The sequence below is a fragment of the Methanobrevibacter filiformis genome, assembly GCF_001639265.1.
Classification (GTDB): Archaea; Methanobacteriota; Methanobacteria; order Methanobacteriales; family Methanobacteriaceae; genus Methanacia; species Methanacia filiformis.
Genome location: NZ_LWMT01000203.1, coordinates 1 through 57,671, shown reverse-complemented (window position 1 = coordinate 57,671; position 57,671 = coordinate 1). Strand labels below are relative to the sequence as shown.

General features: G+C 26.8%; 52 protein-coding genes and 1 pseudogene (1 of these 53 running past the window's edge). 23 read left to right on the top strand and 30 right to left on the bottom strand.

Annotated features, from left to right (window positions below):
• Positions 1 to 1,350: the 3' portion of a DHH family phosphoesterase gene (locus MBFIL_RS05405; RefSeq protein ID WP_066972200.1), read on the top strand. The gene continues 870 nt to the left of window position 1, outside the view; only the last 1,350 of its 2,220 coding nucleotides appear in the window; its start codon lies off the left edge, out of view; its stop codon occupies positions 1,348 to 1,350.
• 57 nt (positions 1,351 to 1,407) lie between these two features.
• On the opposite strand, the gene MBFIL_RS05400 is transcribed toward MBFIL_RS05405, so the two are convergent.
• Positions 1,408 to 2,022 carry an endonuclease III domain-containing protein gene (locus tag MBFIL_RS05400; RefSeq protein ID WP_066972196.1) on the bottom strand — a complete coding sequence of 205 codons (615 nt, stop codon included), beginning with the start codon at positions 2,020 to 2,022 and terminating at the stop codon, positions 1,408 to 1,410.
• A 319-nt stretch (positions 2,023 to 2,341) separates the two neighbouring features.
• On the opposite strand from MBFIL_RS05400, the gene MBFIL_RS05395 reads away from it, so the two are divergent.
• Positions 2,342 to 3,022, top strand: coding sequence for a TIGR00266 family protein (locus MBFIL_RS05395; RefSeq protein ID WP_066972194.1), 681 nt, complete (start codon positions 2,342 to 2,344; stop codon positions 3,020 to 3,022).
• Between the two features lie 96 nt (positions 3,023 to 3,118).
• Here the strand turns inward: MBFIL_RS05395 and aroC are convergent, their stop codons facing one another.
• Positions 3,119 to 4,240 carry a chorismate synthase gene (gene aroC, locus MBFIL_RS05390; RefSeq protein ID WP_066972191.1) on the bottom strand — a complete coding sequence of 374 codons (1,122 nt, stop codon included), beginning with the start codon at positions 4,238 to 4,240 and terminating at the stop codon, positions 3,119 to 3,121.
• A gap of 200 nt (positions 4,241 to 4,440) precedes the next feature.
• Here aroC and MBFIL_RS05385 point away from each other — a divergent pair, with 200 nt between their 5' ends.
• The 5 genes from MBFIL_RS05385 (at position 4,441) to pheS (ending at position 10,117) form a co-directional block, all read left to right on the top strand.
• Positions 4,441 to 5,157 carry an endonuclease III domain-containing protein gene (locus MBFIL_RS05385; protein ID WP_066972189.1) on the top strand — a complete coding sequence of 239 codons (717 nt, stop codon included), beginning with the start codon at positions 4,441 to 4,443 and terminating at the stop codon, positions 5,155 to 5,157.
• A gap of 38 nt (positions 5,158 to 5,195) precedes the next feature.
• Positions 5,196 to 6,170, top strand: coding sequence for a porphobilinogen synthase (gene hemB, locus MBFIL_RS05380; RefSeq protein ID WP_066972223.1), 975 nt, complete (start codon positions 5,196 to 5,198; stop codon positions 6,168 to 6,170).
• A 231-nt stretch (positions 6,171 to 6,401) separates the two neighbouring features.
• Positions 6,402 to 7,190: a TatD family hydrolase gene (locus tag MBFIL_RS05375; protein ID WP_066972187.1), complete on the top strand. Its 789-nt coding sequence runs from the start codon at positions 6,402 to 6,404 to the stop codon at positions 7,188 to 7,190.
• A gap of 59 nt (positions 7,191 to 7,249) precedes the next feature.
• Entirely contained in the window at positions 7,250 to 8,224 is a 975-nt protein-coding gene (locus tag MBFIL_RS05370; RefSeq protein WP_066972185.1) for a triphosphoribosyl-dephospho-CoA synthase, read from the top strand.
• Positions 8,225 to 8,563: 339 nt separating this feature from the next.
• Positions 8,564 to 10,117 carry a phenylalanine--tRNA ligase subunit alpha gene (gene pheS, locus MBFIL_RS05365; RefSeq protein ID WP_066972183.1) on the top strand — a complete coding sequence of 518 codons (1,554 nt, stop codon included), beginning with the start codon at positions 8,564 to 8,566 and terminating at the stop codon, positions 10,115 to 10,117.
• Between the two features lie 104 nt (positions 10,118 to 10,221).
• Here the strand turns inward: pheS and MBFIL_RS05360 are convergent, their stop codons facing one another.
• Together MBFIL_RS05360 and MBFIL_RS05355 are read right to left on the bottom strand one after the other, a co-directional pair.
• The gene (locus MBFIL_RS05360) at positions 10,222 to 10,689 is read right to left on the bottom strand and encodes a hypothetical protein (RefSeq protein ID WP_066972180.1); all 468 of its coding nucleotides are present in this window, start codon (positions 10,687 to 10,689) and stop codon (positions 10,222 to 10,224) included.
• A gap of 32 nt (positions 10,690 to 10,721) precedes the next feature.
• Positions 10,722 to 11,126: a CBS domain-containing protein gene (locus tag MBFIL_RS05355; protein ID WP_066972177.1), complete on the bottom strand. Its 405-nt coding sequence runs from the start codon at positions 11,124 to 11,126 to the stop codon at positions 10,722 to 10,724.
• A gap of 718 nt (positions 11,127 to 11,844) precedes the next feature.
• Here MBFIL_RS05355 and nikR point away from each other — a divergent pair.
• From nikR to MBFIL_RS05310, 9 genes are all read left to right on the top strand, one after another.
• A complete protein-coding gene (gene nikR, locus MBFIL_RS05350) occupies positions 11,845 to 12,261 on the top strand; it encodes a nickel-responsive transcriptional regulator NikR (protein WP_211261726.1) in 417 nt (138 codons plus the stop codon).
• A 300-nt stretch (positions 12,262 to 12,561) separates the two neighbouring features.
• Positions 12,562 to 13,365 (top strand): methyltransferase domain-containing protein, encoded by an 804-nt coding sequence (locus tag MBFIL_RS05345; RefSeq protein ID WP_066972172.1) that lies wholly within the window; start codon positions 12,562 to 12,564, stop codon positions 13,363 to 13,365.
• A gap of 109 nt (positions 13,366 to 13,474) precedes the next feature.
• The gene (gene hycI / locus MBFIL_RS05340) at positions 13,475 to 13,978 is read left to right on the top strand and encodes a hydrogenase maturation peptidase HycI (RefSeq protein WP_066972170.1); all 504 of its coding nucleotides are present in this window, start codon (positions 13,475 to 13,477) and stop codon (positions 13,976 to 13,978) included.
• Positions 13,979 to 14,063: 85 nt separating this feature from the next.
• Complete coding sequence (locus MBFIL_RS05335; protein ID WP_066972168.1) at positions 14,064 to 15,215, top strand: ATP-grasp domain-containing protein; 1,152 nt, start codon at positions 14,064 to 14,066, stop codon at positions 15,213 to 15,215.
• A 270-nt stretch (positions 15,216 to 15,485) separates the two neighbouring features.
• On the top strand, positions 15,486 to 16,556 hold the full coding sequence (locus MBFIL_RS05330) for a glycosyltransferase family 4 protein (protein WP_066972166.1): 1,071 nt from the start codon (positions 15,486 to 15,488) through the stop codon (positions 16,554 to 16,556).
• Between the two features lie 128 nt (positions 16,557 to 16,684).
• Complete coding sequence (locus MBFIL_RS05325) at positions 16,685 to 18,187, top strand: Mur ligase family protein (protein ID WP_066972164.1); 1,503 nt, start codon at positions 16,685 to 16,687, stop codon at positions 18,185 to 18,187.
• A 595-nt stretch (positions 18,188 to 18,782) separates the two neighbouring features.
• Positions 18,783 to 19,241 (top strand): hypothetical protein, encoded by a 459-nt coding sequence (locus MBFIL_RS05320; RefSeq protein WP_066972162.1) that lies wholly within the window; start codon positions 18,783 to 18,785, stop codon positions 19,239 to 19,241.
• A 42-nt stretch (positions 19,242 to 19,283) separates the two neighbouring features.
• Complete coding sequence (locus MBFIL_RS05315; RefSeq protein ID WP_157078692.1) at positions 19,284 to 20,501, top strand: hypothetical protein; 1,218 nt, start codon at positions 19,284 to 19,286, stop codon at positions 20,499 to 20,501.
• A gap of 332 nt (positions 20,502 to 20,833) precedes the next feature.
• Positions 20,834 to 21,238: a DUF356 domain-containing protein gene (locus tag MBFIL_RS05310; protein WP_066972159.1), complete on the top strand. Its 405-nt coding sequence runs from the start codon at positions 20,834 to 20,836 to the stop codon at positions 21,236 to 21,238.
• Between the two features lie 175 nt (positions 21,239 to 21,413).
• On the opposite strand, the gene MBFIL_RS05305 is transcribed toward MBFIL_RS05310, so the two are convergent.
• Positions 21,414 to 21,911, bottom strand: a complete 498-nt coding sequence (locus MBFIL_RS05305; protein WP_066972157.1) for a multiprotein bridging factor aMBF1 — start codon at positions 21,909 to 21,911, stop codon at positions 21,414 to 21,416.
• A 520-nt stretch (positions 21,912 to 22,431) separates the two neighbouring features.
• Between MBFIL_RS05305 and MBFIL_RS05300 the strand changes: the two genes are divergently transcribed.
• The 6 genes from MBFIL_RS05300 (at position 22,432) to cgi121 (ending at position 30,170) form a co-directional block, all read left to right on the top strand.
• Positions 22,432 to 23,664, top strand: coding sequence for a proteasome-activating nucleotidase (locus MBFIL_RS05300; protein WP_066972155.1), 1,233 nt, complete (start codon positions 22,432 to 22,434; stop codon positions 23,662 to 23,664).
• A 632-nt stretch (positions 23,665 to 24,296) separates the two neighbouring features.
• Positions 24,297 to 25,391, top strand: a complete 1,095-nt coding sequence (locus MBFIL_RS05295) for a PH domain-containing protein (RefSeq protein WP_169805504.1) — start codon at positions 24,297 to 24,299, stop codon at positions 25,389 to 25,391.
• A 74-nt stretch (positions 25,392 to 25,465) separates the two neighbouring features.
• On the top strand, positions 25,466 to 26,713 hold the full coding sequence (locus MBFIL_RS05290) for a geranylgeranyl reductase family protein (protein ID WP_066972152.1): 1,248 nt from the start codon (positions 25,466 to 25,468) through the stop codon (positions 26,711 to 26,713).
• A gap of 146 nt (positions 26,714 to 26,859) precedes the next feature.
• On the top strand, positions 26,860 to 27,981 hold the full coding sequence (locus tag MBFIL_RS05285) for a TIGR01177 family methyltransferase (RefSeq protein ID WP_066972150.1): 1,122 nt from the start codon (positions 26,860 to 26,862) through the stop codon (positions 27,979 to 27,981).
• 132 nt (positions 27,982 to 28,113) lie between these two features.
• Positions 28,114 to 29,598, top strand: coding sequence for a (R)-citramalate synthase (locus MBFIL_RS05280; RefSeq protein WP_066972148.1), 1,485 nt, complete (start codon positions 28,114 to 28,116; stop codon positions 29,596 to 29,598).
• An 11-nt stretch (positions 29,599 to 29,609) separates the two neighbouring features.
• The gene (gene cgi121 / locus MBFIL_RS05275; RefSeq protein ID WP_066972146.1) at positions 29,610 to 30,170 is read left to right on the top strand and encodes a KEOPS complex subunit Cgi121; all 561 of its coding nucleotides are present in this window, start codon (positions 29,610 to 29,612) and stop codon (positions 30,168 to 30,170) included.
• A gap of 56 nt (positions 30,171 to 30,226) precedes the next feature.
• Here cgi121 and MBFIL_RS05270 read toward each other — a convergent pair whose 3' ends face one another.
• The 23 genes and pseudogenes from MBFIL_RS05270 to MBFIL_RS05165 form a co-directional block, all read right to left on the bottom strand.
• Entirely contained in the window at positions 30,227 to 30,628 is a 402-nt protein-coding gene (locus MBFIL_RS05270) for a hypothetical protein (protein ID WP_066972145.1), read from the bottom strand.
• Between the two features lie 104 nt (positions 30,629 to 30,732).
• Complete coding sequence (locus tag MBFIL_RS05265; protein WP_066972143.1) at positions 30,733 to 31,737, bottom strand: DegT/DnrJ/EryC1/StrS family aminotransferase; 1,005 nt, start codon at positions 31,735 to 31,737, stop codon at positions 30,733 to 30,735.
• Positions 31,738 to 31,800: 63 nt separating this feature from the next.
• Positions 31,801 to 32,985, bottom strand: coding sequence for an Nre family DNA repair protein (locus tag MBFIL_RS05260; protein WP_066972141.1), 1,185 nt, complete (start codon positions 32,983 to 32,985; stop codon positions 31,801 to 31,803).
• A 62-nt stretch (positions 32,986 to 33,047) separates the two neighbouring features.
• The gene (locus MBFIL_RS05255) at positions 33,048 to 33,950 is read right to left on the bottom strand and encodes a putative glycoside hydrolase (RefSeq protein ID WP_066972137.1); all 903 of its coding nucleotides are present in this window, start codon (positions 33,948 to 33,950) and stop codon (positions 33,048 to 33,050) included.
• Positions 33,951 to 34,348: 398 nt separating this feature from the next.
• Entirely contained in the window at positions 34,349 to 34,693 is a 345-nt protein-coding gene (locus tag MBFIL_RS05250; protein ID WP_066972135.1) for a hypothetical protein, read from the bottom strand.
• Between the two features lie 29 nt (positions 34,694 to 34,722).
• Complete coding sequence (locus MBFIL_RS05245) at positions 34,723 to 35,451, bottom strand: DUF4234 domain-containing protein (RefSeq protein WP_066972133.1); 729 nt, start codon at positions 35,449 to 35,451, stop codon at positions 34,723 to 34,725.
• Positions 35,452 to 35,636: 185 nt separating this feature from the next.
• Entirely contained in the window at positions 35,637 to 36,563 is a 927-nt protein-coding gene (gene guaA / locus MBFIL_RS05240) for a glutamine-hydrolyzing GMP synthase (protein ID WP_066972131.1), read from the bottom strand.
• A 650-nt stretch (positions 36,564 to 37,213) separates the two neighbouring features.
• Positions 37,214 to 37,483 carry a hypothetical protein gene (locus MBFIL_RS05235; protein ID WP_066972129.1) on the bottom strand — a complete coding sequence of 90 codons (270 nt, stop codon included), beginning with the start codon at positions 37,481 to 37,483 and terminating at the stop codon, positions 37,214 to 37,216.
• Between the two features lie 368 nt (positions 37,484 to 37,851).
• Entirely contained in the window at positions 37,852 to 38,424 is a 573-nt protein-coding gene (locus tag MBFIL_RS05230) for a GMP synthase subunit A (protein ID WP_066972127.1), read from the bottom strand.
• 471 nt (positions 38,425 to 38,895) lie between these two features.
• Positions 38,896 to 39,834: an NAD(P)/FAD-dependent oxidoreductase gene (locus MBFIL_RS05225; RefSeq protein ID WP_281192509.1), complete on the bottom strand. Its 939-nt coding sequence runs from the start codon at positions 39,832 to 39,834 to the stop codon at positions 38,896 to 38,898.
• Positions 39,835 to 39,871: 37 nt separating this feature from the next.
• Complete coding sequence (gene gatE / locus MBFIL_RS05220; protein ID WP_066972123.1) at positions 39,872 to 41,803, bottom strand: Glu-tRNA(Gln) amidotransferase subunit GatE; 1,932 nt, start codon at positions 41,801 to 41,803, stop codon at positions 39,872 to 39,874.
• 159 nt (positions 41,804 to 41,962) lie between these two features.
• Positions 41,963 to 43,273 carry a Glu-tRNA(Gln) amidotransferase subunit GatD gene (gatD, locus tag MBFIL_RS05215; protein ID WP_066972121.1) on the bottom strand — a complete coding sequence of 437 codons (1,311 nt, stop codon included), beginning with the start codon at positions 43,271 to 43,273 and terminating at the stop codon, positions 41,963 to 41,965.
• Positions 43,274 to 43,296: 23 nt separating this feature from the next.
• Positions 43,297 to 44,730, bottom strand: a complete 1,434-nt coding sequence (locus MBFIL_RS05210; protein ID WP_066972119.1) for a 2-oxoacid:acceptor oxidoreductase family protein — start codon at positions 44,728 to 44,730, stop codon at positions 43,297 to 43,299.
• Positions 44,731 to 44,862: 132 nt separating this feature from the next.
• On the bottom strand, positions 44,863 to 46,035 hold the full coding sequence (locus MBFIL_RS05205; protein ID WP_066972116.1) for a 3-methyl-2-oxobutanoate dehydrogenase subunit VorB: 1,173 nt from the start codon (positions 46,033 to 46,035) through the stop codon (positions 44,863 to 44,865).
• Positions 46,028 to 46,306: a 4Fe-4S dicluster domain-containing protein gene (locus MBFIL_RS05200; RefSeq protein ID WP_066972114.1), complete on the bottom strand. Its 279-nt coding sequence runs from the start codon at positions 46,304 to 46,306 to the stop codon at positions 46,028 to 46,030. The genes MBFIL_RS05205 and MBFIL_RS05200 overlap by 8 nt, the downstream gene beginning before the upstream one ends.
• 553 nt (positions 46,307 to 46,859) lie before the next feature.
• A complete protein-coding gene (locus tag MBFIL_RS05195; RefSeq protein WP_066972112.1) occupies positions 46,860 to 48,554 on the bottom strand; it encodes an AMP-binding protein in 1,695 nt (564 codons plus the stop codon).
• Positions 48,555 to 48,718: 164 nt separating this feature from the next.
• Positions 48,719 to 49,276 carry a helix-turn-helix domain-containing protein gene (locus tag MBFIL_RS05190; RefSeq protein WP_211261724.1) on the bottom strand — a complete coding sequence of 186 codons (558 nt, stop codon included), beginning with the start codon at positions 49,274 to 49,276 and terminating at the stop codon, positions 48,719 to 48,721.
• Between the two features lie 110 nt (positions 49,277 to 49,386).
• Positions 49,387 to 49,554, bottom strand: a pseudogene (locus MBFIL_RS05185) (AMP-binding enzyme); the annotation flags it as partial.
• A 32-nt stretch (positions 49,555 to 49,586) separates the two neighbouring features.
• Positions 49,587 to 51,290: an SWIM zinc finger family protein gene (locus tag MBFIL_RS05180; RefSeq protein ID WP_066972109.1), complete on the bottom strand. Its 1,704-nt coding sequence runs from the start codon at positions 51,288 to 51,290 to the stop codon at positions 49,587 to 49,589.
• A gap of 63 nt (positions 51,291 to 51,353) precedes the next feature.
• Positions 51,354 to 51,635, bottom strand: a complete 282-nt coding sequence (locus MBFIL_RS05175; RefSeq protein WP_066972106.1) for a calcium-binding protein — start codon at positions 51,633 to 51,635, stop codon at positions 51,354 to 51,356.
• Positions 51,636 to 51,761: 126 nt separating this feature from the next.
• Positions 51,762 to 51,827, bottom strand: coding sequence for a hypothetical protein (locus tag MBFIL_RS11310; RefSeq protein WP_449405478.1), 66 nt, complete (start codon positions 51,825 to 51,827; stop codon positions 51,762 to 51,764).
• A gap of 130 nt (positions 51,828 to 51,957) precedes the next feature.
• On the bottom strand, positions 51,958 to 53,622 hold the full coding sequence (locus MBFIL_RS05170) for an AMP-binding protein (protein ID WP_066972099.1): 1,665 nt from the start codon (positions 53,620 to 53,622) through the stop codon (positions 51,958 to 51,960).
• A gap of 13 nt (positions 53,623 to 53,635) precedes the next feature.
• The gene (locus MBFIL_RS05165) at positions 53,636 to 54,196 is read right to left on the bottom strand and encodes a helix-turn-helix domain-containing protein (protein ID WP_211261723.1); all 561 of its coding nucleotides are present in this window, start codon (positions 54,194 to 54,196) and stop codon (positions 53,636 to 53,638) included.
• 513 nt (positions 54,197 to 54,709) lie between these two features.
• On the opposite strand from MBFIL_RS05165, the gene MBFIL_RS10570 reads away from it, so the two are divergent.
• Positions 54,710 to 55,063: a hypothetical protein gene (locus MBFIL_RS10570; protein ID WP_066972094.1), complete on the top strand. Its 354-nt coding sequence runs from the start codon at positions 54,710 to 54,712 to the stop codon at positions 55,061 to 55,063.
• An 89-nt stretch (positions 55,064 to 55,152) separates the two neighbouring features.
• On the opposite strand, the gene afpA is transcribed toward MBFIL_RS10570, so the two are convergent.
• The gene (gene afpA, locus MBFIL_RS05155; RefSeq protein WP_066972092.1) at positions 55,153 to 55,710 is read right to left on the bottom strand and encodes an archaeoflavoprotein AfpA; all 558 of its coding nucleotides are present in this window, start codon (positions 55,708 to 55,710) and stop codon (positions 55,153 to 55,155) included.
• Positions 55,711 to 55,925: 215 nt separating this feature from the next.
• Positions 55,926 to 57,362: a flippase gene (locus MBFIL_RS05150; protein WP_066972090.1), complete on the bottom strand. Its 1,437-nt coding sequence runs from the start codon at positions 57,360 to 57,362 to the stop codon at positions 55,926 to 55,928.
• Between the last annotated feature and the right edge of the window lie 309 nt (positions 57,363 to 57,671).

Sequence of the window (57,671 nt, the reverse complement as noted above, 5' to 3'; positions counted from 1 at the left end):
AGTGGTAAAATACAAATAGAATCTGAGGAAATCCAAAAATTAGAAGGTAACCAAGAAGAAGAAATGAGGAATTTAATAAATAAATCATTAGATGAACGTGCTGAACCAGAATCAGTAGATTTACTTATTGAAAGCTCAGTCTTAGATAAACTACATCCTAAAATGGTTGAAGCAGCTAAAACAATTAGAAGAGCTATTATAGATGGTCGTTCTATTCTTGTAAGACATCATGCTGATGCTGATGGTATTTGTGCAGGAGTTGCAATGGAAAAAGCTATTGTTCCGCTTTTAGTTGAACATAATCTTAATAATGATGCTGAATGGCATTATTTCAAGAGATCACCAAGTAAAGCACCATTTTATGAATTAGAGGATGTAGTAAAAGATTTATCATATGCTCTTGAAGATTTAGAAAGACATGGGCAAAAATTACCTCTTATTGTTCTTTTGGATAATGGTTCTACTGAAGAAGATGTTTTAGCATTAATGAAGGTTAAAATATATGGAATTGAAATTGTTGTTATTGACCATCATTTCCCAGGAGAAGTTGTGGATGGTAAAGTAGAAGTGGATGATTATGTAGATGTTCATGTTAATCCTTATCTTGTAGGTGGTGACTCACAAATAACTGCAGGTGCTTTAGCTGTGGAAGTGGCTCATATAATCAACCCAGAAATTAAAAAAACAATAGAACACCTCCCAGGAATAGCTGCACTTGGAGATCATGCAAGTTCAAAAGAAGCAGATGATTATGTAGCTATTGCAGGAAATCATGGATTCTCCAGAGAATATCTTGACAAAATAGCTGCATGTGTAGACTTTGAAGCATATTATCTCCGTTTTATGAATGGTAGAGGATTAATGGATACAATTTTAGCAGTAGATAATGTTGATAAACATGAAAAATTAATCAATGTTCTATTTAATGAATATCAAAAAAGAGTTGATACTCAACTTAAAGCATGTCTTCCAAACCTTAAAAGAGATCAATTTGATAATGGCATTAGATTTAATATGCTTGATGTTGAGAAATTTGCTCATAGATTCACTTTTCCTGCACCTGGTAAAACATGTGGATTTGTTCATGATGCAGTTGTACAAGAATATGGTGAGGATACTCCAATTTTAACTCTTTCTTATGGTCCAGATTTCGGAGTAATTAGAGCAACAGATGCAGTAAATGAGACCTTCGGCTTTAACCTAAATGAAATTATCTGGAAACTAGCAGACAAGATCCCAGAAGCTGGAATTGATGGTGGAGGTCACGAAGTAGCGGGATCAATAAAATTCATTGAAGGTTTATCTGATGAAGTTTTAAATGCATTTATTAATGAAATTAAGAACCTTTAGTTTCATTTTTCTCTTATTGTTTTTACATTTACTTGCTCTTTAATTGGGTTATAAGATTTATTCATTCTTATTTTCATATTGAGTTAAATAATAATCACATAATTCTGTTAATGGGCATTGTTCACATTGTTTATAAATAGGTTTACATATTGTTTGACCAAATTGAACCATTAAATCATTTAATTCTATCCATAATTTCTTTGGAACAATTTTCATTAGTTCTTCTTCAGTTTTTTCAGGTTGCATAGTATTTACAATTCCCCACAGGTTGGATATTCTGTGGACATGCGTATCTACAGGAATAGCTGGTTTTTGAAATGCAAAAACCAAAACACAATTTGCAGTTTTTTGCCCAACTCCAGGAAGTTCTAACAGTTCTTTACTGTTATTTGGAACTTCTCCGCCAAATTGATCAATAAGCAAATTAGAAACTTCTTTAACTCTTCTTGCTTTAACTCTATAAAAACCTGCAACTTTAACAAGTTTTTCTAATTCTTCAATTGGGGCATCAGCAACTTCATAAATATCTTTATATTTTAAAAATAGATTTTTTGTAGCTTGATCTGTATTGTTATCTCTTGTTCTTTGAGAAAGAATTGTTCTAATAAGTACTCTATAAGGATTTCTATCTTCAAAAACACGAAGAGTGTAAATTTCATTTAATTGTTCCATTATTTTTTCAATTCTTTCAGTTAAATCTTTAGTTTTATTATTTTTATTATTTTTAGTACTTTTATTATTAATTTCACTAACCTTAATTTTTTTACTATCTTTTTGTTTTTTTGAGATCTAAATCACCATATCCATTAACTCTAAATAAATAATTATATTAATAATAAAATATATAAATCGAATTGATAATTCTTATAAATTAAACTATATTAGTTATAAGCCATTCTCATGGGTTTATGATGTATTTACTTTATGTAGGAATTGTTTTTTTAAATATTGGATATATTATTAATATTAGATTAAATTGAGAGGTTAAATCATGGAGTATGAAATTAAAGGTGGATCTTTTCCAATTGTAATATGTTATCTTAAAAATGGTGAAAAAGTAAAGACTGAGGGGGGTGGCATGGCATTAATGACTCCAAATATTCGTATGGAAACCACTACTGATGGAGGAATCCTAAAAGGTCTTGGAAGAGCTTTATCTGGAGATTCAATGTTTTTAACTTATTATATTGCAGAAGATGATGATCAACATGTTGGATTCGCTTCTAAATTTCCAGGTCAGATTATACCATTAGAAATAACTGAAGATAAGCCAATAATAGCTCAAAAGACTGCATTTTTGGCTTCAGAAGAAGGTGTAGATATTAAAATGCACTTTAGAAAAAGTTTAAAATCAGGATTATTTGGAGGAGAAGGGTTTATCTTGCAAAAACTTGAAGGAAATGGAAAAGCATTTTTAGAAATGGATGGTGAGATTTTAGAGTATGAATTAGCACCTGGTGAGAAATTAGTAATTGATCAAGGTCATTTAGGAGCAATGGAAGAAACAGTATCTTTTGATATCCAAAGAGTTAAAGGTGCTAAAAATATGCTTCTTGGAGGCGAAGGAGTATTTTTAGCAAATTTAACAGGTCCTGGAAAAGTATGGATACAAACTATGCCGTTTAGTAATCTTATTGAGGCAATTATACCACATTTACCTTCAAGTGGATGACTTTAAAATGTATTCTTACTTTTAACACTAATTTTTTAATTTTTTATTTTTAAATAGTTATTTAAGTATATGTTTAATAGCTATTTACTTATTTTATTATCTATGTATTGTTTTATTCAAATCAGAAGGATGAATGAATCCTGATCTTATCATATTGTCTGCAATTACAATAGCTAAAGATGATTCACTAACTGTAGTTATTCTTGGACATATGCAAGGATCGTGACGTCCTGTAATTTCTATTTTTGTGTTTTCCCATTTTTCTAAATCAACAGTATTTTGGATTTGTGATATTGAAGGAGTTGGTTTAACAGCTATTTTTGCTACTATTGCCATTCCGTCGCTAATTCCTCCTAATATTCCACCAGATGTGTTTGTTCTTGTTCCAATATTTTTTTTATCTCTATTTTCTTTCTTAATATAGAATTCATCATTAATTTCTGATGCTCTATGGTTGATAACATCAAAGCCCATTCCAATTTCTACTCCTTTAACTGATCCAAGCTCCATTAATGATTTAGCTATTTCTCCATCAAGTTTTCCAAAAACAGGATTTCCAACGCCTGTAGGAACTCCAATAGCTATTATTTCAACTTTTCCACCTATGGAATCTCCTTTTTCTTTATATTCTAAGATTAATTCTTCCATAGATTTTGCTGCCTCCAGATCAGCACATCGGACTGGATTTTTATTAGCATACTCTTCAATTAAATTTATGTTTACTGTTTTTGCTTTTATATTTCCTATTTGGGTAACATGGGAGATAATTTTAATGTTGAACTTAGATAGTAGTTTTTTAGCTATTGCTCCACCGATTACATGTCCAATTGTAACTCTTCCACTTCCATGACCTCCTCCTCTGTAGTCGTAGTTTCCGTATTTCTCTTTCCAAGTGTAATCTCCGTGTCCTGGTCGAGGAGTATTCTTTAAATTTTCATAATCTTTTGATTTATGTTGATTATTTTTAATAATTCCTGTAATTGGAGTTCCATCTGTTTTATCATTAAATATTCCAGATAATATTTCAATCTTATCTGTTTCTGCTCGTGATGTGGTAATTTTACTGGTTCCTGGTCGTCTTTTATCTAATTCTTCTTGTATATCTTCTATTTTAAGTTCTAAATTAGCAGGACACCCATCAACAACAGCTCCAAGAGCTTTTCCATGACTTGATCCGAAACTTGTAACTGTAAAAGTCTTTCCTGTGGTGTTTGTCATTTAATCAGTCCATTTTTATTAATTTTTATTATTTGTATTGATTATCGTTAACTTTATTATTAATTTCAACATATCTTAATATAATAATTTAATTTTAATATAATGATAATTATATATTTAATATTAACTATTGATAATAGTTTGTTACATTGTACAATGCAATGATTATTTGGTATTTATTTATAATTCAATTGATTTACATGAGAAATAAAAATATTAAAGCTATTTATGATATCTTACTTGAGGAATACTCTCCTCAAGGTTGGTGGCCACTTTTAAACTATGATGGGATCAATCCAACAAAAACTGGATCAATAAATGGTTATCATGTTGGTGATTATGACTTCCCAAAGAATCAAGCACAAGAGTTTGAAATAGCTATTGGGGCGATTTTAACTCAAAACACTACATGGCAATCAGTTGAAAAAGCTTTAATTAATTTAAACGATATTGTAGATAATTTTTCACCAAAAAGTATTTTAAAAATAGCTATTGGAGATATAGAAAAATTTAAAAATGCAATTAGGTGTGCAGGTTTTGTTAATCAAAAATCTCAGTATCTTCAAAACATTGCTAAGTTTTTCATAGATTTAGGTGATAAAACTCCAACAAGAAAAGAAATTCTTAAAGTTAAAGGAATTGGAAATGAAACAGCTGATTCAATACTTCTTTATGCTTTTAAACAAAATGAATTTGTTGTAGATGCATATACAAAAAGACTATTTTCTTACTTAGGTTATATTGACTTTAAAGATAACTATTTAAAAGTTAAAAAGCTATTTGAAGATAATATTCCTAATAATATAGCTATTTATCAGGAATACCATGCTCTTATTGTTGAACATAGCAAAAGATATTATAGTAAACAACCATATGGTGTAAATGATAAATTACTTGAAAATTTTATTTTAGATTGATTAATGGATATAAGGGAATTATAATTATTGGTGAGGGTATGAATTTTCCAGTTACAAGATTAAGACGGCTTAGAAAGAGTCCTCAAATAAGAGATATATTTAAAGAAACTAGATTACACAAAGATAATTTAATTTATCCTATTTTTGTTAAAAAAGGACTTAAAAATGGGGAAAAAGAAGAAATACCAACAATGCCTGATGAATTTAGGTACTCTGTTGATGATGCAGTTGATTATTTAAAAACTCTTGAATCAAAAGGATTAAAATCAACAATCATATTTGGAATGCCTCTTAATAATGAAAAGGATGAAATTGGTTCACCTGCCTTTGATAAATATGGAATAGTTCAGGAAACTATAAGGAAGCTAAAAAAAGAAACTAATTTGGTAGTTATAAGTGATGTGTGCCTTTGTCAATATACTTCTCATGGGCACTGTGGGCTTGTTAAAAATGGAGAAATTTTAAATGATGAATCTCTTGAATACTTATCTAAAGTAGCATTATCACATGCTGAAGCTGGAGCAGATATTATTGCACCTTCAGATATGATGGATGGGAGAGTTTTAGCTATTAGGGAAATTTTAGATGAAAATGAATATTATAATGTGGCAATTATGTCTTATTCAGCTAAATATGCTTCATCATTTTACAATCCATTTAGAGAAGCAGTTTGCTCAAGTCCTTCATTTGGAGACAGAAAAACTTATCAAATGGATCCATCTAACTTAAAAGAAGCTATTCGTGAATCTGAATTAGATATTATTGAAGGTGCTGATGTTTTAATGGTGAAACCAGCACTTGCATATTTAGATGTAATTAAAACTCTTAAATTAGAATTTAATTTACCATTAGCTGCTTATAATGTAAGTGGAGAATATTCAATGTTAAAATCTGCGATAAAAGAAGATTATTTAACGGAAGATGCGATATTCGAAAGTTTACTTTCAATAAAACGTGCAGGAGCAGATTTAATAATCACGCATTTTGCTAAAGACATAATAGATAAAATTTAGTAACTATATTTATATTTAACAGTGTGTTTAGTAGCTATATTTATATTTAACAGTGTGTTTAGTAGCTATATTTGTATTTAACAGTGTGTTTAGTAGCTATATTTATATTTAACAGTGTGTTTAGTAGCTATATTTATATTTAACAGTGTGTTTAGTAGCTATATTTATATTTAACAGTGTGTTTAGTAGCTATATTTATATTTAATAATTAAACTTTAATTTCGTGATAATATGTATAATCTGATTGATATTGGTGTTAATTTAATGCACAAATCTTTTAATAAAGATAGGGAAGAATTAGTAAAAATAGCTGAAGATAATGGTGTTTCATCACTTATTTTAACTGGAACAACAGAAAAAAGTAGTTCAGAAGCTATGAAATATGCTTTAAAGCATGATAGTAAATTGTATTCTACTGCAGGAGTTCATCCTCATAATGCTCGTGATTGTAACGAAAATACAATTGATAACTTACGTAAAATAGCTAAAAATAAATCAGTAGTTGCAATTGGGGAATGTGGCTTAGATTATAATCGAGATTTTTCTCCAAGAAATAAACAGAAAAAATGGTTTGAAAGACAAGTTATTCTTTCCTCAGAGTTGGAAATGCCTTTATTCCTTCATGAAAGGGATGCTTTTGATGATTTTTCATCTATTATTGAAAAACATGAAAATAATATTGTGAACATGGTAGTACATTGCTTTACAGGTAGTAAAAAAGCTCTTAATAAATATCTTGACCTTGGAGCATATATTGGGATTACTGGATGGGTTTGTGATGAAAGGAGAGGTAAAGATTTAGCAAAAATTGTCAATATTATTCCTGAAGATAAATTAATGGTTGAAACAGATGCTCCATTTCTTATTCCCCGTAATATGCTGAAGAAACCTAAAAATGGAAGAAATGAACCGAAATTTTTACCTCATATTATGGAAGTTACTGCAGAAAATATGGGAAAAGATCCTAAGGAATTATCAGCTATTGTTTATAAAAATACAAAATCATTTTTCAATATTTAATGTGCTAGGTTATTACAAGTTAATTTATTACAAAATGTTAAGTTAAATAGAGTGTTACTATGAATCCTGAGGAAATAGCTAAAATTGCTCAAATAGCAAGTGTACTTGAAGTAAGTGGATATCCAAAGCCTGGTAATGTTCATAGGAATCGTGATTTTCATGATATGGTTTTTGAAGATTTTTTAATAAGTGGAATTGTTATTGGAGATATAATAAAAGAAGCTGCATCTCACATGAGGAGTATTGGAAATTCCATGGATTTTAGAGAGTCTAATATTGGAGAATATATTCATAAAGCAGTTATGGAAACTGATAGATGGGTAGCAAATAATACTAACCTTGGGATTATAATGCTTTTAACTCCTATAGCTATGTCTGCAGCTATTAGTGATAATTTAAATGAATTAAGGGAGAATATTCATAATGTTATAAAATATTCTACAGTATCTGATGCAATAAATTTGTATTTAGCTATTTCAATTGCTGATGCTGGAGGAATGGGAGATCAAAAGGATTTGGATGTTAATTCAAATGATTCAATAATTGAACTTGAGCACGAAAACTTAAATATTTTTGATGTTTTAAATATATCTTCCTCTTGGGATAGTTTAGCTAAAGAACTAACTACAAAAATGCCGATTACTTTTGAAATTGGTTTTCCAATATTTTCAAATCTCAGGAAGACATTTTCAATAAATACTTCCACAGTGGTTACATTTTTAACAATTTTATCAAATGTTCCAGATACTTTAATTTCAAGAAAATATGGGAATGAAAAAGCAAAAAAAGTATCTGACATGGCTAAAACTTTATTAAATTACTTAGGTCCTGTTGATTCCAATGATTCTTTATCTTCTGAACATGGTCTAGCTGCTAACAAAATAGCTATTGGATTTGATGAAAAAATTTTTAAGGAAAAATTATATGAATTTGATAACTATCTTTTTGAAAATAAATTAAATCCTGGAACAACAGCCGATTTAACAGCATCTTCTATCATGGTTAGCTATCTAAGTGATTTTTTACTTCCTTAAATCAATAATTTATCTTTTCGTATTAATAAAAGCATTTCTTATAATTAAAATCCTTATTTTTTGAAATAGTTTTGCTCAAACTTCTTTTTGTGACGAAAATTTAGAGAAATCTTTGATTTCTCTTTTTCAAAAGTTTGTTTTATATTTAAATATTATTTTTTTTAAAAAAATTTAATTAGTAGAAATAATATACATTATTTATTATAATTAATTTATATTAAAAAAAATTTATATAATCAAATCATTTATTAAAGAATGATATAATTAAAGCTCTTATACTTACTTTATCAAAATTATCACTAATAATTTATCAATTAATTTTTATATAGGCGTGTTTAAATGAATGAAAACATTAATAAAATTATCAATGAACTCCATATCTATGAAAAAAAGCTTCTTATATCATTAGGTGAAAATGAAAATAAGAGTCCTGATGAAATAGCTATTGAAACTGATATGGGTATTAAATCAGTTATGAGTGCAGCAGGATCTCTTGCTTCTAAAGATATTATTCAAGTTAATACCTTATTGGATTCTAAAGTTGTTTTAACTGATGTTGGAGTAGAAATAGCTAATAATGGTCTTCCAGAGAGGAAAGTTTTATCTGCATTAGGTGAAACGAATAATGGTTCTATTCAAATGAAAGATTTGGCTCAAAAATCAAAAATTAGCGGGTCAGATATTAAAATAGCTATTGGTTGGTTAGTTAGGAAAGATTGGGCTAAAATAAATAAAGGAATTATAACCATTACTGAAAATGGTAAAAGTAATACTGAAATTCAAGGAAATGATGAAAAATTAATTAATAGTTTACTTGAAAATAACCAACTAGATATTTTTAATTTAGATGATGATTTAAAAGAAGGGCTTGATCTTCTAAATGATCGAAAAAATCTTGTTGAAATAATTGATAAAAAAACACATAAATTCCACTTACTTGATTTGGGAATAGCTATTTTAAAAATAGGTTTAACTATTCAAGAAGATGCTACTCAACTAACACATCAGCAATTAAAGGATAATAATTGGAAAAGCCTTAATTATCGTCCATATGATATTAACGCTGAATTTCCTAAAATATTTCCAGGTAAGGGACATCCACTTAGAAGAATTATTGAAGAAATTAGAAATGTATTTTTAAATTTAGGCTTTAGTGAATCCAATGGTCCAATTTTAGAATCTGCTTTTTGGAACTTTGATTCTCTTTTCCAACCTCAAGATCATGCTGCAAGGGAAATGCAAGATACTTTCTATGTTAAAAATCCTAAAGAGGCGTACTTACCTGATAATGAACTTGTTAATAAAACAGCTTTACTTCATGAAAATGGAGGTAATACTGGTTCTGATGGATGGGGTTATAAATGGGATAAAGATATTGCAAAGCAAACTGTTCTTAGAACACATACTACTGGAATTTCAACTAAGTTTCTTCATGAAAATCAGCCTCCACTTAAGATGTTTTCTGTAGGTAGGGTTTTTAGAAGAGAAACAATAACTTATAAACATTTACCTGAGTTTCATCAAGTTGAAGGTATTGTAGCTGATAAAAATATTAACTATCAAAATTTATTAGGTGTTTTAAAAGAATTTTATAAAAAATTAGGGTTTGAAGTTAGGTTTAGACCAGCATATTTCCCATACACATACCTTTCAACCGAATGTGAGGTTTATCTTGAAGATAAAGAAGCATGGATAGAATTTGGAGGCTCTGGAATGTTTAGACCAGAAGTACTTGAACCATTAGGTATTAACGTCCCAGTTCTTGCTTTTGGTTTAGGTATTGAACGTTTAGCAATGATAAGATATGATATCTCTGATATAAGAATGTTATACAAAAGTGATATTAAATGGCTAAGAGAAATTCCAATAGACAATGGAATATCTTTAGAATAACCTTTATCTTTAAAATAAATAGCTATTAGTTCAATAATTTCTTATTCAATATGTATTACTTATTCAATATGTATTACTTATTTAATAAGTTACATGGTCTTATTTTAAATTAATAATTTATAATAATCTCCATGAGTTGCTTTTATCTTTTCAATAATGTTTTTGTTTTCGAGAGATAATAATATATGATACATTCTAAAATTAGTTAATTTTAAATCACCATAAAGAAGACTACCTTCTAAAATATGTTTTGAAACGATATTATCATTATTTATTAATTTTTCAATAACTTCAATGGACTTTCTTTCTTTTTCATCTAATTCTGCTTTTTTAACTTCTTTTTTGGAGTTAACTGCAGTTATCTCTTTGTCAAATCCTATTAGTTTTACTTTTTTATCTTTATAATGAATCATTTCTTTAGTACTTAGCTCTTTCAATGTATTGGTTAATTCATGTTCGTAAATATCAAGATTCTCTTTAATAATATTTTCTTCTATTCCCTTGGGGAACTGTGAGTTTAATTCTTTTATTTTATTGAATATTATTTCTTCTTTTTTAGTTATAGTTATCATATCTGATCTGTTTTGGATTTATTATATATTTATTATTGATTAGGAATTAAAAGATTAGCTGCTACTAATCTGCATATGTCTGTTTTAGTAATGACTCCAACAGGTTTTTTTCCATCTACAACTAAAAGACCAGAAATATCTGCTCTAAGCATTAAATTTGCAGCATTTTTAATTTCTTCTTTTGCATCTATGGTTATAATGGTGTTTGACATTATATTTTTTATTGTATTTTTATTATTCTTACTATTTTCATTGTTAAAATTGTTTAAAATACCTATTAAATTGGTGTAAGATATGGTTCCTTTGTAATCACCATTATTGTTTATTACAAATAATCTTCTTATTCCATTTTTATACATTTTTTCAAATGCTTCAATTGGGCTAGTATTTTCATTTATTGAAATTACTTTTCGATTCATCACATCTTGTATTTTCATTTTATTCACTCGTAAACTGATAAATTATAAATTCATTTAAACTGTTATTATTTTTTATTCAATTGTATATATTTTTAGCTATTCTTATTTATTTTTTATTTATTATTATCTAATTTAATTTAGGTATGTTTCAGTAATTAATACTATTTGAACATGCAAAATTATTAGTTAATATGCACAATTATTATTTTTTCTTAGATAGATAATATGTCACTGAGTTATACTAATTTGAGTTTATATAGTTACAGTCAATATATTTTATAAATGGACTTTGTTTAGTTATATCATATTTTTAAAAAGTAGTATGTAATTCCATTTATATTTTAAAGCCTTATTTCATTATCCTATAATTTTTGTTTTGTTTATGAATATTTTATATAGGGTAATATAGGGTAATATTTATATATGATAGTGTACTATTTTAATTTAGTGATAATAATTTAATAAAAATGTTTATATAGTTATTATCTAAAATTAATACTGTTATATATTAAGTTTTCAATGTTTTAAAATTTACAAAAGGTTTATAACAGGTTTTTGTAGATTTATTTAAAATATATTTTTTGTTAGACTAATATTATACTATTTAACTGATAATAATCTATAATTATCATGATATTGATTAGGCATTACATTAATTATTTATTAGTATTATTTTATTAGTTGATTAATTCATTCTAAATTTATTTATAAATGTTTGAAAAAGGTTTTTAGCATGATGAGAATAAGTATGTCATTACCAAAGAAGCTTTTGGCTGAATTTGATGAAGTTTTAAAAGATAGAAGCTATCAATCCAGATCTAAGGGAATTAGAGATGCTTTGAAAGATTATATTGTCCGTTACCAATGGATGAATGAAATGGAAGGTCAAAGAATAGGAGTTATCACTGTTATCTATGATCATTATTACAATGGAGTAATGGAAAGCTTAGCAGAAGTTCAACATCAATATAGAAATGAAATAAATACAAGTATGCATGTACACATGACTAACAAGTATTGTATGGAAGTTATTGTTGTTAATGGTGATGTAAATAGTATTAGAGAGTTAACTGAAAAAATGATGAGGCTCAAAGGTGTCGATCATGTTAAGCTCACAAGTACTGCAAATGGTGAACAATTAGATCCAGATTAAGCTTATTAAAACTTAATCAACCTTCAATTTTATAAGCATAATAAATGCTTTTATTATTAAAATTTAAATTTAAAATACATTTTTATTAATTTTTATTATTATTTTAACTATTATTTAAATTATTTTTTTTAATTATTGGGTTTAGCCGCGATTTTGATTTTGTATTAATATGATATTTAACCGTAATTTTGATTTTATATAGGGCTATATTATTTATTAAGGATTATCATAATTTATTAAAGGGTTACTCTACTTATTTTATTGTATATCATATTTAATTTTTATTTAGGAATTAATTTCATGTTTTTTCACACAACTCCATATCATCATGATTTAATTAAAGATTTTGAACGTTTAGCTGTTTTTAATGAAGCGATAAATAGTTATTTTAATGATGTAATTAAAAGTAATAATGATTTAAAAGTTAAAATGTTTGATTTGGGATGTGGGTCTGGAATTTTATCCTTTTTTGCTTCTAAATATGATGTTGATGTTATAGCTATTGATAAAGACTTTAAATCTATTGAAAAGGCTAAGTTAAATTTAAAAGATATTGATGATATAAATTTTATAAATGATGATGTTTTAAATTTAAATTTTAAGGATAAAGCTGATTTAATCGTATGTGAAATGTTAGATACTGGATTAATTGATGAAGAGGAAGCTCCAGTAATAAATCATATATTACCTTTTTTAAAAGATAATGGAGTAATTATTCCAAAGGGTATAATTAATATAGCTTATCCACTAAATATGAATTATCCATATATTGTATATGATGATTCAAACCATGGTTCTACATTAGAATATGATGTTTTAGGAGATTTTGTAGTTTATGATGAAATTGATTTTGATAATTATATTGATCTAAATTTTAAATCTAAATTACACTTTAAAATAACTAAAGACTCATTATTTAATGGTATTAAAATTATTACTTTCACAAAACTCAATGATAATTTAATTTCTGGTCCAACACCAATGTTAAATCCTCCAATATGCATTCCAATTAATGAAAAAAGTGTTAAAAAAGGAGATTTCATTGATATAACTTTAGAATATGTTATGGGTGGAGGATTGGAATCTATTAAAGTTTATTATTAAATTTATTATTAATTTTCATAAATTGAATGAATATTATTTAGTATGACTAAAGTAGTATAATTTGAGGAATTGATTATTACATATATAAAATATAAATATTATTGTATAGGTGATTTTTATTTTTATTAAAAATGACTTTAAAGCTTTTCTTGAAAACTATGATAAATTATTAGTTTTAGGGGTGGGAAATGAATTAAGAGGGGATGATTCATTAGGTCCTTATTTTATAGAATCTATAGGATCTAAATTATCATTAGATTTTTTTGAAAAATGGAACATTGTTCTTGTTAATGCAGGATCAGTTCCTGAGAATTTCACAGGTTTAATAATTAAAGAAAAGCCCTCACATATTTTAATTGTTGATGCGATATTAATGGATGATGTTCCAGGATTCATTAAGTTGATTACTAAAGAACAAATTGCTAATTATTCACCTTCTACTCATTCAATGTCTTTATCTGTCATTATAAAATATTTAGAATCAAAAATAGATTTTAATATACTTTTAGTAGGTATTCAACCAGAAACTATGGGATTTGCTGAAGACATATCTTCTGTTGTTCTTAATTCTATTTCAACACTTGAAGAATTGTTTATATCCTCAATAAAATAATTAATAAACAAAATAAATAATTTTATTACTATCTTAATTCATATACTTATTTTTAATAAAATAACTTTGATTTATGTGTGATTTTATGAAAATACTCTTTATTGGTGCGAGACTATTTGATGATATTGCTTATTATCTTAAAAGTAAAGATATTGAATGTATATTAACAGAATCTAATAAAAATTCGTCAAATTTAGATTTAGCTGATAAATATTATATCGTTGATCGAGGAATGGATCAACCTGCTAAAATAGCTATTTCTAACAATGTATGTGCTGTTATTCCATTAATTGGTCTTGATATTCCTCTTATGGATGTTGCTATAATGAAAAAAAAATTAGAAGAAGAATACAACATACCAGTAATAGCTTCTAATGAATATGTAATTAATTTAACTTCCAACAAGAGTTTAACAAAAGAATTCTTTAATAATATTGACATTGCTACTCCTAATTACGCTGTTTTAGAAACTAATGATATATCTAACCTTAACCTTAAATATCCTATGGTTCTTAAACAGAATCATGGTCAAGGGGGAAAGGATATTAAAATAGCTATTAATGGCAATGATTTAAATGAGTATTTTGATAATTTTTCAAATGCTCTTGCTGAGGAGTTTATTGAAGGATCTGAAATTTCTATAGAGGTTTTATGTTGGAATGGTGAATATTTACCATTAGTACCTGCTTATAAAGGTGAAACTAATTTAAATGGTGTTCATCCATTGTATAAAGTTAAATCTGCTCCATGTGAAATTGATGGATTGGATAATAATCTTGTGAAAGAGTTAGCTATTAAAATAGCTAAAAATTTAGGTGCTGAAGGAACTATTGATATTGATTTTATTTATTCTTCTTCAAATAATAAATTGTATGCTATTGAAGTCAATGCTAGACCTAGTGGAACTAGATATTTGTCTGCCGCGGGCACAGGTATTAATCCATTAGTTAAACTTGTTGATATGGCTTATGGGGATTTTGACATAAAGAGTATACATAGCACACTTAAGAATTATTATTCTTTAGAAATTCCTATTGGTGAATATAAAGGTTCTTTAGGTAATGAGCCTATTAAAAAATTCGAAAAAAATTCATGGGTTGTTCATGGACCTGAAAAATACAGAAGAATAACTGTCAGTGGTGAAAACAAACAAAAAGCTTTTGAAATAGCTAATAATCTTTTAAAATATAATAATGCTTATTTATCAGAGGATTTACATTTAGATTTTAAAGATTAAATTTTACTTTCTACTTATTTTTATACTTTTAACTTACTTTTGTAATTAGTTACACTTGACATTATTCAATTTTCTTTATTTTTTATTATTTTAATTTAATTTAAGGCTAAACTATTAATAAGATAATGTACATAATTTAATAATATAAATTAATAGAAAATTTTAAAAATATTTAAACAATATGTGATAAATTAATAGAAAATATTTAAACAATATATGATAAATTATATTTAATATTCTTAATTTATGGACATATTTGAAGGGATAAAGATGAGTACATTTGATATTATAGTTTTATTCTTAATAGCTTTCGTTGTAACGGTATTCTTTACGTATTTTATAAGGAATATGCTAAATAATGCTAATTTAGTTGATAGTCCTATTGTAACGGAACATAAACATAAAAAAGGCACTCCAACAATGGGAGGTATCGCATTTCTCTTTTCAGTCTTTTTAATATGTTCATTATATATTAAAAATGATTTTATTACAATAACTTCTCTTATAATGGCTTCTGCAGGACTTGTTGGTTTAATTGATGATCTTGTAGGGCTTAAAATTAAAGAGGTTCAAAAACATGTTGAGAATATTTCATCTATACCTATTAAGTTAGGTCAATTGACTTTAAAGCCTGGTGAAAAAGCAAGGGCGGCTACAGAAAAGGCAAAAAGTCAGGTTAAAGATCTTGTTATTGGAAATAAACTTAAAATAATTGATGAAATCCCTATAAAAACTGAAATCGGTGAAATGGAAAAAATAGTAACTCAAGTAGTTATAGCTATTTTTTTAATTCTCACTGGGGCTGTAACAACACTTGGAGGATTTTCACTAGGATTACTAGCTATTCCTGTTGTTATCATAGCTATAATTGGGGCAATTAATTCAGTTAATTTAATAGATGGGATGGATGGTTTAGCCGCAGGAATAATAGCTATTGCTTCAATTGCATGTGGCGTTTTCTTATATTTACATGGTAATCTTGAAGGAATCTTACCTTTTGCTCTTTTAGCAGGAATAAGCTTAGGATTTTTAGTATTTAATAAATATCCTGCATCAGTGTTTATGGGAGATATTGGATCTTTTGCATTAGGTGCAGGCTATGCAACAGCAGTTTTAATAACTAATACTCCTTATTTTGGCGTTTTAGCATTAGCTGTTCCAATAGTTTCAGTTATAATAAGTTTAATTCACCGAGCAAAAATCATTAGACTTCCTGTTGAACCATTACACCATACATTAAACTATAAAGGACTATCTGAAAAACAAATCATAGTTAGCTATTGGTTCTTAACTTTTTTAGTTTCAGCTATTGGAATTTTAGTAAGTTTCTATTATTTTTAAATAAACATAGGCAATTAATTTACATATATTATAAATAAATAATTAATTATTAAATAAATACTTAATTATTTAATCTAATATTTAGTTATAAATGATCTATAATTAATTAAAACTCTTTGGAGAATTTTATGAATTATAATAACCTAACACTTTCAGATTTATCTAAAGAAATTTCTGGCGAAATTGTTGGTATTACTAATGATTTAAAATATAATAAATTTTCTGGTGTGTTTACTGTTTTAAATTCTGCAACTAAAGGAGACATTGTAATAAGGCATCGAATTGATGAAAAAGGAATTGAAATAGCTAAAAATAAAGATGTTTTGGCAATAATATGTGAAAATCCTCAAATAAAAACTATTGAAACTGCAAATTCATTAAATTTTCCATTAATCATTGTAGGTAAAATAGAAATAGCTAATGCTTTTGCATTAAAATACACAATTGATAAATTTGCTCCAAACTCTAAGAAAGTTGTTATTAGTGGAACAAATGGCAAATCTACTACTTCTCATTTAATTTATCATATTCTAAAACATTCACATTTTAATTCTTTTACAAACACTGATGCAAAATCAGAATTCAACACATTAATTGACCCCATGGTTTCAAAATTATTAGTGGACTATTCAAAAATCAATCCAAATCCTGATTTTTTAGTTATTGAAGTTTCTGAAGTTCAAGGATGGTTAAATAAGTTAATGAAAGACCATGCAGCTATTATGGTCGATGCAGTTAATCCTGATGTTGGTGTTGTAACAAATATTGCAATGGATCATATTGGTTTAGTTAATTCAATTGAAGAGGTATTTGATGAAACATCTGGTGTAGCTAAAGCTATTAAAAAAGGAACATTGGTTTTAAACTATGATGATTTGCTTGTCAGATCTTTGAATGGATTAAGTTCAGATAATATTGATAATTTTTTCTTTTTTTACGGCAAAAATTCTAAAAAATTGAATAATCTTAAAACTAGCTATTTATATTATGATACTAATAAAAATATCATTTTATATAATTATGAGGAGATTTTAAAATTAGAAGAACTTCCATTTAAAAGTAAACATTTTATTTTAAATGTTTTAGCTGCAATTTCAGCATGTATATCTTTAGATATGGCTATTAATGATATTGTTGAAGGTGTAAAATCTTATACTCCATTAAAGAGAAGATTTTCAATATTAAATCAAAATCCTTTAATTATTGATGATTTTGCACATAATCCCGAAGGTATTAAAGAAACTATTAAAGCAACTTCAAAATTAGTAAATAATACTGATTTATGGATTGTATCAGCTATTAGAGGTTCTAGAGGTATTGAAATAAATGAACTAAATTCTAAAGCAATAGCTGAAAGTTTAAATTCTTTAAATTCTAATGTTAACAATGTGAACCTTTTGATATCTTCAAGTGAGGATATTGTGGATAATTTAAATGTAGTTCATGATAAAGAAAGAGAAATATTTTTAAATGTGCTATCAGATAATAATATTAGTTCTAAATTTTATAATAATTTGCATGATTCGTTATTTGATGTTTATACAAATGCTAAAGTTCAAGATGTTGTTTTACTCATTGGAGCTCAAGGTATGGATCCTGCAAGTGAGCTATTATTGAATATTATGAAGTAGTTCGTTCTTTTTAAATCATTTTTGGAAATTAATTTATTTTATAAATCTATTTGTAAAAATCGATAGATATTAATATAATAGTAATCTAATATAAAAATAGTTTTTATCATTTACATTACTTGTTATGTTTTGATTTAAATTTGCAAATAGTTAAATTCACATTTTATTCTAAAATTTCAATAATAAAAAATAATATATAAATTTAATATTAATAAAAGCATAATTAATGCTTAAAGTGCTTTATTTATGGAAATAGCTTTTGATCAAACTTTTTTTTAAAAGTTTGAAATGTTTGTTTCATATTAATAAAATCATTTATATTACATTACTCAAAAAATGTGTCTTATAATCATTTTGTAATTCTTATGAAAAATATAATAAAAATACTTTAAATTTAATTTAAAGATTTTTTAGATGATATTTCTGAACATTTAAATTACTACATATGTTACAAAACTTTGGTAATATATTATATTATAACTAATTACTAATATTATATCTAATGTTTAATTTGTGAAATAGCATATGATGAAACTTAATAATAAACTTATTATAAACTAATTTAATTGGAGTTATTTTAAAAAGAGTGAAAATCATGTTTTTAAAAATAAGGAGAGACACATTAATAATTTTATTATTAGCATTTGTGCTAATTCTTTCTGGAAGATTAATAACATACATTGCATTTGCTTCATCTCCTGAAATTGAAGATGGAGTGGTTGTAGCTGGAGTCATTATTAAAGGTAATGATATTGTTCCAATTGATAGTATAAGGGCTAATATTGCTAATTCTGGTTTAAGATCAGGTAGTTCTATTAAAAATGGGATGTTGATAACAACGAAGAGATCTATGCCTTTAAGCGAGGCGATTACTAATGCCCAAAATTTTGCAACCTTAACGACAGTTCCAGGGACTAAATTACAGCCTATTGCTGCTGCTGATGTTAAAATTGATGAATCTACTGGAATTGTAACTGTAAATGTTATTGAAGACTTTTCAACAATTGATATGCATAATTTAACTGCAAAAAACGCTTTATTACGAGAGGGATGAACTTTGAAACGAACATTTTTATTAATAACATTTTTATTAATAATTGCCTCATTAGCTGCTGTTTCTGCTACTATGAATGTAATTGTAATTACTGATCCAACAGGGCAAGATGTTAATGGTGCAGCTGGTGGAAGTATGTCTTTTGCTCAGAATATGTTTCAATCTACATTTCTTTTATCAAAAGATAATAAGTATGTAGTTTTATCTGGGGGAGAAGGTGGTGCAGATGCTAGGTTATACCCTATTGTAGATGCTATTACTCTTTTAGACACTGGTGTAACTGCAGCCAGAGCTGCAGGTCCTGCTTCATCCTATTCTGGTATGAGGTTGCTTGTTGGGGGTCCTGAGATAGGAATTGGAATTGGAGGATCATTTGATGCATATTTAATCACTGTTGAAGATAATGGGGATATTAAAGTGACTCCTGCATCTGGAGGTCTTGCATCAATACCTCCTGGTAAAAAAGGCGCTATTATTCACTTAAGGAACAGTCATGGAAATCCACTATATGGTTCTGCAACCAGAGTTAGAAAAGAAACTGCACTTAACATAGGGAGAATGATAAGGGATGGCTATTCTGCTACAACAATTGTTAGTGAAGTGTTTAAGGAAGTTGCTGAGGATTCTGGAGAGAAATATGGTGGAGGTGCTGTGAATTTAATAGCTGGAATATCAACAGGTGATATGTTCACGCCTCAGGAAGTAAATACAACTGGTTATCCAATGGATGAAGCTTATTCTAAGGTTTGTCCAGTGGATGGGTGGGGTATAGGTTTCCCTGCAGCTGAAAACTATGAAACATGTCCAAATGATGGAAATTCACTTGAAACAATTTATGCTTATGATGCATTAAAGAATAAGATTACGGTATCTAAAGATGCTGTTTCAGTTTCAGTTTATGGTACTGATAAGGTAGGTATACCTGAAACAACATCTGAAATTGTCACTGCATCAGTTAAAAAGTATGGGTATGATGCTAATGGTATAACTGAATCTATTAACAAAGGTATTAATAATGGTTTACTTAGTGGAGTTGATTATGTTGAACCTAAGGATGTTAATGTAAGAGCTGACTCAAAAGCAGTAGGTGTTTACTTTGCTCCACTTCCAGAAGGTAGGTCTTCTCCTTCATGGAATTTACCTATAAGTCCAGTTATATTAAATATTTTGGGAAGTATACAGTCAGTTATTGGAATAATACTTCTGCTTTTAGTAATATTTAGAAGTAGATTACTTAAATCTTTCCAGAAAAAGCAATAGCAATGTGAATAAAAAATTTAATAGCTACTATTAACTAAATATTCATATAACCTATATTGATGTTGTATATTTAATATTACATATTTTTTTATAAGATAATAAATTTTTTGGAACTTTTTTTCCAGTAATTCCAAAGCATTTATATACTGTATATGATAAAATGATATTTATTATCTAAATTTAAATCTTAATTAATAATATATATGTTTTTTGTAATAAAAGTATTAGATAGTAATATTAATATTAGATCAATTATATGTATTAATTGTTTAAACATACATTATCCTATTTACATGTAATTTAGTTTGTAAAATTCTTTTTATGTGATTATTATGGCATTGATCTTGATTCGTGGAGAAAATAATTCAAAAATTTTAAATGCAATTGCTGACATTGAACGTCATGCAAAATTAAATATTAAAACTAAGCCTAAAGCTATTGATTCAAAGATAGCAGATTCTATAGTTGAAAGTATATTAAAATCTCCTTTAAGAAGTAAATCAAAAGTAGCAACTGCTTTTTTTGTAGAGGAAGATATTACTTTAAGTATCATGCAAGTGAAGACCATTCATCCTCCTGCTCATGTTATCGTTGTGAGTGATGAATACGAGGAATATTCTAGATTAGAAGGTGCTTTAGGAGATTCTGATAACTTAAGTGGATATTACTTTAGTAAAGCTAAAACAACAGAATTAAAAGATTATAAAAAAGATTTCAAAACTCATTCTAGAAATTAAATCTTTTTTAAGAGTATATCTAATATAAGAGTATATCTAATAAGAATATATCTAATAGAATATACTTATTTAATTAATAAGTTTATTTTAATTAAAAAATGAAAATAAGTTTTTTGAGTATTTAATGTTTATTTTAATTAAATTTAATCAAATACTCTAATTTTTATATTATATTTTATTTTTTCTTAATTTTAACAATGTCTCCTAAAGTTGGGGTTGAAGACATATTATTTTTCATACTTTCTAAGTCAAAGTCATTTACCTTTTCAATTAAATCTATTTTAAGTATATTTTCAAGCTTTTTAGCAAGTTTTAAATCAGGAATCATTTTTCCATTTTCAATTCTACTTAATACTGAAGCTTTTTCATTAAGTTTTTTAGATAAATCTTCTCTTGACAATCTTAGATGCTCTCTCTTTTCTCGAATTATAGAATCATATTCTTCAACAAGTTCTTCTGTTGGTTCATTCCTTCTTTGATTAGTATTAGGTCGTGATATATTTGATTTCTGGGGGTTTTTACTCTTTATATTACTAATAGGTTTTCTAACAGCAGGTGTTTTTTGAATTCTACCAAATTTGGCACAATTTTCACAAACATCCATAACAGAACCATCAATTTTTGTTTTTAAGGGAGTACCGTTAATTGTTTCTCCGCAAATTTCACATCTCATAAATCTCACATCTCATATTGTTCTATTTCTTTTTCAATAATTATATATTTTATCATTAACTCAATTAAACAATTAACTCAATTAACATTTACTTATAAGTATAAACTAATGTTTTGCTTAAAATAGTTTATCAATTTAATAGTATAAATTAGTAATGTACTTAATTAAAGTACTAAAATTATACTTAACATTATATTTAAAATTTAACTAAATTTTTCATTTATTTTCTATTAAATTTCTCTTTGAATTTTTTAGTTTTTAGTTTAGTAATATAATCTTATTTTAATGAGTAATCTTATTTTTTATCAATTTTCCATTGATTTTTAGATAGAAAATATATTATTTTCTTTTTCACCCTAAAATTTAAATATCAACTTGAACATATATTAATATACAATAGTTAGTAAACTACACTATTAATATAAATATAAAAATTTAAAAATAAAATATTTATATAATTAATATTACCATATACTACTGGATGAATTAATTTTAAAAGTTTTAGGGGCGTATTATAAACATGGAAAATTCCTCACAATCCCTTTTTATGAAGATTGAAGATCTTAAAAAAGAAGTCCGAATGTTAAAAGAAGAAAATACCAAAACTAAAAGAAATTTAATGTGGAAAGTAAGAAAACTGGAAAAAGAGAAAATTGTTAATGATAATGATAAAATAAGATTAGAACGTGAAGCTAAATCATTGAGGGCAGAAGTAGACAGATTTAGGCATCCTCCTTTAATATTAGCTACTGTAACTGAAATTCTTGATAATAATAGATTGGCAGTGAAAAGTAGTACAGGACCTCACTTTGTTATTAATTATTCAAATTTTGTAGGTGATAAATTAATTGAGCCTGGTGCAAGGGTTGCACTTAATCAGCAAAATTTCGGAGTAGTTGAAGTATTACATTCTGAAAAAGATCCTGCAGTTTCAGGAATGGAAGTAGATGAAAAACCATCTGTTTCATATAGCACAATAGGTGGTCTTGAGGATCAAATAGTGGAAGTTAAGGAAACCGTTGAACTTCCTCTTAAAAAGCCAGAATTGTTCAAAAGAGTTGGTATTGAACCACCAAAAGGTGTGTTATTATATGGTCCTCCAGGAACTGGTAAAACATTACTTGCTAAAGCAGTAGCTAATGAAACCAATGCTACTTTCATCAAAATTGTAGCCTCTGAATTTGTTAAGAAGTATATTGGTGAAGGAGCACGTCTTGTAAGAGGTGTTTTTGAATTAGCTAAAGAAAAAGCACCAAGTATTATTTTCATAGATGAGATTGATGCTGTAGCTGCCAAGCGACTTAAAAGCTCTACAAGTGGAGATCGTGAAGTTCAAAGGACTTTAATGCAACTACTTGCTGAATTAGATGGTTTTGAATCTCGTGGGGATATTGGTATTGTTGCTGCAACTAATCGACCAGATATTTTAGACCCTGCTCTTTTGAGACCTGGAAGGTTCGATAGATTTATTGAAGTTCCAGCTCCAAATGAAGATGGTAGGAGAGAAATTTTAAAAATACACACTAAAAACATGTCCTTAGATGAAGATGTTGATTTAGATTTCTTAGCTTCATTAACTGATAGTGTTTCTGGTGCTGATTTAAAAGCAATATGTACTGAAGCTGGTATGTTTGCAATAAGGGAAGAACGTGAAAATATAACAGTATCTGATTTCATGGATGCAATAGATAAAATAATGGGTGTTGAACATGAAGAAGAATTTAGAAAAGAAGCAGGAGTAATGTTTGGTTAATTTAATAATCAATAATAACTTATTTCCTTTCAACATTTTTATTAATAATTCTCTCTTGTAATATTACTTTTATTTCTTTTTAATGGATACTAATTGTTATTATTGTTATTAATAGCTGTTATTGTTATTTTAGTTAATAGCTCTTATCCTTATTGTGTTAAATAGATATTATTTATTACTTATTTCAACTAATTGCCTGTGATGAACCCTATGAGCTCTGATTTGTGATGACTGATGGGCGATCTGAGGCTTTTAGTTTTTTAATAGTTTTTAATACTTTTTTTATATTTTAGTACTTTTCATATTTTCAATAATCATTTTATGTTTTTAATGAATCTATTTATAAGATTAGTAATATTTTTTAGTCATTTATTAATATAATTTTTAATCAATTTTTGTATTTATTTTATAAAAATCAAAAAATTTATTTAAAAAGATTTACAAAAGTATGATTAATGTTAAATGTAGAAGATAAGAATAGTACTAATGAAAAAATTTTATATAATTCTAAGCCCAGTTTGATTTTTCATTCAAAAAAAGTCTTTTTGTTAATTATTTTATTAATAATTATATATCAAATTACATTATTCCTAAAATTAAGTGTTATTCCTGGAATACAATCTTATTTACTAATGAACACAGACTGGATTTTTGCTAGAGAATTAAATAGCTATTTTGATTTAGGAATGGGGCTTATATTTTTTATTATTATTTTATGGATAATATGGATTTTTTTTAGTTGGAGTCAGATAGAATATACTGTAACAGATAGTAGGATCATATCAAAATCTGGAGTAATCCGAAGAAAATCAAATTATTTATCCTTTGATCATATACAAGATATAAGTACTTCTCAAGGTTTAATAGATAGGCTTTTTTCCATAGGAAATATATTTATTTGCAGTGCATATGATGATGGAAAAATAATATTAAAGAATATTCGCTCTCCAGGAGATGTAGAAGAGATAATTTTCCATGAAATGTCTAAATTTCATGAAAGAATGTCTTATCAACATAATCCTCAAAATCAAATCTCTCGTTATAATAATTCACAGTATAATGACTCTCAATATACTAATAGCTATAGTGACTCTAATAATATCAATAACAATCAACAAAATAATCAACAAAATCAGCATTATGAGGAATATATAAATGATAGGGGCGATTATAATCATATTCAAAATAATAATTATAATCCAAGTATGAAATCCTACACAAAGAGTCCAGATTATCCAATTAATCATTATCATGATAATTCAGGTAATTTTAACCATGAAAATTCAGAAGATACACAGTACCATTCTAATCAACAAAATAAAAGATTTAATTTAAATAATCAATATAATTCAAATCTAAATAATCAATATAATCAGCAAGAAAATAATACTAATAATAATACTAATAATTTTCAAGAACATAATATTCCAAACAATCATTATAATGAAAATCAAGATTTAGAATATTCTTCAATTAATAAAAGTAAATTTAAACATCCTGCTTTTGAGGGCATTGGAGGATTAGAATCAAAAAATAGCTTCAATAATAATTATAATAACTATGCAAATAGTGATAATAATAAGTCTAATAATTATCATAATCAAAATAATTCTAATTTCAATGAACCTACTAGTAATGGTAATTCTAATAATAATATAAATGAAGAGATATCTGAAAAAGAGAATATTTCTATTTTAGATAGGCATTCTAAAAAATTTAAAAGATAATTTTTATTTTTAATTTAAATAAAATCTACTAAAATCTATCTTATTTTTATACTACTTTTTATAAAGATAAAACAATGAATTATGATTATGATGTGGCTATTGTTGGAGCAGGACCTATTGGCTCAACGTTAGCTTATGAACTTGCTAATGATTTTTCGGTTTGTATTCTCGAAAAAAAGAGTCAAATTGGCATTCCTCTTCAATGTGCAGGGATTGTTAGTAAAAAAATAAAAGATCTTAATGAAATTCCAAATGATTTAATTCTTAATAAAGTTAAAGGAGCATTATTAAACTCTCCCAATGTTCAATTAACTGTGTATAAGGAATTTTCTGAGGCATATGTTATAGATCGTGTTAAATATGACCAATATTTAGTAAAACGAGCAGTTGATAATGGATCTAAACTTTTTACTAAGCACAAAGTTTTAGATGTTGATTTTAAAAATGGGATAATTTATTGTAACAATAAATCCATAAAAGCCAAGATAATTGTAGGTGCAGATGGTCATCATTCAACAATCTCAAAAAAATTTAATAATCCCTTTAAATACTTCAATGCTTCTCAAGTTTTAGTTAGAATTAATAATAATTTCAGTAATACTAATAATATTGTTAATACTAATACTAATAATATTACTAATACTAATATTCGTAATATTGGCAATATGGAGGATTTTGTAGAACTTCAACTGGATTCTAAAATATTGCCTGGATTTTTGTGGTGTATTCCTACAGAAAACAATGAATATCGAGTTGGTTTATTTTCAAATAATGATTTTAAAACCCAAAAACTATTTTTAGAATCTTTTTTATCTAATCATCCTAAATTTAAAGATTGCAAAATAATTGAAAGATATTTAGGAGATATTCCTATTTATGAGGAAGATAAATTACTTGTAAAAGGAAGATGTCTTTTAATTGGGGATGCAGCATCTCAATTAAAGCCAACTACTGGTGGTGGATTAATATTAGGTTTTGAAACAATTAAAATGGCTAAAAAAATCATAAAAAATACATTGTTAAAAAATGATTTATCTATTTTAAATAGCTATCCTATTGAGTTTAAAAAGAAATATTCAACTGAACTTAAATATCAACTTAAAGTTCATAAAACTATTGATGGATTATCAAATGATGATTTAGATCATATATTTGAAAAGCTCAAAAATAATAATGCTGAATTTCTTATTTCTAAATATGGAGATATGGATAAACAGTCTATTTTAGTTAAAGAAATTTTAAAAAAAGGTTTGCTTCTTAAAGTCATACCAAAATCTCTTTTATTTAAAATGTTAAAATTATGGCTTTTTAATATTATTTAATTAACCAATAATAATCAAATTTTAATAAAATACCATGATTTAAATACTTAGTATTAATAATATGTTAATATTGTAGTTTATTCAGTATGCTTTTTATTAAGTTATCCCTCATTATATTCTTATTAATTTATCGGAGATATTAAAACATGGAACTTTTATTAATTCAGTCTCAAGAACATGATACATTACCTATTGCTGAACTTAGGGCTGTACTTGAAAGTGAAGAGATAAGTGGTGAAATCGAGATTATAAGTCAAGGTTTACTTATTTTAAAATCCATCGAGGAAGATTTATTTGATGAAACCTATAAAATATTAGTTAAAAGACTAGCATATACTCATGAAATTGATCAAGTAATATTTTCTAAAGAACTAACTGATTTAAATAGCTATTTTGATATAGAAGAGATTGAAGGTTCAGATATTACAATTAATAATATCAATAATTCCTGTGATGTGTTAAATAGTGTTGCATATGATTTTAATAACATTGACTGGGAAAAGTATATAGAAAATGATTTTGCTCTTAGAATTAAACGTTTTGATAATGTAAATATTGACACAATAAAGTGTGAAAGAAAACTTGGAGGGATTATAAAAATAGCTAGTGATCATTTTTCAGTTAATTTGAATAATCCAAGCTCTTTTATCAGATTTGTTGTTTCAAGTAGTAATATTTATATTTGTGTTCGCAAATATGATATTAATAAAAAACATTTTTATAATATTAAACCTCATAAAAGACCTTTCTTTTACCCAGGATCAATGAGTCCTAAATTAGCTAGATGCATGGTAAATCTTTCTAAAATTAAAGAAGGTGAAACTTTACTAGATCCTTTTTGTGGAACTGGTGGGATTTTAATTGAAGGAGGTTTAATAGGTGCGAAATTAATTGGTTCTGATATTCAGTGGAAGATGAAAAATGGAACTGGAATTAATCTTGATTATTGCAACCTTAAAGATTATGAATTGTATCATTTAGATGTTAGAGAGCTTAAACTCATTAAAAAAGTCGATGCTGTTGTTACAGATCCTCCTTATGGTATATCTACTTCAACTGGTGGTGAAGAAAGTCATATCATATTTCATCAATTTTTAGATTCGATTTCAAAAAACATGAAAAAAGATGCACTTTTGTGTATGGCTAGCCCCCATTACTTGGACCTTGATTCTATATTAAATGACCTTGACTTTGAATTATTAGAAAGACACCATATTAAAATGCATAAAAGTTTAACTCGTATTATTTCAGTGATACGTAAAATATGAATTTATCATGGTTTTTATCATTAATTTAATAGTTAATAGTGTATTACAAAATGATTAATTATATTATTAAAAATTAGTATGGTATTATAAATATTAGTTATTTTATTAATAATTGTATTAGGAGGGGATTAATTGAAAATCAATGTATTAGATACAACATTAAGAGATGGTGAGCAAACACCTGGAGTTTCACTTACAAGTAGTGAAAAATTGAGAATAGCTAGTAAATTAGATGAACTTGGTGTTAATATTATTGAAGCAGGATCAGCAATAACATCTAAAGGTGAGAGAATAGCTATTAAAACAATTACTTCTGAAGATTTAAATGCAGAAATCTGTAGTTTTACACGTACAATAAAAGGTGATGTTGATGCAGCTTTAGAATGTGATGTTGATAGCATTCATCTTGTTGTTCCAACTTCTAATTTACATATTGAACAAAAACTTAAAAAAACAAAAGAAGAAGTATTAAATCAAGCAATTGAAACTGCTCAATATGCTATAGACCATGGACTAAAGGTTGAACTTTCTGCTGAAGATGCAACCCGCACAGATATGGACTTTTTAATAAAAGTCTTTGAAGAAGGGATTTCTATTGGGGTGGATAGATTATGTGCTTGTGATACTGTTGGGATCCTTACTCCTGATAAATCTTATGATTTCTACAGTAAATTAAGTACTCTTGATGTTCCATTAAGTGTGCATTGTCATAACGACTTTGGTTTAGCTGTAGCAAATACATTGTCAGCTATTAAAGCAGGAGCATCACAATTTCACTCAACAATCAATGGGATAGGTGAAAGGGCTGGAAATGCTTCACTTGAAGAGGTTGTAGTTTCACTTGATAATTTATATAATGACTATCAGACAGATATTAAAATAAATCAGCTTTATTCTGTATCTAGAATGGTTGCTCGTTTAACTGGAGTTTATCTCCAACCTAACAAAGCTATTGTTGGAGAAAATGCTTTTGCCCATGAATCTGGAATTCATGCAGACGGAATAATAAAAAATAGCTCTACCTATGAACCAATAACTCCTGAAACTGTAGGTCATAAGAGAAAATTTGTTTTAGGAAAGCATATTGGATCAAAAGGATTAAAACAAAGATTAGATGATTCTAAATTTAATTATACTCAAGTGCAATTTAATGAAATATTTAATAAAGTTAAATATCTTGGTGATTTAGGTAAATGTGTAACTGATGTTGATCTCCAAGCTATTGCTGATGAGGTTCTTGAAATTGAGAAAAATGATAAAATTAAATTAGAAGAACTTTCAATAGTATCTGGAAATAAGGTCATACCAACAGCTTCAATAAAACTTAAAATTGAGGATAAAGATATTTTAGAAGCTAGTGTTGGAGTAGGTCCAGTTGATGCAGCAATCGGTGCAGTTAAAAAAGGAATAGCTGATGTTGCAGATATAGAACTTGAAGAGTACCATGTTGATGCAATAACTGGAGGAACTAATGCTCTTATTGATGTTATTTTAAAATTACGTTTAGGTGATAAAATAATCTCTGCAAGAAGCACACAACCAGATATTATTAATGCAAGTGTAGATGCTTATTTAAGTGGTGTAAATAGATTACTTGAAGTTGATTCTAATGATTAAATTATTCAATTGTGGAGGCTGTAAAAATATTAAGTAGTGTATCAGACTCTCTAGAAATAGTCGGATTTAAAGGAAAAATAGAAAACATCAATGAAACTCTTGAATTAGTTAATGATATAATATATAACTGTTGTGATGGATGTATAATTCAGTTAATGGATGCCAAAGCAATTGCAGGAATTATTCATATTGAACATGGAATCCTTCATGGAATGAATGCTTTCGAAAGAGGAGAAAATATAGCTAATAACTTAGGTATTGAAATATGTCTTAGAACTGCAGGAGTCAGACAAATTTCAAAAGCTTTAGAAATTTTTGGTTTGAAAAAAGGTGAAATGGATTTATGTGCTGTTCTGATAAACTGTCCAGATTATTTTATCGATGAATTATCCAGATATTTCACTCGTGATGATAGTGTTTTAGCTCCTAATGATTCAATATTAAAAGACATTTACAATATTTCATCAAAAGAACTCAACTCTATGTATGTATCAACTACTAAAACTAATGAAATTTCTAATATTTCATCAATTCTAATTGATAGAACTACTGTATTGATTAGTGAAATATAATTATTATATCGCTATTATTATTATTATTATTATTATTATCCTGTTTTTATTTTGTTTCACATAAATTCCAAATTTTTTAATTTATTAGGATTAATATCATTTTCATTAGTTTTAACAAGTTTTTTACTCCATAATGGACATTTTTCATTGATATATTCTTTTTCCCAGTCTTTTGTGTATATTAGATAGCTAATTATATCTTCAAATTCAGCATGTTTTTTAAAGAAATTATAGGGTGAAATGATTTTAGACACATAAACTGCTTTATCTAACTCTTTAGAATTTTTTGATTCTTTTAGTGCTACTTTAAAATCAAGCATATCTTGTTTACCTTTTGTTCGTGAGTTTGGATTATTTTTGTTTATTTTTTTAGTGAATTCTTTGTTTTTTAAGATTCGTCTTAAGGTGAAATATAATCTGTAAGGTATATAATCTTCTAAATTACCTAACTCTTCCATGTGCTTTTGGCATTTTTCTTTATTTAACGCTATACAAATTATTTTAACACCTCTATACTAATTTTATTAGCTGTTTGGATTTTATTGGTGTTTAACTTCTGATTTTACTGAATTTCTTTTTTTATAATTTCTATTATTTGATTTAAATTGTTGTCTGTTAATGATTCAATACTAAGATTTTTAATTTCAATGGCTATTGCTTTTTCTTTAATTCTATTGTAATTTGGACAAAGAGTTATCATTGATTTTCCATTGACATTAAGCTGTGATTTTAAATTTTTAGATATTTTAAATGGATTGGAATTAGCTATTGTTACATTTATTCCTCTTTTATCAGGATGAATAATATTATCTAAATTATCTTTAATATATTTTGTAGATTCAATAGTTTTTTTTAGATTATTACTTCCAAAATCTATTTCAGTACTTATTCCTTTAGCTATTATTTCACTATTTTTAGATATTTTAAGAAGTATTTTTGATTTTTCAAGTATTTTTTCATTGTTAGTTGTGATAAATCCTCCACTACCAACATTAATTATTTTAGGTGATCCTGTGGAACCAACAATAATATCACTATATTTTCCATTAGCTAATTTTTTTTCACTATCAGTTATTGAACCTGAAGCATCTTCAACAACTATAATTCCTTGATTTTTACACCATTTAGCTATTTTATTCATTGGTTGCTCAGCAGTATAACCTGCAAAGCTTGTTATAAACATCCCAGAATTTTCAAGTGTATTATTTTTAATAGCTATTTCTTCTAATATTTCTTGGTTGATTAATCCTTTATCTGTTTTAAATATAATTATTTCTTTATTTAAAAATTTAGCTATTTGTTTAAAACCATGCCAAGCTCCTTGATCTGGTATTAAAATGGGACCTTCAATTCCATTCATAGCTATCATAATTGCAGAATTTCCACTATTTACAATAGTGCTGTGGGCATGTCCAGTTTCAGACTTTATTTTGTTTTCTGCTTCAGTAATGTAGTTAATATCATTGTTATTACTTTTATTTTTATCTCCATTACTATTTATATTGTCTATGACTTTTTTCATAGCCTCAATAGTCTGAGGTGATGGTTTTTTGTATAGTAAATTCATATTGTCCTCAAGTAATTAATGTAATTATATAAATTAATCTAATTATATTCCCTTATATTCTATTTATTGGTATTTTTCAGGTTTTTTAAAGAAATTATCTAAGGTGGTTTGTCTTGATTGAAGCAATTCTTTTAAAAGATCACCTTGTTTTACATATTTGTTTATTGGTATTTTTAATTTTGTTCCTAAATATTTTAAAGATTCTTTTAAATCTTCAAATTCTTTGTATTTTCCTTCTAATGCATATTTAACATTTTCACGAACATTGAATACTCCAAGAGGAACATAACCTTCATAAGCTTCTCTAAGCACTATTGCTCCAGCTTGCCTTTTTTCTTTGTTTAAATGGTCTAATACTGCCATTTTGCAGGTATAGAAACAGCCTCCTACTTTTGAATATTCTTTTTTATCAGTATTTGTTTCATAGTCTGAGAAAATCATTTCTTCTTTACCTAGAATTTGTATGAACGCCTCCATCCATTCATATTGCCATTCAATTGGAAGTAAAATGACTCCATAGTAATTTTTAAGACTTTCAAATTCATATACTCGATAGCTATCTAAAATAGGGTAATGTCTAACTTCTTTTAATAATGTGTTGGCTATTGAACTGTCGCAAGCTGTAATTGACCATCGTGTAGGTACTAACTTCCTGTTCTCTTTAAGTCCAAAGGCTCCAACTGAAAATGCTTTTTGTATTGCTGAGAATGCAACATCTTTATCATGTAAATTCATTACTGCACCAGTTGCTTTAAGGTCAGTATCATAAAAGCTTTTTTCTAGTTGTTTGTCCCATCTAACAGCATCTATATCAAATTTTTTTATTACTGCACTTGGACCATGTGGGGTACTATCTTCAGTTAAACTTCTCCCTCTTGGATTTTTTCCAAATGATGCTTCGCTGTCAATTGATTTTGATGCAAGCGAAATATCTTGAAGTTTTTCAATAAATGGATTTTCTAAATCTTTAATTCCAATTAATTGTTTTCCTCGAACAAGATTTAGACGATATTTAATTATGTCTTCCTGTGTTTTGTTTTCACCAATCCATGATTCTGGAGAATCCATTATATAAGTGTCTCCATGTTCTGGAACCATCATCGGTCCAGCATAAACCTTAGGATAGCTCCATCTTCCAATAAAAACTGATGGTGGAGTACTTCCATCTAAATCTTTACCTACTTTAACAGATTTCATCTGTATTTTATCTGTAAGCTTTTTTAAATAAGCATTTTTAGATTCTATCATAATTAATTCCTGCATATAATATATCTAATTTTTAATCAGTTGATATTAGTTTACAGTTTTTCTTAATTATTTTTAAGTGTATTCATATCAAACCAATTATCTAAAAATTCCCAGTTAAATAATGCGACTCCATTAGCACCACCATCTAATGCAGCTTGTGAGTTTCTTTTTAACTTTTCTGCACTTAACGAACTTGTGTCAGTGTCATCAACGTAAACTTGAAGTCCAACACATACATTAGCAAATCCTGATTTTCCTTTGAAATATGAAGATATATCTTTAATCCAGGTTTCATTTTGATTATAGTTACCTGTATATGCCATTGGAACAATAACATCTACATATTGAGATAATGCACCTATATCTTGTCCATAATACTTAGTACTTTCAAGTTCAGGCATAACTGCTACAGACAAGGTTATATTTTTATTGTTAATACTTCCACTAACCATAGAAACAAATTTATTTACTGCAGTTATTCCATTTACACCATTATGGTAGTCATATTTGTAAGCATTTCCTGGATAGCGGATATAATCTAATTGTATTCCTCCAATTTCTGGAATATTAATATATCTATCTATTTCTCTGATTTTTTTGTTGAAATAATCATAATTGAAATCTTTTTTATTTGTGTCGATGGGATTAATCCATTTTCCATCGGAATAAAAGCATTGGACCCATATATGTACAGTAATGTTCTTTTCCTTTGCTTTTTTTACCCATTCTGTTACTTCTTTTTCACTATAATATTTATCAATTGCACTTGAATGTAGAAAAATATTTTTAATACCATACTTTGATAATTTGTTTAGGTCAACTTCTTTCATATGGTTTCCGTTTACCCAAATACCATTTTCAATATTGTTTTTATTGATTAAATTTGAAATAGTGATAGTTAATAGGATTATAATAACTATTATCACAATTATTATAATTTTTTGTTGTTTGCTAAGTTTTATCATTATATCATTAAAGTATATTTTTAAATTATAATTTAACACTGATTTCGAAAAAATAAAAAATTTTTTCAAAATCCTTTTTGAAGCCATAAAAACTGATTTAGGTACTTATGGGAGATTTTGCAAAATTTTCTATTTTGCGAAATCAGTGTATAATTTAACACTGATTTCGAAAAAATAAAAAATTTTTTCAAAATCCTTTTTGAAGCCATAAAAACTGATTTAGGTACTTATGGGAGATTTTGCAAAATTTTCTATTTTGCGAAATCAGTGTACAAATTATTAATTTTTTGGTTTAATATGTTTAATGTGCATGTTTTATATTGTAATAATAAAATATTATCATAAAATTAGTTTATTTATTAAAGACATTGTTTTATTTTGATTTAATAATTGAGTATTTAATCCTCATAATAAATATCTATTTTTTTAATTCGTTTTTCACAATCATCATTAACCAAAATTATGTTTCTTCCATTTTTAAGCATAATAATTCCATGTTCTTTTCCATGACCACAACAAACATAATCTGCTCCTTCAACATACCCTATACATGAGTCATGTCCTTCTGAAGTGGGCATTTGCCCACATTTTGTACATGGTCTACTTTCGTCAGCTATTTCTCTTGTATCTGCGTAAACATCTTCTTTTCCTATTGGCCATTGTATTATTACTTCATGACCTCTACTCAATCTTGTTTTAGTGCTTTTTAAATTATTATTATTATTATTCTTTTTTGAATTCATTTTTTCACTTAATATAATGACTCAGTTTTTCACATATTTTGTAATGCACCCATCGCTGCTATAAAGAACATATAATAAAATATTAATGTTATAATTCCTCCAACTATTAGAACAATAAATTCACCACTACTAAAACTTCTTTTAATAGGTAAATTTGGTTCTTCTAATCTCCAATATTCGTTTATTGTTTCCTGAATATTCATGAAAAACCAAGGATATAATGGTATTAACACGAAAAAATTACTTAATATGATTCCAAGAAGTTGAAGTCCAGATGAGTAAGTTTCTAATCCTTTTGACTTAGCATAGTGATTCATATCATCTAAAAACTCATAAAACACAAGTAAACCCGCTATGGGTACAAAACAAAAACAGAATGTACGAAGACCTACAGATATATCTTCATCATGATAATTTTTTATATATTTTAAGTTTTTATAAAACCAATAAATGTTATAGAGTCCACATGTTAATACCATTAATAAAAAATATTTGCTTAAAGGAAGTACTTTTGAATATTCAACACGATGATAATTAGAATGTGTCATAGATGTATGTTTCATCTGTTGTTGAGGATTATTGGGTGAATTATAATTATTTTGTTTGTAATGCTTATTTAATTCATGATCATTAATTATTTGTGCTTGATTACATGGATTATTAACATTTCCAACATAACTGTCACAGTACATACACCTTTTAGCATCGTAAGGTATTACTTTTCCACAATGACTACAATATTTATTATTATTTATCATTTTGATACAAACCTTAGTTACTATTTTTATTATTACTTTATTGGTCGTGTTGTTTTGAGTGTCTTAATGTTTTTAATTTATTGTTTTATTTATAATTTCAGGTTAGTAAAAACATTTGTTTATCTTTGAGTTGCTTATTTTTTAAAATAGCTTCGATCAAACTTTTTTTTAAAAGTTTGGGTTTTTTAAGCAAATTCTATCGTACTTGGGGGTTTGTCACTTATAGATAATGATACATGTGTGACTTCACTAACTTCTGATGTAATTCTTCTTGAAATTGTTCTAATTAATTCCCATGGTATTTCTGGAACTGTTGCAGTCATTGCATCTATTGATGAGACCATTCTTACAACTACTAAATAACCAAAGTCTCTTTGGTCTCCTTTAACACCTGTAACTTTACTGTCTGTTAAAATTGCAAAATATTGCCATAATTCTTTGTTAAATCCTGAATTTTCAACTTCATCACTAACAATTTTATTTGCTCTTTTACAAATAGCTATTTTTTCTTTTGTAAGTGGTCCTATTATTCTAACAGCAAGCCCAGGTCCTGGGAATGGTTGTCTGCTAATTAATTTATTTGGAAGACCAAGTTTAGCACCTATTTCTCTTACTTCATCTTTATATAAATCTCTAATAGGTTCTACAAGATTTAAAACCATTCCTCCAGGTAATGCTAAATTGTGGTGTGATTTTATTTTTCCTTCACTTTCAATCCAATCAGGAGCTATTGTTCCTTGAATCAAAAATTTTGCTTGAATCTTTTCAGCTTCTCTTTCAAAAACATCAATAAATATTTTTCCGATGATTTTCCTTTTTTCCTCAGGATCTTCAACACCTTCAAGGGATGCTAAGAATTCTTCGCTTGCATCAACATATTTAAAGTTTAATCTTTCTTCAAAGATGCCACAAACTTCTTCTACCTCTCCTTCTCTAAGTAATCCATGATCAACAAAAATAGCTATTAAATTATCTTCAATAGCTTCTTTAACAAGAACTGAACAAACTGAACTATCTACTCCTCCAGAAAGAGCAATAATAGCTTTTTCATCTTTAATCTCATCTTTTATTTTTTTTATAGTTTCTTTTATAAAATCCTTAGGATTTAACATTGATTCACCTTAGATTTGTTGATGTAATTAATTATATAATGATTGTTTAACTTTGCTATTATATTTATCGAAATTTAAGCAGAAAATAGACTCTTTAATATAAGAATTTAACTTAGTCTTGTATCAATTTAAGCAATAAAAACATTTTTCATGTTTATAATGCTTATTTTATGAACCGCATATGACAAAACTTAATTTATTAAGTTAGAAGGTCTTTCTTTTAAATTACAGATTTTAAAAGTTAGAAAAAAGATTTTTTAAAATTTTTCATTTCTTAATTTTTATTTCATGATTGAAATTTAGAGAAATCTTTGATTTTTTGTTTTTAAAGTTTGTTTTATATACAAATCATTTGTAAGACATAATTAAACTTTAAAAATAAGAATTGTTTAAAAGAATATTTATTAAATTATATATTTATCAAAAACAATAATATATTATATGATAATAGAACAAATATTAATAATTTTAGTAGCTATTGTAATTGCTTATATCTCATATAAACTTTTTAAATGGCTTGCATTAGTTGTTATAATTTTATTATTGGGTTACTTTATATATTCAATTATTTAATTGATTAATAGTTAATTCTATAATTGAATATCTTATTAAAAAAAGATATTAATTTATTTAAATAAATCTAGAACTATTCATTCTTCACTTTCTTCTGGAATTTCGGGTTCGTATTCTTCAATTACTTCTTTAATAGCTGCTTCTAATCCGTTATCGTTTCCACCTTCGGTAACTTCAATTATTTCATCATATTTAACATATTTTTCAATCTTCACAGCTTTTTCTCCAATTCCAGAGATTCTGAACTTCTGTTCATCATCACCAATAGTAACAGTTAATCCTTCCTTTTTTATCCCTTGTTTGTTTTCAACAGCTTTAGTTTTTAATAATTCAATTAAATCTTCCATATTATGATCTCCTTGGTTTCATATCCTCTAATTTTAATTTAATTTTAATTTAATTTAATTTTATTAATTATTATTTTAATTATATTGATTTATGCATGATTATTATTATAATAGTGTCATGACAATTTAATATTATGGTTTTAAATATTTCGTTATCTTTTTAATTAAGCTTTAATTTTCTTTATTTTAGCTATATGGTATGAAATTAATAATATATAAATATTTAAAATTAAATAGTCATGACAATAGTATAAATATTACTTTAATATTTTAAATATTTTGTTATTATTGACTAAATTATTAATAATTTTCCGTTATTTAATCTTTAATATTATTTAATATTAGTATTAAAAAATCTCTAATATTATCTAATTTTCATTTTTATAATTTTTACAGAAATTGTAGAAGTTTTCAAATATCTTTTCACCTTTAGGTGTGTGATGAACTTCTGGATGGAATTGAATACCATAAATAGGTTTATCTTTATGTTTGATAGCTTCAAATTTACATATTTTTGATGTAGCAAGTATTTTAAAATCGTCTGTTAATTCATGTACTTCATCTTTGTGTGATGTCCATACTTCTAAGTTCTCAGGTAATTCTTTAAATATTTCATTTTCTTCAATTACATCAATGTTTATTTGAGCATAGCTTTCAGATGTTGCGGTAGCTATTTTTCCACCAAATGTTTTAGCTATTAACTGATGACCTAAGCATATTCCAAGTATTGGGATATCTAATTCCTTAATATATTTTTCACAGTTTCCAGCACCTTCAATTGATGGACCTCCACCTAAAATCAAACCTACAGGTTTTTTAGCAAGAATTTCACCTATTTCAAGTTCATTTGAAACTAATTCTACAGGTATTTTTAGATATTTTAATGTCCTTAAGATTCTATGGTTGTATTGACCTTTATTATTAATAATTAATGTTGTCATTTTATTTACTTTCCTATTAACTTCAATTTCCTATTATATGGTTGATTTTCAAGTTACGAATTATACTATTATAAATTATACTTTGTAATTTTTTAATATTTAAATTATTTATAAACCAGGTATTTGCAAATAATATAATTGAAGTATACTATATTTTTATATATTATATCCTATTATATTAATAGTATGGAACTTAAAAATGTTATATATATAATAATTGCTATACTTATAGCAGTTCTTGTATTTGAGGTTTTCATGTGGCTTTTACCAGTAATTGTTGTTTTGGTAATTGCTTATGTAGTTTACTTGTTTTTACAAGATAATGACTATTTAAACAGGTAATTATTAGAATTTTAGAATAAACACTTTATTTATATTATTTATTATTTCTTATTTATTATTTATTATTTATTATTTCTTATTTATTTTTTATTATTTTTATTATTTTTATTATTTCTATTTTTTATATTTTTATTTTTCTAAATCATTATATGCTGATGTAGCTGCAATTGCACCTTCGCCACATGCAACCACCCATTGTTTTAATCCTCCAGTTATGTCTCCTGCAGCATAAGTGTATTTTACATTTGTTTTTTGTTCTTTATCAGTTATTATGTGTTCTCTATCATCTTTTTTGATTCCTATATTATTAACTATACTTTTACATGGATTAAATCCAATACTTATAAAAACTCCATTTGTTTGGACTTCTTTTTCAGTTCCGTCTTTATTGAGTAATGTTACAGATTCTACAAAGTTTTTTCCATTTATTTCTTTTATTTGTGAGTTTAATATTGTTTTTATTCCTTTTTGCTTGATTTTTTCTTGTAGATTTGCTTCTGCTCTAAATTCATCTCTTCTATGTACAATTGTAACATCTGCTCCAACATTACTTAAAAATATTCCTTCTTGAAGAGCACTGTTTCCTCCTCCAACTACAATAACTTCCTTGTCTTTATAAAGTAGTCCATCACATGTTGCACAGAAACTAACGCCTTTTCCTTTAAATTCTTCTTCTCCAGGAATATTTAGCTTTTTATGTTTGGTTCCTGTTGCAATAATAATTGATCGTGCATAATAGCTATCTTTCACTGTTTTGATTTCAAAACCATTTTCTGTTTTTGTTATTTTTAAAACTTCTTCATTTTCTTGGATTTCTATATATTTTTCAGCTTGCTTTTTCATTTTACTAACTAAACTCATGCCAGCTATTATTTCAAACCCTGGATAATTTTCCATTGATGGTACTTCAAGTCCTAAACCTCCACATATTCCTTTATCTATAAGCAAAGTTTTGTGTCCTTGTCTTCCAGCATATATTCCTGCTGTTAATCCTGCAGGTCCTGCACCTATAATTATTATGTCATAGCTGTTCATTTTAATCCATCCTATATCTGTTAATTTAGTTATTGCATTATATGCATTCTATTTTAATTAATTGCATTTTTTATTTAATCAAGTTATTAATTTCTTCTTTTAAAATTTTGTTAACTATATGGCCATCAGCTTTTCCTTTTAGTTGTTTCATAGACATTCCCATTAAAGGACCCATTGCACCTAATTGTCTTTCTTTAACCATATCTTCGTTTTTTAAGACAATGTTTTTGATTATATTTGCAATGTTCTTTTCACTTAAAAGTAATAAATTTAAATCGTTTGCAATGTTTTCAGGGTTTATTTGGGAATCTTGTTTTTTATCTTTTCTAATAGCTATTTCTTTAATAATATCTACAATAACATCTTTACTTACTTTATTTTCTTCTAATAATTTAAATGTAGTTATTAAATCATTTGTAGTTATTATTTTTGTATTAATTCCTTCTCTTTTAAGTTCTCGTAAATTGTAAGCTAAAAATGACCCTAAAACTGTGGAATCAATATCTACTTCTGATTTTATTTTTTCAAATTCTTCTACATTTTGTCGTCTGACTAATTGGATAGTTATGTCTTCACTTAAATTGTATTTTTCAATTATTCTTTCTTTTTTAGCTTCTGGAAGTTCAGGTAAATTGTTTTTAATATCTATTATTTTATTTTCATCTATTTTAAATAATGGAATATCGGTTTCAAGATACATTCTATTAGATGTTGGAAGAGGTCTCATGTATTCACTGGTTCCTTCTTTTAATGCTTTTCTTGTTTCTTCTACAACTCCATCAAATGCCATTTTAGCTCTTTTAATTACTTCTTCAAGTGCAGCTGTTGCAGTATCATTGTCATGAGCTACTATGATTATTGCATCTTCTGGTGAGATATTCAGATGCTTTTTCATTTTTTCTACTTCATTTGATTCTATACTGTATGCAGGTAGCTCATCAGTATGGAATATTCCAGAAACTCCTCTTTTTTTAGCATAACTTGAAAGTTCAGTTCCAAATCTTCTTCCTTTTTGAACTTCCAATCCTATAATTCCATTGAAACCTTTTAATACAATTCCTTTTACAGTTTCTGCAGATTTTATTATTTTTGAAGAGGTATTTGCAAATAACTCAGTTAAATCATGAATTTTTTCTAAAACTTCAGCATTATTTTTTTCCAAGTGTTCTTTTATTTTTACAAGGTTTAATTGTCTTTCAACTTCAAGCTCTGCCATTTTTGGGATTAAATCAAGATCTTGAACTCCTTTGATTTCAACACGAGCTCCTTTCGCTATTGAGATATTTAAATCTTGTCTTATTGTTCCTAAACCTCTTTTAACATTTGTACTTCTTAAAACTTGCCCAATCATGTATGCTACTTCTTTAACTTGCTCAGGGTCATGAATTGAGGGGTCTGTTGTGATTTCAACAAGTGGAATACCTAATCTATCAAGACGAAAATGAGTGTACTTCTCTTCATTGTCTAATTTATCATTATCTATTTTATCATTACTTATTTTATCATTATTCACTCTTCTTGCAGCATCTTCTTCTAAACATAAATTTTCAATTACTACTTTTCCATTTTCTGTTTCTAAATGACCTGATGTAGCTATTAAAGATGTTCTTTGAAAGCCTCCAGTATTACTGCCGTCAATTACTTGTTTTCTCATTGTATGAACTTCATCTACAATGCTCATATTTAAAAGAGAAGCTAAAGTAATAGCTAAATCAAGTGCTTCTTCATTTAAATCATGTGGGGGTTCATCATCAGTTTCTACTAAACATGTCTGATTATAATATAGTTCATAATCAAATTTTAAATTTCTTTTTGATTCTTGAAGTGCAGCTCTATCTATTTGACCTAATTCACTTTGTGTAGGTCTTAAGATTCGTTTAATGTATGTATCGACTTCTTCATTTATAAGTTCAGTGGGACATGGGCAAAATAGCTTATTTTTTGTATTTAGTTGTTGATGAACTTCTAATCCCATTTTAAGTCCTAATTCGTTCCAATTCATTAACACACCTGTATATGATAATAATTAATGATAATATTATTAGTAATACTAATTGCAATATTTATAATAAAATAATGGTGATTATTAATTTTAAATGTAATTATAGATAATACTACTTAATTTATTTCTTAAATTTCGAAATCACTGTACTAACTAATTTTAGTTTAAGAAATGTTTTATGGATGATTTTTTGTTTATTTCTCCAGCAATATTTGTTTCTATTATTGTTTTTACTTCTTTAAGGTTCTCACTTTGACCTAATGCCCAAGCTAATTTAACATATGCTGTTTCTGGAGTCATATCATAACCTGAAATCACGCCGGCATTTTGAAGTTTACGTCCTGTACTGTAAACATTCATATTAATTGATCCATATATGCATTGGGATGTCATTACAATAGCTATTTCTTCTTCATTAGCTCTTTCAATACTATTTATCATATAATCTGGAAGATGTCCAAGACCAGTTCCTTCGATTAAAAGACCCTTAAATCCTTTATCTATATGATATTCAATTAATTCATTAGTTATTCCAGGAAATGTTTTGATTAAAGCAACTTTAGATTCTATTTTATTATTTAAATCGAGTTCTTTCTCATTTCTTCTAATATAGCTATTTGTATTTATTGAACTTATTTGTCCTTTTTTAAATTTAGCTATTGGCTCATTGTCAATGCTTCTAAATGTGTCTCTTCTGCTTGTGTGCATTTTTCTAACTTTTGTTCCTTTGTGAAGGTCACAGTACCCATCATCTAATGTTGAATGCATACAAACAGTAATTTCACTAATATCTGACTTTGCAGCACCCACTGAATTAATCAAATTTATATTTGCATCACTGGAAGGTCTATCTGAACTTCTTTGAGCTCCAGTTAAAACAACAGGAACTGGAGAGCTTAACATAAAGCTAAGGGCTGCTGAGGTGTAATGCATAGTGTCTGTTCCATGAGCCACAACAACACCATCTACACCACTTTCTATTTCTTTAGCTATTGATTTTCCAGTTTCAACCCAATATTCTGGCTTCATATTTTCGCTTAATATATTGTACAATGCTTTAACATTAATATTGGCTAAATCTAAAAGTTCTGGATTTGATTTTAGTAAATCTTCAGCTGTAAAAACTGGATGTACTGCTCCTGTTTTATAGTCAATAATTGATGATACAGTCCCACCTGTTGATATGATTAAAATATCTTCTTTTTCATCATCTTTTGTTATATTTATATTATCATAATTAATTTGAGGTTTATCTCCACCTTCAATTAAACTGATTTTTGCATTGACTATATTAATTCCTATATTGTATCCATTATCTAATTTAAGTACAATATACTCATCATCACTATCTCCGGATCTGTCTAATAATATTCCTTGGTATGAAACATTCTCTTTTTCTATTATAACAGTGTCTCCTATTGAAACATTAGCTGTGTCTAAGAAATCTTGTGCTAATTTTTTATAAGTCATTTAATCACTTGAAATTCTTTTAGTTATAATTTTAAATTTTCTCGAGCCCAATTTGATCCTGCTTCAAGGATTTCTATGTTTTTGTCAATTAATTTAGGTTTTGATCTGAATGTTTCTTTTATACCTTGATGAAAAGATTCTTTGGAAATTTCTTTATTAATTTTTTTCCCATATTCCATTAAAACACCTAACATTACAGTATTAATAGCTTTTGGAACTCCAAGTTCAATAGCTATCTTATGAACTGGAACGGATATTGTTTTAATATTATTTAGCACATCAATTTCTCCAATGCGAGAATCATAAAATATAATTCCGTTTTCATTGACATTTTGTGAGAATTTCTCATAAGCAGGTTTATTAAAAGCTATTAAGATGTCTGAGGATTCAACTACAGGTGAACCAATAGTATCTCCAGCTATCACGACAGAACAATTTGCTGTTCCTCCTCTTTGTTCAGGTCCATATGCAGGATACCAGGATACTTGTCGTTTTTCAGCACAAGCAGCTTGAGCTAAAGTTAATCCTGCGCTTAAAACTCCTTGCCCTCCAAAACCAGCTATTTTAACATTTAATTCTTCATAACTTGGGTCTATTGTAGGTTCCACAACTTTTGTTCTGTCAATATTAAATATTTTATCAAGGTTTTCAGTTGAAAAATCACTTTTTTCTCTTTTTACTTTTTCAACTTCTTTGCTTCTATCTCTAAATCGTTTCACTGGGAATTCTTTTTCCATTTGTTCATTTAAGAATTTCTCAGTCTCTTCAACATTTGTTCTGAGATTTGTTGGACATGGAGATAATACTTCGATAAAACTATATCCTTTTCCCTCCTTTTGGATTTTTAATGCTTTTTTAATAGCTATTTTTACTTTTCTTATCTTTTTAGGATTTGCAAGTGAGACTCTTTCAATAAGTACAGGTGCTTTAAGATTATCTAGAAGCTCACACATGTGCATAGGGTAACCAGTATAATCTGGGTCTCTTCCATTTTGTGTTGTAACTGTAACTTCTCCAATAAGTGTTGTTGGTGCCATTTGCCCTCCAGTCATTCCATAGACTGTATTATTCACGAAAAAAACAGCTATTTTTTCTCCACGATTTGCAGTTTGTATTGTTTCATTTAATCCAATAGATGCTAAATCTCCATCACCTTGATATGACATTACAACTGCATTATCTTCAGCTCTTGAGATTGCAGTTCCAACTGCTGGTGCTCGTCCATGAGCAGTTTGAACATTACCACAATTGAAATAATAATAACCAAAAACAGCGCATCCAACTGGAGATATCATCACTGACCTTTCTTGAATTTTTAACTCATCCATAACCTCTCCAATGAGTTTATGTAATATTCCATGACCACAACCTGCACAGTAATGTGTTACATATGGTGAATTATCTCCTTTTCTATCAAAAATATCATATATTGAATCAGCTTTTTTTAAAATCTTCATTTCGTATTCATCACTACTATTTGTTTCATTTTCAGTATTTATTTTATTAATTTCTTTATTATTTTCAGTATTTATTTTATTTTCCTTGTTGTTTTGATTTGTTATATTATCACCTCCTACTAATTCTTATTTTCAATTTATAATGCTGTGGAATTTGCAGTCTTGGATATCTTCTTCTTCGAATCCTTTGTAGCGTTTTGGGTCTTCTATATTTTCTTCTTCGTTATCTTGTAAATGTGTATCTTTTAATTTTTTATGATAATTTGATATTTCGTAAATTTTTCTTAAAATATCATTCATCTCAATTAAATTTCCACCCATACGATTAACAAGCTTAACATCTTCAGATTGAATAGATAATTGAACATCTTCTCTCATCTGTCCATTACTCATTTCAACTGCTATGAATTTAGCTCCTTTTTTAGAAAGTTCTCTTAATCTTTCACTTGGGAAGGGGAATAATGTTATTGGTCTAAGTAATCCTACTTTTAATCCTTCTTTCCTTGTAATATCTACTGCAGTTCTAGATAATCTACTACTTATTCCGTAAGATACAAGAATAATATCAGCATCTTCAATGAAGTATTCTTCGTATTGAACTTCATTTTCTTTTATTAATTCATATTTGTCTTGAAGTTTAAAATTGAACTCTTCAAGTTGGTCAAAGTCCTGAAATATTGATGTTACTAAATTATGCATTGTTTCTTTGTTTCCTCTAACTGCCCAGCTATTATCAATTTCTTTTTCAATAGCTTTTTCAGGAAAAATCAATGGTTCTGCCATCTGACCAAGCACTGCATCAGAGAGGATTATAACTGGATTTCTGTATTTGTCTGCAATATCAAATGCTTTCATAGTTAAATTACACATTTCTTGAACACTGTTAGGTGCTAGAACTATGTTTTTGTAGTTTCCATGTCCTCCTCCTTTGACAATTTGGTTATAATCTCCTTGTTCTGGACCTATGTTTCCAAGCCCTGGTCCTCCCCTCATTACATCAACAATAACTGCTGGAAGCTCAGCTCCAGCGAGAAATGTGATTCCTTCCTGTTTTAAACTCATTCCGGGTCCTGAAGATGCTCCCATTACTCGATGTCCTGCTGCAGCTCCTCCATAAACCATATTTATAGCTGCTTCTTCACTTTCTGCTTGAACAAAATTTCTACCTACCATTGGAAAATATTTAGATGCTTCATGGAGAATTTCACTTGCAGGAGTTATAGGATATCCAAAAAAACAATCACATCCTGCATATAATGCTCCAATAATCACAGCCGTATTTCCTTTAACCATTTGACTAACCATTATCTTCACTTCCATAATTGTCTTTTCTATTTTTTTTCTTTTTAGGAATATGTACTTCAATAGCTAAGGGTTCTGGACAAGTATAATAACAATCTCCACATCCATTACAGTTTTTACCTTTGTATTTTGCATAATAATATCCAATATCATTAAGATCTTTACTCATTTCAAGAGCATTTTGTTTACATCCAATAATGCAACGTTCACATGCTTTACACTCATTTTTTTTAATAATTGGATAGGGTTCTAACTTTGTTTTTTTATCTGTCATTTTCTCCCTTTTTATAGTGATTTTTAATTAATTTATAATACTTAATAATAATTAATTTACAATACTTACTAATTATAATCTTAATAATAATTTTAATATAACTCTTAATTTTTCATATATAATAAATTTATCATGATTAATTAATATATTTATCTAACATTATTTTTATCTAATTTAAGTTTAGTTTATTAAAATAAATTAGTTAATGTTTTAAACTTAAAAGTAAACAGTAAATTAATGTAATAAGAATAAAAATAAATAAAAAATATAAGTATAAACATAATTAAGTATGAATAATGAGTTATATTATGTATTGGTAGATTTAGTTAAAATAAATAAAATTTAACACTGATTTCGAAAAAATAAAAAATTTTTTCAAAATCCTTTTTGAAGCCATAAAAACTGATTTAGGTACTTATGGGAGATTTTGCAAAATTTTCTATTTTGCGAAATCAGCGTATAAATATAAATTTCTAATAAGTTAATGCCTAATTAAACAATTAAATATATTTAAGTAATAATTAATTATTTAAAAAGTAATAGCTATTTAAAATTAATTATTATTTTCATTACTCAAATCATTATTTCTAATTTCTGCTCTTTTTATTTTTCCACTATTGGTTTTTGGAAGTTCTTCTACAAATTCAATTATTCTTGGGTATTTGTATGGTGCAGTTACAGATTTAACATGATTTTGAATTTCTTTTTTAAGGATATCTGAAGCTTTGTAACCTTTGGCAAGAACAATCGTTGCTTTTACAACTTGTCCTCTTATTTTATCAGGAAATCCGCTAATTGCACATTCTAAAACTGATGGATGAGATATTACTGCACTTTCTACTTCAAATGGTCCGATTCTGTAACCTGAACTTTTTATAATATCATCAGTTCTACCAATAAACCATAAATATCCATCTTCATCCATCCAAGCTGTGTCTCCACTATGGTAATGATTATTATACCATGATTCTTTAGTTTTTACTTCATCTTTATAATATTTTTTAAACAATCCTGGTGGTGTGCCTGATTTTACATTTACTGTTATTTCTCCTTCTTCTCCAAGTTCTGCTATTGAATCGTCCTGGTCTAATAACTCTATATTATATTGTGGTGCAGGTTTTCCCATTGATCCTGCTCTTGGCTCTAACCATATAAAATTACCAATCATAACAATACTTTCACTTTGTCCAAATCCTTCTCGTATTTTAAGTCCAGATATTTCATAGAATCTATTGTAAACTTCAGGATTCAATGGTTCTCCTGCTGTTGTAATATTGGTCCAATTACTGAAATTGTAGTTTGAGAGGTCTTCTTTAATAAGGAATCTGTATATTGTAGGAGGCGCACAGAATGTATTTACTTTATATTTAATTACCTTGTCTAAAAGGGTTAAAGCATCAAATTTATCGTGGTCATAGATAAATAGTCCAGATCCAGCTATCCACTGTCCATATAATGATCCCCAACTAGTTTTAGCCCATCCTGTGTCTGCAGAGGTATGATGGATTCCATCTTCAACTACAGCATGCCAATATTTAGCAGTTATTATATGTCCAATAGGATAAGTAAAATCATGTAAAACCATTTTAGGCTGACCTGTAGTTCCAGATGAGAAATATATTAAAAAGGGATCATAATTAGATGTATTTTCCTCTCCATTTGGTCTTTCAAATTTATCACTATATTTTTCAATTTCATCCCTAAATTTTAACCAAGTTGTACTATTTTTTTGATCGTTTATATTACCCACAATAACTTTTTTAAGCTTAATTCCCATTTTTTCTTCTGTGTTATTATAATCCTTGATTAAATCAGCTTCATCTACAGATAAAATCATTTTAACACTTGCATTTTTTATTCTATATGTCATATCCTTTGTTTTTAACATAAATGTTGCAGGAATAGCTATTGCGCCAATTTTATGTAGTGCCATCATTGAAAACCAGAATTCAAAACGGTTTTTCAATGTTAACATAACAGCATCTCCTTTTTTAATCCCTAAGCTCTTAAAAAAGTTAGCTGTTCTATTACTATATTCACTTATTTCTTTAAAAGTGAATATTTCTTCTTCATCGCAGTCATTACACCAAATAAGTGCTATTTTATCAGGATCTTCTTTTGCATATCGATCTACAACATCATATGCAAAATTAAAGTTTTCTGGAATTTTAAATCGAAAATTCTCCTTAAAATCTTCATATGAGTCAAATTCAACTCTTTCAACAAATTCTTTTACTAAAGATGACATTAATGTACCCTCGTTGGCATGAAATTTATTTAATTAACTCTGATTTCTATGTATGTTTTATTTAATATTCTAATAAATATTTTATTACTTATTATTATTTTTAATATTGCTTAGTATTATTTTTAATAATATTTGTATTATTTTTAATATTATTTCTTATTAAATTAATTAATAATAACAGCTAAGAACACTGATTTTTTATTATTCAATGATTTCATTGAATGTTCATATGTAGAATCAAAAAATATTGAGTCTCCTTCGTTTAAGATTATCTCATGTTTATGGATGAATAGTTTGACTGATCCTTTAAGAATATAGTTGAATTCTTGTCCAGGGTGGGTATTTGTTAATGGCTTTTCGTTTTCATTAGGTTCAATTGTTACTTTTAGAGTTTCTGCTTTTTTATTAATAAATCTATCAGAAAGACTTTCACATTCATATCCTTCTCTTTTTTCAATTGATCTGCCTTTTCCTGCTCTTGTCACATGGAATATATGCATTCTGGTTTCTTCACCAGACAAAAATAATCCCATATCTACATTTAAATTTTGAGCTATTTCGTAAAGAATACTAACAGGAATGTCAATTTCTCCATTTTCATATTTAATATATTTTTCTTCATCAATTTTAAGTTTATTAGCTATTTCATAGGTCGTATAACCAGAAATTTCTCTAAGCTCTTTTACTCGAAATCCAATATCTTTCACAATATCTTTCAACATAATCCCTCTAATTTATGAATTTTTGAATGTTATTTTTTTTAACTGTTATTTTTATCTTCGTTTCTTATTTCTACTCTTCTTATTTTTCAACTGATTGTTCTTGGAAGTTAAGTTATGAATTCTATTATTCTTGGATATTTATATGAGGCAGTTACATTCTTCACATGATTTTGTAGTTCTTTTTTCAGTTCTTCACTTGGAGTGTAGCCTTTTGCAAGAACAATAGTTACTTTTATTACTTGTCCTCTAGTTGAGTCTGGAGTTCCTGTAATTGTACACTTTAAACATTCCAAAAAAATACTCTTCTAATCTAATTTCTATTTCTTTTTGAATTTAAAACATTTAATTCTTCTTGCATAGCCCTTCTTATTTTATAATTTTCTCTGAAGTAATCAAAAACTTTATCTGCGTATTTATCTCCACCTACACCATATAATTTTCCCAAATTTTTGACGAATAGATTATATGCTTTTCTATGATTTGCAATTTCTCCTTGATTAATCAGATGATGATAATAAAACTTATAAACCTCTTCATCATATATTTTTACTAATTCTGGACCATATTGAAAAATAGCATCAGGATGACCTTTGACTCCTTGCCATAATAAATCCCATTGTTTTTCTTCTTTTAAAATTGGACCATAGTAATTAAAACTAGAGTTTTCAATAAGATTTGTAATCAGTTCTTCCTGTTTTTCTTCCAGTGAACCACAATTTTTATATAATTCCTTTAAAATATAATAATACTTTGAATTTCCTTTCTTAAGAAGATTATTAGCTATTTCTATTTGTTTATTAATAATTTTAAATGATTTATAAATATTATGCAAAATTTTTTCCCATTTTACCTGATTCGCCAATCCCTCGTTTTTATTCACTTTTTCTAAAGCTAACTTTTCAGCAAAGTCAAAATCCTTATTATTAATTGCATTTCCTATTAATTCCATAGCAAATTCATCGATTTGGGCATTATTCATTTTAAACTTTTCAGATTCTTCTTTACCATCAATAATTTCGATAATCTTTGATTTTAAAATCATGTTTTCGGAGTAATAATATTTACTATCACTAATATCGTCTATTGCATCGTATATTTCATTTTTATTTGATTTATTTAGAAATTTCAAAGTTTCATAAATAAAATTATAGTTATCTTCAGTTGAAATAAACTCTTTCTCTGAGTTTTTAATTAGAAGTTTAAAAGCATTTTCTTTTTCTTCCATCGTTCCATAAGTTTCAATTAAATCACAAGATTCTTTTAATATCTCAAAAGAGTCATAATGTAAACCATCTATTGAATAACCCTCAAATGAGAATTCATATAAACTATTAATTCCATTAATAATCTCTATTGACACATGAAAAGGAACCATGTATCTCTCTTTGTTTAAAGACTCTTTTGCTTGAGAAAGGATTTTTTCTAAATCATCTGTATATTTAGATGTTTCATCTTGATAATAATATGGATCATCATCAAATTTAAAATAGCTAGCATCACTAATGATACTTTTAACATCCCCAATTAAAAATTTAATTTCTTCAGTGACCTCTGGTTTTTTGAGGAATCTATATAAATCAGTTATAAAATCATCATATTTAAATCCTTTTTCTGTAATAAATTCTATTAAATCTTCTTTTGAAGCATTATTTAGAAGATATGATATATCTTCTTTGTCATCTTCCATTTTTTCAATATTTTTAACTGATTCTATATCTTTTTCACTAGATTCTACATAATTTCCATCTTCAATAGCTAAAAAAATAGCTATTAAATGCTTACATGTGTCACTCCAATCATATGGACAGTTACAATCGTAAAAATCAACATTATTCTCTTTATCAAGATCAATTCTTACTTGATAATCTTCAAATCCACTTCCTTTCACTTCACCATAATAGCTATGTTTTTGAGGATTATATGTTAAAAAAGAAATGTAATCATTTTCATAATAGTCTTCTCCTCTAGAGAATATTTCTCCACCTACTTTATTTAATAAATCTTTAATTTTCATTAAATTCCTCAAAAATACTTTAATCTTTTAAAATCAATCATTTATTATTTAAAATCCAATACTTTAAAACTCTGTAATCCAATAATTCCAGTATTTAATAGCTTCAAAAGTATCATCATTTTCATCCAATGCCTCTAAGTCATTTATATCAATATCAAACTCTTCATTATTCCATTGAACTTCAAGATAATCTATAGTATAAGCATCAGATTTTTTCCAGGAGATAGTTCCAATTTCATCAAATTGGTGCAAATTATCTTTTACAGTTACCACTTCACCAACAGGAATTTTTGGATTTTCACAGACTATTTTTGCAGGAAATGAACCACATAATCGCTCTGTCATATAACAATCTCAAGCATTAGAAATTTCTTCATCATCATAACAGTCAACTATTACTTTATCTTCTATTTGTGAACGATAATCATCTTTATCCATATAAATAAACCTAAATTATTAATTATTAATATATTATTTATTACCATTTATTACCACATTTTCACATTTAAATTCATTGTTTTTTCCAGCAGAAGTCATTCTTTTTCCACAAATACAAATAGAATTTTCAAAATTTCTCAGGAGGCAAAATTTTTACATAATCACATAATCGAAAAGAGTATAACAATATTACTAATATATGAACCTTATAAAAGTATTGAATAAAATATTAAAATTCGTGTTTATCCTCATTTCTTATTTGAACTCGTCTAATTTTACCACTAATTGTTTTTGGAAGCTCATCTACAAATTCCATCAAACGAGGATATTTATAAGGAGCTGTAACTTTTTTCACATGATCTTGAAGTTCTTTTTTAAGTTCATCAGAAGGTTCATAACCCTTTGTAAGAACAATAGTTGCTTTAACAATCTGTCCTCTAACTTGATCAGGAGCTCCAGTTATTGCACATTCTAAAACACTTGGATGAGAGATAAGGGCACTTTCTACTTCAAATGGTCCAATTCTATATCCAGAACTTTTAATTATGTCATCATTTCTTCCAACAAACCATAAATACCCATCTTCATCCATCCATGCAGTGTCTCCACTGTGATAGTAATTATCATACCATACTTCATTTGTTTTAGCCTCATTTTTATGATATCCTTTAAATAATCCTGGTGGGATATTAATTGTTCCTATTGAAATTTCTCCTTCATTTCCAACATCAACAATTTCATTATTTTGTCCAAGTAACTTAACATCAAAACATGGTGCAGGTTTTCCCATTGATCCTGGTTTTGGCTCAATCCATACGAAATTAGCAACACTAATAACTGTTTCAGTTTGACCAAACCCTTCTTTTAGTTTTAAATCGAATATTTCTTGAGCTTTATTATAAACTTCAGGATTTAAAGGTTCACCTGCAGTGGTTATATAATTTAACTTACTGAAATCGTATTTTGAAAGGTCTTCTTTTATAAGGAATCTATAAATTGTAGGGGGAGCACAGAAAGTATTTACTCCATATTTTTCAAGTTTTCCTACTAAGTTAAGGGCATCAAAACGGTCGTAGTCATATATGAATACTGATGTTCCAACAATCCATTGTCCATATAATCCTCCCCAAACTGCTTTCATCCATCCAGTATCTGCTGAGGTATGATGTATTCCATCTTCTTCTGCATTATGCCAGTATTTTGAAGTTATAATATGTGCTAATGGGTATGTAAAATCGTGTTTAACCATTTTAGGTTCTCCAGATGTTCCAGATGAAAAATAAATTATCATTATATCATTATTTTCATTTCTATTTTCACATCTTTTAAATTCATCTTTCTGTTTTTCTACATTTTCCATGTAATTAATCCAGTTTTCAGAAGTTTCAGATCCGACAGCAACTTTTATGAGCTCATTTTCTAATTTTTTTTCTGCCTCATTATACTCCTTGATTAAGTTTGCTTCATCAATAGAAACAATCATTTTAACATTTGCCTCTTTTATTCTATAAATAATATCTTTTGTTTTAAGCATATGAGTAGCTGGAACTGGTATGGCTCCTATTTTATGTAATGCAATAATTGTAAACCAAAACTCAAATCTGTTTTTTAAGGTTAACATTACAACATCACCTTTGCTTATTCCTAAACTCTTAAAAAAATTAGCTGTTTTATCACTATATTTTTTAATATCTCTAAAAGTGAATATTTGTTCTTCTTCATGATCATTACACCAAATAAGTGCTATTTTATCAGGATCTTCTTTTGCATATTTATCTACAACATCATATGCAAAATTAAAGTTTTCAGGAATAATAAATTGGAAGTTTTCTTTAAAATCTTCATAAGAATCGAATTCAACTCTATTAACGTATTCTTTTAGTAGGGATGTCATTGGTTCCACTCCATCATAGTATAATAGCTAAAAATTTAGCTTTTTCATTATTAAGTGCTTTCATAGAATGTTTATAGCTTGAATCAAAAAAGATAGAATCTCCTTTGTGCAAAATAATTTCATTATTATTAATAAATATCTTTAATGAACCTTCAAGTAAGTAATTAAATTCTTGTCCAGGGTGTGTATTATTAGATGGTTTTTCAACATCATCAGGATCAACAGTTACAAGGAAGGGCTCTCCTTTTTTATGAATAAATTTTTCAGCTAAATTTTCGTATTCATATTGGCTTCTTCTTTCTACTGATGCTCCTTCTCCTTTTCTTGTTACTGAGAATATATGCATTCGTGTTTCTTCTCCAGTGAGCAGTAATCCCATATCAACATTAAATTTTTGAGCTATTTCATACAGGATACTTGCAGGAATATTTTTTTCTCCAAACTCATATGCAATATATTCCTTCTCATCAATATTAAGTTCAATAGCTATTTCTTTTGTACTTATTTCTGAAATTTCTCTTAATTCTTTCACTCTGGATCCAATATCTTTGTCATTTTCTCTCAAGATAAACACCTTTTTAACCAATTGTTTTACTTGTATTAATTAATATTAATATATTAATACTATTAATTAGAATTTAATATTAATAATAATATTCGGGATTATAATGAATTTATTAGTATTTAATTTCATAATATTAATTTTTAAATCTCATTAATTAATTGTTGTATTTAATATTGGTAAATACTTATTAATAATTTATTCTAAATATTTATTAATTACTAACTGATTTTAATAATTTTAATTAATAAATATAACTAATTAATTAATTTAATATATACTAATATTAAATTACAAATACAAATTATATTTTTTTAGTAAGTTTATGTTGTTAAATATATTTTTCAAAATAATTTTTAGAATTAAGTATAATTTGTATTCTTTTGTTATAAACTTAATATATTTAATTTAAATAATATAACTATTTTAATAAAGTTAAGATATTAAAATAAGATAGTTAATGCTTAATGAATTAATTATTACATGATTTTAAATCATGATTAATTTAGAGATATTGGTGATTTTATGTCAGAAATTGGAGATAATGTTTTATTTAAAAATGATAATGGAAAAGAACTAGAATTAGATCAGAAATTTATAGGTCTTAAAACAAGAGATAATGGAATTTTAACAGTGAATTTCAGAACTCCAAAAGATTTAATGGAAAAAATAATGTCATTTTTCACTGGATTTAAAGATTCAGAACCGATTTGTGTTGATATTGGTGGAACTGGAGATATTTCATGTTATTTTAAAGGAATTTCTCCTCTTTTAGTTCAGACAGACAATGTTGGATTTGAATACTCTTTTTTGTCTGTTACATTGCAAGAATTAAAAGAAACTGTTCCTGAAGAACCACCTGCATGTGGATGTTTATAGATTATAAGTATTACTATTAATTATTGGAAATAATAATTAATTATGGAATAAATAATAATTAGAAACAGTTAATTATTAATTATATTTATTCATTCTTTAAAGTATTTTTCAAATATTTCATAGATCATTTCAGTATTTTCAAAGACAGTAGTATTTTTCATCGTACCTACTTTTATAACAGACTCAACATCTTCTTCTGTTAATTCTAAAATAAGATCATCGCCATTAGGTATTTTAGTAACAGTAGTTCCTTCTTTAAAATCTACAGGCATTATATAAATGGGAACTTGCGATTTTTGACCCATTATTACAGAGTTTGTAATTAAAGTGTCACCAATTCTATTTGCAATTTTTGCCATTGAATTTGATGTACATGGAGCTATAATGAGAAATTCAAATTGATGTGTCTGAACATCTCCAGCTAGAAATGGCGAGTTAGAATTTATTTCAAACCATACATTGTTAAAGTCTTTTTTAATATTTTTAAATAATTTATAGTATTTTAGAACTTGTTCTCCTGCTTTGGAAACATAAATTCTAATATCAATGTTATCATAGATTTTTTGAATGTTTAACATGGTTTCATAGGTTTCTTCAATTTTTTCCCCAGCTCCAGTGATTCCCCATGCAACTTTTATTTTTTTCATAGTATCAATTTTTATAGATTTATTATATTAACTTTTATAGAATTATATATAAAATTTATTATATGTTAACTATTATATGTTGACCTTATAATTTATATTTAAAGTTTATATTCTTACTATTTTTATCTATTTTTATATATTATTTTATTTTCATTTTATTTTCATTTTATTTTCATTGTTTATTTATTTTAGTTATTCTATTTGCTCTATTTTAGTTATTCTTTAGAATTTTTACCTAATATCTCTTTAATAAGGTAAATATCTGTGTTATCAATGGTTTTAACAGATATTATAAATATTAAATATATTATTAATGATACAATAACTCCAGGTATTATTGTTAAATGTGTAAAATGTAAAATAATGGCTATTATTATGGTTCCAATGATTATCTTGAAAATATCTTTAATCAGTTTTGTGTCAATTTTAAATAGCTTAGCTATTTCGTGGTTCATTAATATTGTTAATAAAAGTCCAGTAAGTACAACACTTATACTCGCACCAACATAACTCCAATAATGGATTAAAAACAAGTTTATTATAATATTAAAAGCACATGCAATTCCATTTATCCAAGTAACTTTGATTTCTTTGTCTGTTGAATTTAAAAGAGATGTAGAAGCCCCATTAACAAACAAAAATATCATGTTCCATATTAAAATAACAAGAACTATGGCTGATGAAGCATATTCTTGACCATATACAAGTAAAACAAGGTCTTTTGCATAAAAAGATACTAAAATAGCTATTGGTAGGATTAAAATAAGTAAATATTTGATAGATTTTTCATAAGTAACTTTTAATAGTTCTTTTGAGTTTTTATGCAATTTTGACATTAGTGGGAAAATTACATAGGTGTAAACGGTATATACTGTTGTAAATACCATGATAAATTTATAGGCTGCACTATAAGTTCCAACGGCTACTTCTCCTTTCATGAAAGAAAGCATAATTGTATCTATCATAAAATATAATGTGGTAAGTACAGTTATAAGTCCAAAAGCCATTGATGATTTGATTAAATTGTTCCATGATGATTTGTTAATCTCAATTTTAGGTGAAACTATTTTTGTACTTGTTTTATAATATAAATAAATCAATGTTATTATACTTCCAATAAGGTAAACTAAAGCTATACTTATTATTCCTAAATCTAAGAATATTCCTACTAAAAAACCTACAAACATTAGTATCGTGTTTATAAGTATACCAATAGCTTGGTATTTCATTTTTTCATGGGCTTGGAATACTCCATTAAATAAATAGCCCATACTCATAAATATGGTTTGTAATGTAATTATTAATGTAACTTCAATAGTTAATTTATCATAACCGATTAAATTTAAGATTATAAATGTTAGTATAAATATAATTGTGGAAATAACAATTTTTAAAGGAATAGAATTACTTATAATCTTTTTAGTTGATTCAGGATTTCTTGAAAGCTCTCGTGTTATATAGGTACTTAGCCCCAGATCTGTAAAAATTTGTACTATTCCTCCAAATGCCGTAGCAAAGGATAATACTCCAAAATCACCAACTCCTAAGTATCTAGCTATTAGTATTATCCAAACAAATGCAAATGCAGTATTAGTAACTTGTGCTAATGATAACCAACTTGTATTTTTGAAAACTGATTGTATCTCACTCATTTTTCCACATAATTCCATGTTTTAATCTATTGATTATTAATAATTATATATATCCTATTCTAATATGATAACTTACTAAATATATTCTATTATTAATAATATTGTATTATCTAATATTAATAGGTTCATGTTTAATATTAACAATTATAGTATGATACCTATTTTTTGACAATATATTCATCTATCCAATTTTCGACAAAAGATATTTCATCAACTAATTCGTAGTATAATTTAACCACTTCCTTTTTTAGGTATTCAATATCTGGAATGGGGTTTCTATGTAGTATATTTTTCATAGTTCTCCATAGT

What these genes read in the sequence shown, in the direction of transcription:
- MBFIL_RS05210 (WP_066972119.1), bottom strand. Translation starts at nt 44,730, where the DNA reads ATGAAGATTTTAAAAAAAGCTGATTCAATATATGATATTTTTGATAGA.
- MBFIL_RS05305 (WP_066972157.1), bottom strand. Translation starts at nt 21,911, where the DNA reads ATGAGATGTGAAATTTGCGGAGAAACAATTAACGGTACTCCCTTAAAA.
- MBFIL_RS05235 (WP_066972129.1), bottom strand. Translation starts at nt 37,483, where the DNA reads ATGGAAGATTTAATTGAATTATTAAAAACTAAAGCTGTTGAAAACAAA.
- MBFIL_RS05255 (WP_066972137.1), bottom strand. Translation starts at nt 33,950, where the DNA reads ATGATAAAACTTAGCAAACAACAAAAAATTATAATAATTGTGATAATA.
- MBFIL_RS05265 (WP_066972143.1), bottom strand. Translation starts at nt 31,737, where the DNA reads ATGAATTTACTATACAAAAAACCATCACCTCAGACTATTGAGGCTATG.
- guaA (WP_066972131.1), bottom strand. Translation starts at nt 36,563, where the DNA reads ATGTTAAATCCTAAGGATTTTATAAAAGAAACTATAAAAAAAATAAAA.
- MBFIL_RS05170 (WP_066972099.1), bottom strand. Translation starts at nt 53,622, where the DNA reads ATGACATCCCTACTAAAAGAATACGTTAATAGAGTTGAATTCGATTCT.
- MBFIL_RS05205 (WP_066972116.1), bottom strand. Translation starts at nt 46,035, where the DNA reads ATGGTTAGTCAAATGGTTAAAGGAAATACGGCTGTGATTATTGGAGCA.
- MBFIL_RS05375 (WP_066972187.1), top strand. Translation starts at nt 6,402, where the DNA reads ATGTATAATCTGATTGATATTGGTGTTAATTTAATGCACAAATCTTTT.
- MBFIL_RS05180 (WP_066972109.1), bottom strand. Translation starts at nt 51,290, where the DNA reads ATGAAAATTAAAGATTTATTAAATAAAGTAGGTGGAGAAATATTCTCT.
- MBFIL_RS05295 (WP_169805504.1), top strand. Translation starts at nt 24,297, where the DNA reads ATGAACACAGACTGGATTTTTGCTAGAGAATTAAATAGCTATTTTGAT.
- hemB (WP_066972223.1), top strand. Translation starts at nt 5,196, where the DNA reads ATGAATTTTCCAGTTACAAGATTAAGACGGCTTAGAAAGAGTCCTCAA.
- MBFIL_RS05395 (WP_066972194.1), top strand. Translation starts at nt 2,342, where the DNA reads ATGGAGTATGAAATTAAAGGTGGATCTTTTCCAATTGTAATATGTTAT.
- MBFIL_RS05290 (WP_066972152.1), top strand. Translation starts at nt 25,466, where the DNA reads ATGAATTATGATTATGATGTGGCTATTGTTGGAGCAGGACCTATTGGC.
- MBFIL_RS05355 (WP_066972177.1), bottom strand. Translation starts at nt 11,126, where the DNA reads ATGAAAATACAAGATGTGATGAATCGAAAAGTAATTTCAATAAATGAA.
- MBFIL_RS05335 (WP_066972168.1), top strand. Translation starts at nt 14,064, where the DNA reads ATGAAAATACTCTTTATTGGTGCGAGACTATTTGATGATATTGCTTAT.
- pheS (WP_066972183.1), top strand. Translation starts at nt 8,564, where the DNA reads ATGAATGAAAACATTAATAAAATTATCAATGAACTCCATATCTATGAA.
- nikR (WP_211261726.1), top strand. Translation starts at nt 11,845, where the DNA reads ATGAGAATAAGTATGTCATTACCAAAGAAGCTTTTGGCTGAATTTGAT.
- MBFIL_RS05175 (WP_066972106.1), bottom strand. Translation starts at nt 51,635, where the DNA reads ATGACAGAGCGATTATGTGGTTCATTTCCTGCAAAAATAGTCTGTGAA.
- MBFIL_RS05345 (WP_066972172.1), top strand. Translation starts at nt 12,562, where the DNA reads ATGTTTTTTCACACAACTCCATATCATCATGATTTAATTAAAGATTTT.
- MBFIL_RS05385 (WP_066972189.1), top strand. Translation starts at nt 4,441, where the DNA reads ATGAGAAATAAAAATATTAAAGCTATTTATGATATCTTACTTGAGGAA.
- MBFIL_RS10570 (WP_066972094.1), top strand. Translation starts at nt 54,710, where the DNA reads ATGTCAGAAATTGGAGATAATGTTTTATTTAAAAATGATAATGGAAAA.
- afpA (WP_066972092.1), bottom strand. Translation starts at nt 55,710, where the DNA reads ATGAAAAAAATAAAAGTTGCATGGGGAATCACTGGAGCTGGGGAAAAA.
- MBFIL_RS05250 (WP_066972135.1), bottom strand. Translation starts at nt 34,693, where the DNA reads ATGAATTCAAAAAAGAATAATAATAATAATAATTTAAAAAGCACTAAA.
- gatE (WP_066972123.1), bottom strand. Translation starts at nt 41,803, where the DNA reads ATGAATTGGAACGAATTAGGACTTAAAATGGGATTAGAAGTTCATCAA.
- MBFIL_RS05320 (WP_066972162.1), top strand. Translation starts at nt 18,783, where the DNA reads ATGTTTTTAAAAATAAGGAGAGACACATTAATAATTTTATTATTAGCA.
- aroC (WP_066972191.1), bottom strand. Translation starts at nt 4,240, where the DNA reads ATGACAAACACCACAGGAAAGACTTTTACAGTTACAAGTTTCGGATCA.
- MBFIL_RS05230 (WP_066972127.1), bottom strand. Translation starts at nt 38,424, where the DNA reads ATGACAACATTAATTATTAATAATAAAGGTCAATACAACCATAGAATC.
- MBFIL_RS05285 (WP_066972150.1), top strand. Translation starts at nt 26,860, where the DNA reads ATGGAACTTTTATTAATTCAGTCTCAAGAACATGATACATTACCTATT.
- MBFIL_RS05400 (WP_066972196.1), bottom strand. Translation starts at nt 2,022, where the DNA reads ATGGAACAATTAAATGAAATTTACACTCTTCGTGTTTTTGAAGATAGA.
- MBFIL_RS05270 (WP_066972145.1), bottom strand. Translation starts at nt 30,628, where the DNA reads ATGGAAGAGTTAGGTAATTTAGAAGATTATATACCTTACAGATTATAT.
- MBFIL_RS05200 (WP_066972114.1), bottom strand. Translation starts at nt 46,306, where the DNA reads ATGACAGATAAAAAAACAAAGTTAGAACCCTATCCAATTATTAAAAAA.
- MBFIL_RS05190 (WP_211261724.1), bottom strand. Translation starts at nt 49,276, where the DNA reads ATGTTGAAAGATATTGTGAAAGATATTGGATTTCGAGTAAAAGAGCTT.
- MBFIL_RS05330 (WP_066972166.1), top strand. Translation starts at nt 15,486, where the DNA reads ATGAGTACATTTGATATTATAGTTTTATTCTTAATAGCTTTCGTTGTA.
- MBFIL_RS05195 (WP_066972112.1), bottom strand. Translation starts at nt 48,554, where the DNA reads ATGTCATCTTTAGTAAAAGAATTTGTTGAAAGAGTTGAATTTGACTCA.
- MBFIL_RS05150 (WP_066972090.1), bottom strand. Translation starts at nt 57,362, where the DNA reads ATGAGTGAGATACAATCAGTTTTCAAAAATACAAGTTGGTTATCATTA.
- MBFIL_RS05325 (WP_066972164.1), top strand. Translation starts at nt 16,685, where the DNA reads ATGAATTATAATAACCTAACACTTTCAGATTTATCTAAAGAAATTTCT.
- gatD (WP_066972121.1), bottom strand. Translation starts at nt 43,273, where the DNA reads ATGACTTATAAAAAATTAGCACAAGATTTCTTAGACACAGCTAATGTT.
- MBFIL_RS05260 (WP_066972141.1), bottom strand. Translation starts at nt 32,985, where the DNA reads ATGATAGAATCTAAAAATGCTTATTTAAAAAAGCTTACAGATAAAATA.
- MBFIL_RS05310 (WP_066972159.1), top strand. Translation starts at nt 20,834, where the DNA reads ATGGCATTGATCTTGATTCGTGGAGAAAATAATTCAAAAATTTTAAAT.
- MBFIL_RS05360 (WP_066972180.1), bottom strand. Translation starts at nt 10,689, where the DNA reads ATGATAACTATAACTAAAAAAGAAGAAATAATATTCAATAAAATAAAA.
- MBFIL_RS05300 (WP_066972155.1), top strand. Translation starts at nt 22,432, where the DNA reads ATGGAAAATTCCTCACAATCCCTTTTTATGAAGATTGAAGATCTTAAA.
- MBFIL_RS05370 (WP_066972185.1), top strand. Translation starts at nt 7,250, where the DNA reads ATGAATCCTGAGGAAATAGCTAAAATTGCTCAAATAGCAAGTGTACTT.
- MBFIL_RS05245 (WP_066972133.1), bottom strand. Translation starts at nt 35,451, where the DNA reads ATGATAAATAATAATAAATATTGTAGTCATTGTGGAAAAGTAATACCT.